This is a genomic window from Nesterenkonia muleiensis, from assembly GCF_003600155.1.
Taxonomy (GTDB): Bacteria; Actinomycetota; Actinomycetes; order Actinomycetales; family Micrococcaceae; genus Nesterenkonia; species Nesterenkonia muleiensis.
In genome coordinates this window covers 1-54,313 of record NZ_QWLD01000040.1, presented here as the reverse complement: position 1 = coordinate 54,313, position 54,313 = coordinate 1, and the positions used below count along the sequence as shown (strand labels likewise).

The 54,313-nt window shown below is 64.3% G+C and carries 63 protein-coding genes and 1 tRNA gene (1 of these 64 cut by a window edge); 27 read left to right on the top strand and 37 right to left on the bottom strand.

All coding sequences use genetic code 11. From position 1 onward, the window contains the following. From DVO78_RS11300 to DVO78_RS11290, 3 genes are all read left to right on the top strand, one after another. Positions 1-39, top strand: partial view of a response regulator transcription factor gene (locus tag DVO78_RS11300; RefSeq protein WP_157984002.1) — the 3' end only. 960 nt of this gene lie to the left of the window's left edge; the window shows 39 of its 999 coding nt (coding positions 961-999); its start codon lies beyond the left edge, outside the window; its stop codon occupies positions 37-39. Between the two features lie 103 nt (positions 40-142). Continuing rightward, a complete protein-coding gene (gene cmtR / locus DVO78_RS11295) occupies positions 143-532 on the top strand; it encodes a Cd(II)/Pb(II)-sensing metalloregulatory transcriptional regulator CmtR (RefSeq protein ID WP_120005005.1) in 390 nt (129 codons plus the stop codon). Positions 533-873: 341 nt separating this feature from the next. Then, on the top strand, positions 874-2,541 hold the full coding sequence (locus tag DVO78_RS11290) for a heavy metal translocating P-type ATPase (RefSeq protein WP_238385295.1): 1,668 nt from the start codon (positions 874-876) through the stop codon (positions 2,539-2,541). Between the two features lie 872 nt (positions 2,542-3,413). Here DVO78_RS11290 and DVO78_RS11285 read toward each other — a convergent pair. Continuing rightward, positions 3,414-4,208 carry an SDR family oxidoreductase gene (locus DVO78_RS11285; protein ID WP_120005361.1) on the bottom strand — a complete coding sequence of 265 codons (795 nt, stop codon included), beginning with the start codon at positions 4,206-4,208 and terminating at the stop codon, positions 3,414-3,416. A gap of 86 nt (positions 4,209-4,294) precedes the next feature. On the opposite strand from DVO78_RS11285, the gene DVO78_RS11280 reads away from it, so the two are divergent. Further along, the gene (locus tag DVO78_RS11280; RefSeq protein ID WP_120005004.1) at positions 4,295-5,155 is read left to right on the top strand and encodes a helix-turn-helix transcriptional regulator; all 861 of its coding nucleotides are present in this window, start codon (positions 4,295-4,297) and stop codon (positions 5,153-5,155) included. Between the two features lie 128 nt (positions 5,156-5,283). Here DVO78_RS11280 and DVO78_RS11275 read toward each other — a convergent pair whose 3' ends face one another. After that, entirely contained in the window at positions 5,284-5,550 is a 267-nt protein-coding gene (locus DVO78_RS11275; protein ID WP_120005003.1) for a GlsB/YeaQ/YmgE family stress response membrane protein, read from the bottom strand. Between the two features lie 82 nt (positions 5,551-5,632). Next, positions 5,633-5,706: transfer RNA gene (locus DVO78_RS11270), tRNA-Pro, on the bottom strand. 165 nt (positions 5,707-5,871) lie between these two features. Between DVO78_RS11270 and DVO78_RS11265 the strand changes: the two genes are divergently transcribed. Continuing rightward, positions 5,872-7,146, top strand: a complete 1,275-nt coding sequence (locus DVO78_RS11265; protein WP_120005002.1) for a serine hydrolase — start codon at positions 5,872-5,874, stop codon at positions 7,144-7,146. A gap of 121 nt (positions 7,147-7,267) precedes the next feature. Further along, complete coding sequence (locus DVO78_RS11260) at positions 7,268-8,458, top strand: carbohydrate-binding protein (protein ID WP_157984001.1); 1,191 nt, start codon at positions 7,268-7,270, stop codon at positions 8,456-8,458. Positions 8,459-8,478: 20 nt separating this feature from the next. Here the strand turns inward: DVO78_RS11260 and der are convergent, their stop codons facing one another. From der to DVO78_RS11220, 8 genes are all read right to left on the bottom strand, one after another. Continuing rightward, positions 8,479-10,011, bottom strand: coding sequence for a ribosome biogenesis GTPase Der (der, locus tag DVO78_RS11255; protein WP_120005000.1), 1,533 nt, complete (start codon positions 10,009-10,011; stop codon positions 8,479-8,481). Further along, entirely contained in the window at positions 10,011-10,673 is a 663-nt protein-coding gene (cmk, locus tag DVO78_RS11250) for a (d)CMP kinase (protein ID WP_120005360.1), read from the bottom strand. The genes der and cmk overlap by 1 nt, the downstream gene beginning before the upstream one ends. Before the next feature lie 50 nt (positions 10,674-10,723). Further along, positions 10,724-11,869, bottom strand: a complete 1,146-nt coding sequence (locus DVO78_RS11245; RefSeq protein ID WP_120004999.1) for a prephenate dehydrogenase — start codon at positions 11,867-11,869, stop codon at positions 10,724-10,726. A 3-nt stretch (positions 11,870-11,872) separates the two neighbouring features. Beyond that, the gene (locus tag DVO78_RS11240; RefSeq protein WP_120004998.1) at positions 11,873-12,811 is read right to left on the bottom strand and encodes a pseudouridine synthase; all 939 of its coding nucleotides are present in this window, start codon (positions 12,809-12,811) and stop codon (positions 11,873-11,875) included. A 193-nt stretch (positions 12,812-13,004) separates the two neighbouring features. Next, complete coding sequence (gene scpB / locus DVO78_RS11235; RefSeq protein ID WP_238385265.1) at positions 13,005-13,661, bottom strand: SMC-Scp complex subunit ScpB; 657 nt, start codon at positions 13,659-13,661, stop codon at positions 13,005-13,007. Next, a complete protein-coding gene (locus DVO78_RS11230) occupies positions 13,658-14,584 on the bottom strand; it encodes a segregation and condensation protein A (RefSeq protein WP_120004997.1) in 927 nt (308 codons plus the stop codon). The genes scpB and DVO78_RS11230 overlap by 4 nt, the downstream gene beginning before the upstream one ends. A 2-nt stretch (positions 14,585-14,586) precedes the next feature. Then, positions 14,587-15,474: a ParA family protein gene (locus DVO78_RS11225; protein ID WP_120004996.1), complete on the bottom strand. Its 888-nt coding sequence runs from the start codon at positions 15,472-15,474 to the stop codon at positions 14,587-14,589. A gap of 110 nt (positions 15,475-15,584) precedes the next feature. Next, positions 15,585-17,504: an acetate--CoA ligase gene (locus DVO78_RS11220; RefSeq protein ID WP_120004995.1), complete on the bottom strand. Its 1,920-nt coding sequence runs from the start codon at positions 17,502-17,504 to the stop codon at positions 15,585-15,587. Positions 17,505-17,664: 160 nt separating this feature from the next. Here DVO78_RS11220 and DVO78_RS11215 point away from each other — a divergent pair, with 160 nt between their 5' ends. The 4 genes from DVO78_RS11215 to DVO78_RS11200 are packed head-to-tail and all read left to right on the top strand — an operon-like array spanning position 17,665 to position 21,897. Then, positions 17,665-18,306, top strand: coding sequence for a GntR family transcriptional regulator (locus tag DVO78_RS11215; RefSeq protein ID WP_120004994.1), 642 nt, complete (start codon positions 17,665-17,667; stop codon positions 18,304-18,306). Positions 18,307-18,322: 16 nt separating this feature from the next. Continuing rightward, positions 18,323-19,840 (top strand): MmgE/PrpD family protein, encoded by a 1,518-nt coding sequence (locus DVO78_RS11210; RefSeq protein ID WP_120004993.1) that lies wholly within the window; start codon positions 18,323-18,325, stop codon positions 19,838-19,840. Further along, a complete protein-coding gene (prpB, locus tag DVO78_RS11205; RefSeq protein ID WP_120004992.1) occupies positions 19,840-20,751 on the top strand; it encodes a methylisocitrate lyase in 912 nt (303 codons plus the stop codon). The genes DVO78_RS11210 and prpB overlap by 1 nt, the downstream gene beginning before the upstream one ends. Before the next feature lie 12 nt (positions 20,752-20,763). After that, positions 20,764-21,897, top strand: a complete 1,134-nt coding sequence (locus tag DVO78_RS11200; protein ID WP_120004991.1) for a bifunctional 2-methylcitrate synthase/citrate synthase — start codon at positions 20,764-20,766, stop codon at positions 21,895-21,897. On the opposite strand, the gene DVO78_RS17775 is transcribed toward DVO78_RS11200, so the two are convergent. Continuing rightward, positions 21,867-23,885, bottom strand: a complete 2,019-nt coding sequence (locus DVO78_RS17775; protein WP_202912173.1) for an MFS transporter — start codon at positions 23,883-23,885, stop codon at positions 21,867-21,869. The two genes, DVO78_RS11200 and DVO78_RS17775, sit on opposite strands and share 31 nt — an antisense overlap. Positions 23,886-24,017: 132 nt before the next feature. Between DVO78_RS17775 and DVO78_RS11185 the strand changes: the two genes are divergently transcribed. Continuing rightward, on the top strand, positions 24,018-24,632 hold the full coding sequence (locus DVO78_RS11185) for a TetR/AcrR family transcriptional regulator (RefSeq protein ID WP_120004990.1): 615 nt from the start codon (positions 24,018-24,020) through the stop codon (positions 24,630-24,632). A 99-nt stretch (positions 24,633-24,731) separates the two neighbouring features. Here DVO78_RS11185 and DVO78_RS11180 read toward each other — a convergent pair whose 3' ends face one another. The 4 genes from DVO78_RS11180 to DVO78_RS11165 form a co-directional block, all read right to left on the bottom strand. Further along, positions 24,732-25,403, bottom strand: coding sequence for a SagB/ThcOx family dehydrogenase (locus DVO78_RS11180; RefSeq protein WP_120004989.1), 672 nt, complete (start codon positions 25,401-25,403; stop codon positions 24,732-24,734). A gap of 247 nt (positions 25,404-25,650) precedes the next feature. Further along, on the bottom strand, positions 25,651-26,520 hold the full coding sequence (locus DVO78_RS11175; protein WP_120004988.1) for an alpha/beta hydrolase: 870 nt from the start codon (positions 26,518-26,520) through the stop codon (positions 25,651-25,653). Next, the gene (locus DVO78_RS11170) at positions 26,517-27,113 is read right to left on the bottom strand and encodes a TetR/AcrR family transcriptional regulator (protein WP_120004987.1); all 597 of its coding nucleotides are present in this window, start codon (positions 27,111-27,113) and stop codon (positions 26,517-26,519) included. Before DVO78_RS11170 ends, DVO78_RS11175 begins: the two co-directional genes overlap by 4 nt. Position 27,114: 1 nt before the next feature. After that, positions 27,115-27,714: a hypothetical protein gene (locus DVO78_RS11165; protein WP_120004986.1), complete on the bottom strand. Its 600-nt coding sequence runs from the start codon at positions 27,712-27,714 to the stop codon at positions 27,115-27,117. A 340-nt stretch (positions 27,715-28,054) separates the two neighbouring features. On the opposite strand from DVO78_RS11165, the gene DVO78_RS11160 reads away from it, so the two are divergent. From DVO78_RS11160 to DVO78_RS11135, 7 genes are all read left to right on the top strand, one after another. After that, a complete protein-coding gene (locus tag DVO78_RS11160; protein WP_120004985.1) occupies positions 28,055-28,390 on the top strand; it encodes an ArsR/SmtB family transcription factor in 336 nt (111 codons plus the stop codon). After that, positions 28,383-28,817: an SRPBCC family protein gene (locus DVO78_RS11155; RefSeq protein WP_120004984.1), complete on the top strand. Its 435-nt coding sequence runs from the start codon at positions 28,383-28,385 to the stop codon at positions 28,815-28,817. The genes DVO78_RS11160 and DVO78_RS11155 overlap by 8 nt, the downstream gene beginning before the upstream one ends. A gap of 44 nt (positions 28,818-28,861) precedes the next feature. Then, the gene (locus DVO78_RS11150) at positions 28,862-29,221 is read left to right on the top strand and encodes a nuclear transport factor 2 family protein (protein ID WP_120004983.1); all 360 of its coding nucleotides are present in this window, start codon (positions 28,862-28,864) and stop codon (positions 29,219-29,221) included. A gap of 14 nt (positions 29,222-29,235) precedes the next feature. After that, complete coding sequence (locus DVO78_RS11145; protein ID WP_120004982.1) at positions 29,236-29,583, top strand: TfoX/Sxy family protein; 348 nt, start codon at positions 29,236-29,238, stop codon at positions 29,581-29,583. Then, on the top strand, positions 29,580-29,723 hold the full coding sequence (locus DVO78_RS17770; protein WP_202912171.1) for a hypothetical protein: 144 nt from the start codon (positions 29,580-29,582) through the stop codon (positions 29,721-29,723). Before DVO78_RS11145 ends, DVO78_RS17770 begins: the two co-directional genes overlap by 4 nt. Then, positions 29,695-29,901: a hypothetical protein gene (locus DVO78_RS17765; protein ID WP_202912170.1), complete on the top strand. Its 207-nt coding sequence runs from the start codon at positions 29,695-29,697 to the stop codon at positions 29,899-29,901. Before DVO78_RS17770 ends, DVO78_RS17765 begins: the two co-directional genes overlap by 29 nt. A 113-nt stretch (positions 29,902-30,014) precedes the next feature. Continuing rightward, positions 30,015-31,220, top strand: a complete 1,206-nt coding sequence (locus tag DVO78_RS11135) for an MFS transporter (protein ID WP_120004981.1) — start codon at positions 30,015-30,017, stop codon at positions 31,218-31,220. A gap of 28 nt (positions 31,221-31,248) precedes the next feature. Here DVO78_RS11135 and DVO78_RS11130 read toward each other — a convergent pair whose 3' ends face one another. From DVO78_RS11130 to DVO78_RS11120, 3 genes are read right to left on the bottom strand one after another with little or no spacing between them, the layout of a single operon-like run. Next, positions 31,249-31,614, bottom strand: a complete 366-nt coding sequence (locus DVO78_RS11130; protein WP_120004980.1) for a hypothetical protein — start codon at positions 31,612-31,614, stop codon at positions 31,249-31,251. Beyond that, positions 31,607-32,104, bottom strand: a complete 498-nt coding sequence (locus DVO78_RS11125) for a hypothetical protein (protein WP_120004979.1) — start codon at positions 32,102-32,104, stop codon at positions 31,607-31,609. Before DVO78_RS11125 ends, DVO78_RS11130 begins: the two co-directional genes overlap by 8 nt. After that, positions 32,101-32,700: an RNA polymerase sigma factor gene (locus DVO78_RS11120; protein WP_120004978.1), complete on the bottom strand. Its 600-nt coding sequence runs from the start codon at positions 32,698-32,700 to the stop codon at positions 32,101-32,103. Before DVO78_RS11120 ends, DVO78_RS11125 begins: the two co-directional genes overlap by 4 nt. Positions 32,701-32,824: 124 nt before the next feature. Here DVO78_RS11120 and DVO78_RS11115 point away from each other — a divergent pair, with 124 nt between their 5' ends. The 6 genes from DVO78_RS11115 (at position 32,825) to DVO78_RS11090 (ending at position 35,410) form a co-directional block, all read left to right on the top strand. Further along, the gene (locus tag DVO78_RS11115) at positions 32,825-33,292 is read left to right on the top strand and encodes an Asp23/Gls24 family envelope stress response protein (RefSeq protein WP_120004977.1); all 468 of its coding nucleotides are present in this window, start codon (positions 32,825-32,827) and stop codon (positions 33,290-33,292) included. A 31-nt stretch (positions 33,293-33,323) separates the two neighbouring features. Further along, positions 33,324-33,506, top strand: coding sequence for a hypothetical protein (locus DVO78_RS11110; RefSeq protein ID WP_120004976.1), 183 nt, complete (start codon positions 33,324-33,326; stop codon positions 33,504-33,506). After that, positions 33,503-33,910, top strand: a complete 408-nt coding sequence (locus tag DVO78_RS11105; RefSeq protein WP_157984000.1) for an Asp23/Gls24 family envelope stress response protein — start codon at positions 33,503-33,505, stop codon at positions 33,908-33,910. Before DVO78_RS11110 ends, DVO78_RS11105 begins: the two co-directional genes overlap by 4 nt. 53 nt (positions 33,911-33,963) lie before the next feature. After that, positions 33,964-34,482, top strand: coding sequence for a DUF6286 domain-containing protein (locus DVO78_RS11100; RefSeq protein ID WP_157983999.1), 519 nt, complete (start codon positions 33,964-33,966; stop codon positions 34,480-34,482). After that, the gene (locus DVO78_RS11095; RefSeq protein ID WP_120004973.1) at positions 34,479-35,117 is read left to right on the top strand and encodes a hypothetical protein; all 639 of its coding nucleotides are present in this window, start codon (positions 34,479-34,481) and stop codon (positions 35,115-35,117) included. Before DVO78_RS11100 ends, DVO78_RS11095 begins: the two co-directional genes overlap by 4 nt. 89 nt (positions 35,118-35,206) lie before the next feature. Next, positions 35,207-35,410, top strand: coding sequence for a CsbD family protein (locus tag DVO78_RS11090; RefSeq protein WP_120004972.1), 204 nt, complete (start codon positions 35,207-35,209; stop codon positions 35,408-35,410). Between the two features lie 106 nt (positions 35,411-35,516). Here DVO78_RS11090 and DVO78_RS11085 read toward each other — a convergent pair whose 3' ends face one another. The 8 genes from DVO78_RS11085 to DVO78_RS17760 all read right to left on the bottom strand — a co-directional run bounded on the left by DVO78_RS11085 (position 35,517) and on the right by DVO78_RS17760 (position 42,359). Beyond that, positions 35,517-36,149, bottom strand: a complete 633-nt coding sequence (locus DVO78_RS11085; RefSeq protein ID WP_120004971.1) for a trimeric intracellular cation channel family protein — start codon at positions 36,147-36,149, stop codon at positions 35,517-35,519. A gap of 6 nt (positions 36,150-36,155) precedes the next feature. Next, a complete protein-coding gene (gene xerD / locus DVO78_RS11080) occupies positions 36,156-37,163 on the bottom strand; it encodes a site-specific tyrosine recombinase XerD (RefSeq protein WP_274380759.1) in 1,008 nt (335 codons plus the stop codon). A 6-nt stretch (positions 37,164-37,169) separates the two neighbouring features. After that, positions 37,170-38,885, bottom strand: a complete 1,716-nt coding sequence (locus tag DVO78_RS11075) for a CTP synthase (protein ID WP_120004970.1) — start codon at positions 38,883-38,885, stop codon at positions 37,170-37,172. Between the two features lie 86 nt (positions 38,886-38,971). Beyond that, positions 38,972-39,109: a hypothetical protein gene (locus DVO78_RS17565; RefSeq protein ID WP_157983998.1), complete on the bottom strand. Its 138-nt coding sequence runs from the start codon at positions 39,107-39,109 to the stop codon at positions 38,972-38,974. Further along, positions 39,106-40,677, bottom strand: coding sequence for an MFS transporter (locus tag DVO78_RS11070; protein WP_120004969.1), 1,572 nt, complete (start codon positions 40,675-40,677; stop codon positions 39,106-39,108). The genes DVO78_RS17565 and DVO78_RS11070 overlap by 4 nt, the downstream gene beginning before the upstream one ends. A gap of 105 nt (positions 40,678-40,782) precedes the next feature. Then, positions 40,783-41,397 carry a class I SAM-dependent methyltransferase gene (locus tag DVO78_RS11065; RefSeq protein WP_120004968.1) on the bottom strand — a complete coding sequence of 205 codons (615 nt, stop codon included), beginning with the start codon at positions 41,395-41,397 and terminating at the stop codon, positions 40,783-40,785. Further along, positions 41,397-42,104, bottom strand: coding sequence for an NAD(P)/FAD-dependent oxidoreductase (locus DVO78_RS11060; protein WP_202912169.1), 708 nt, complete (start codon positions 42,102-42,104; stop codon positions 41,397-41,399). Before DVO78_RS11060 ends, DVO78_RS11065 begins: the two co-directional genes overlap by 1 nt. 27 nt (positions 42,105-42,131) lie before the next feature. Further along, positions 42,132-42,359, bottom strand: coding sequence for an FAD-dependent oxidoreductase (locus DVO78_RS17760; RefSeq protein WP_202912168.1), 228 nt, complete (start codon positions 42,357-42,359; stop codon positions 42,132-42,134). 96 nt (positions 42,360-42,455) lie between these two features. On the opposite strand from DVO78_RS17760, the gene DVO78_RS11055 reads away from it, so the two are divergent. Continuing rightward, positions 42,456-43,043 (top strand): helix-turn-helix domain-containing protein, encoded by a 588-nt coding sequence (locus DVO78_RS11055; RefSeq protein ID WP_120004967.1) that lies wholly within the window; start codon positions 42,456-42,458, stop codon positions 43,041-43,043. A 158-nt stretch (positions 43,044-43,201) separates the two neighbouring features. On the opposite strand, the gene DVO78_RS11050 is transcribed toward DVO78_RS11055, so the two are convergent. Continuing rightward, entirely contained in the window at positions 43,202-43,447 is a 246-nt protein-coding gene (locus tag DVO78_RS11050; protein ID WP_120004966.1) for a PspC domain-containing protein, read from the bottom strand. A 112-nt stretch (positions 43,448-43,559) separates the two neighbouring features. Further along, entirely contained in the window at positions 43,560-44,000 is a 441-nt protein-coding gene (locus DVO78_RS11045) for an aldo/keto reductase (protein ID WP_238385263.1), read from the bottom strand. 272 nt (positions 44,001-44,272) lie between these two features. On the opposite strand from DVO78_RS11045, the gene DVO78_RS11040 reads away from it, so the two are divergent. After that, positions 44,273-44,698 (top strand): winged helix-turn-helix transcriptional regulator, encoded by a 426-nt coding sequence (locus DVO78_RS11040; protein WP_120004965.1) that lies wholly within the window; start codon positions 44,273-44,275, stop codon positions 44,696-44,698. Positions 44,699-44,798: 100 nt separating this feature from the next. Here DVO78_RS11040 and DVO78_RS11035 read toward each other — a convergent pair whose 3' ends face one another. Then, positions 44,799-46,016 (bottom strand): citrate synthase, encoded by a 1,218-nt coding sequence (locus DVO78_RS11035; RefSeq protein WP_120004964.1) that lies wholly within the window; start codon positions 46,014-46,016, stop codon positions 44,799-44,801. Between the two features lie 86 nt (positions 46,017-46,102). On the opposite strand from DVO78_RS11035, the gene DVO78_RS11030 reads away from it, so the two are divergent. Next, positions 46,103-47,254 (top strand): citrate/2-methylcitrate synthase, encoded by a 1,152-nt coding sequence (locus tag DVO78_RS11030; protein ID WP_120004963.1) that lies wholly within the window; start codon positions 46,103-46,105, stop codon positions 47,252-47,254. On the opposite strand, the gene DVO78_RS11025 is transcribed toward DVO78_RS11030, so the two are convergent. The 7 genes from DVO78_RS11025 to DVO78_RS11000 all read right to left on the bottom strand — a co-directional run bounded on the left by DVO78_RS11025 (position 47,251) and on the right by DVO78_RS11000 (position 53,900). Continuing rightward, positions 47,251-48,474, bottom strand: a complete 1,224-nt coding sequence (locus DVO78_RS11025; protein ID WP_238385262.1) for an AI-2E family transporter — start codon at positions 48,472-48,474, stop codon at positions 47,251-47,253. The two genes, DVO78_RS11030 and DVO78_RS11025, sit on opposite strands and share 4 nt — an antisense overlap. Before the next feature lie 184 nt (positions 48,475-48,658). Further along, positions 48,659-50,410 (bottom strand): DNA repair protein RecN, encoded by a 1,752-nt coding sequence (gene recN / locus DVO78_RS11020; protein ID WP_120004962.1) that lies wholly within the window; start codon positions 50,408-50,410, stop codon positions 48,659-48,661. 7 nt (positions 50,411-50,417) lie between these two features. Continuing rightward, entirely contained in the window at positions 50,418-51,368 is a 951-nt protein-coding gene (locus tag DVO78_RS11015) for an NAD kinase (RefSeq protein ID WP_120004961.1), read from the bottom strand. Positions 51,369-51,395: 27 nt separating this feature from the next. Continuing rightward, positions 51,396-52,241 (bottom strand): TlyA family RNA methyltransferase, encoded by an 846-nt coding sequence (locus DVO78_RS11010; RefSeq protein WP_120004960.1) that lies wholly within the window; start codon positions 52,239-52,241, stop codon positions 51,396-51,398. A gap of 5 nt (positions 52,242-52,246) precedes the next feature. Then, on the bottom strand, positions 52,247-52,411 hold the full coding sequence (locus tag DVO78_RS17560; RefSeq protein ID WP_157983997.1) for a hypothetical protein: 165 nt from the start codon (positions 52,409-52,411) through the stop codon (positions 52,247-52,249). Then, on the bottom strand, positions 52,408-53,223 hold the full coding sequence (locus tag DVO78_RS11005; protein ID WP_120004959.1) for an HAD-IIA family hydrolase: 816 nt from the start codon (positions 53,221-53,223) through the stop codon (positions 52,408-52,410). The genes DVO78_RS17560 and DVO78_RS11005 overlap by 4 nt, the downstream gene beginning before the upstream one ends. After that, positions 53,223-53,900 (bottom strand): tetratricopeptide repeat protein, encoded by a 678-nt coding sequence (locus tag DVO78_RS11000; RefSeq protein WP_120004958.1) that lies wholly within the window; start codon positions 53,898-53,900, stop codon positions 53,223-53,225. The genes DVO78_RS11005 and DVO78_RS11000 overlap by 1 nt, the downstream gene beginning before the upstream one ends. Positions 53,901-54,313 lie beyond the last annotated feature (413 nt).

Genomic DNA, 54,313 nt, shown 5'->3' with positions numbered 1-54,313 from the left:
GTCGCCCAGGAAATGGTCCGCCGTCTCGCTCGCCAATGAGTCATTGGGACAATCCTGGGCAAAGGGCTTCACCTCTCAGCCTGGTCGATCAAGCCGAGCAGACCCGCAACGGATAGGTCAGCATTCAGTGTATAGTCACTGTATGCTGACTATATCTTCTCGGGTGGAGGCAATGAACCGGCTGGGTAGAGCGATGGCCGATCCGACGCGGTCGCGGATTCTGCTGGCCCTACTTGCCGAGCCGGGATATCCGGCACAGCTGGCACGTGATCTGGACTTATCGCGAACGAATGTGTCGAATCATCTCGCCTGCCTGCGTGGCTGTGGAATTGTGGTCGCCGCTCCGGAGGGCCGCAAGACTCGGTATGAGATCGCGGATCCGCATCTGAGGCATGCGCTTGGAACGCTGGTTGATGTGGTCCTCGCGGTCGATGACGGGGTACCGTGCATGCAGGCAGACTGTGATGTGCCCATGTGCTGCGATCCCGGTGCGCAGGGGGCCACGGTCACCGAGACTCAGGGAGCGCGGTGAGCCGTGAACGCTCCGCGCCCGGCCCTCCGCTGGAGGTGATCGCCCCGGCCCCGGCAACCGATGACTGCTGCGGCACCTCCTCCTCCGGCAATCGAGCCCACCGAGGTGCTGGAGGCCATGATCAGCCAGTGCCGTGGTGGTGCGACCGGGTCCTGACCCTGCCGGTGGCCTCTGGTGTGTGGTGGATAACGGGCCTGAGTCTGGAATGGGCCGGGCAAGAAACCCTCGCGGTGACCGCGCATGTGCTGGGGCTCTCGGCTGGCGCCTGGACCTTCGCCCCCAGCGCGCTGCGCCGGCTCCTCAGCGGACGCGGACGAGCCCGGCTGGGTGTCGGTCTGTTGATGACGATCGCCGCCACCGGAGCGGTGCTGCTGGGGCATGTGGGTGAAGCCGCGGCGTTGGCGTTTTTGTTCTCCCTTGCCGAGACTCTCGAGGACCGGGCGATGAACCGCGCCGAACAGGGTCTGCGGGCGCTGCTCTCGCTGATTCCTGAGACCGCCCGGGTCTCACGCGCTTCCGGTGAGCACGTGATCCAGGCCGCACAGGTCCACAAACTCGACCTCCTGATCGCCGGTGCCGGTGAGCGCATCGCGACCGACGGGGTGGTCGTGACGGGCCGCTCCTGGGTGGATTCCTCGGTGATCACCGGAGAATCGATCCCCATCGAGGTCGGTCCCGGGGACCAGGTGCTGGCCGGATCAGTGAACGGCTCAGGAACCCTGACGTTCGAGGCCACCGCCGATGGGCGGGACAACTCATTGACCACGATCGTGCACCTGGTCGAGCAAGCTCATGCCGCCAAGGGTGAACGGGCTCGGCTGGCTGACCGGATCGCCCGCCCCCTGGTGCCGGCAGTACTGATCGCCGCAGCGCTGATCGCGGTCTTCGGGTTCGTCATCGGCGATCCAGACACGTGGGTCGAACGCGCCCTGGTGGTGCTGGTGGCGGTCTCGCCATGTGCACTGGCGATCGCAGTGCCCGTCACAGTGGTCTCCGCGATCGGCTCGGCCAGTAAGTTCGGGGTGATCATCAAATCCGGTGCGGCGTTCGAACAGCTCGGCACTATCGACACCGTGGCATTTGACAAGACAGGAACGCTGACGCGCAACCGGCCCCGGGTCGTCGCCACCCACGCTGCTCTCGGCCGCACCGAAGGCGAGGTGCTCAAGCTCGCGGCAGCGCTGGAGGCAACGAGCAGCCACCCCCTCGCCACAGCCATCCTGGCCGCCGCCTCCGAGTGTCCCGATGCAGACGACGTGCAAGAGCATCCCGGCCATGGTCTGACCGGAACCGTTGAAGGACAGCACATCCGGGTGGGCAGTCCTCGCTGGATCGACCCTCAGTCCCTCAGCGATCAGGTCGAGGCAATGGCCGCCGAAGGCATGAGCAGCATCGTCGTGGAGATCGAGGCTCAGGTGGCGGGGGTGATCGGCATCCGGGACGAGCTACGTCCCGAAGCAGCCGAAGCCATCGCCTCATTGCATGCTCAGGGTATAACTACGGTGATGCTGACTGGCGATAACACCTTGACCGCCCGAGCGATCGCTGCCAAGGCCGGGATCAAGACGGTCTACGCCGAACAGTTGCCCTCCGACAAAGCCAACTACGTGCGCCAAGCCGTGGAACAGGGGCCGACCGCCATGATCGGCGATGGCATCAACGACGCTCCTGCCCTGGCCTCATCCACCGTCGGCATCGCTATGGGGGCTACCGGGTCTGCCGCCGCGGTGGAATCCGCCGATGTTGCTTTCACCGGTCACGACCTGCGCCTGATCCCCGATGCCCTGGCCCACGCCCGCCGCGGGCGGGCGATCATGACAGCTAACATCGCCCTGGCCCTGGCGATCATCGCAGTTCTCTTCCCTTTGGCCCTGTTCGGCGTACTGGGCTTGGCCGCGGTGGTGCTGGTCCATGAAGTCACGGAGGTCGTCGTCATCGGCAATGGCCTGCGTGCCTCCCGTGTCGGACGCCGCCCCATCCCGGTCCATGCCAGGCACGTCGGAAGGTAAAGGTCAAGACTCTCGGGCGCAAGCAGCCCCTGCGGTCCGCGAAAAGGAAAGGAGCACCGCCGAGTCTCTCTGGCGGGGCTCCTTTTCACTGCAACTTGCGAAAACAGGGCAAGTTGCTGGGCCTGAGGCACGCCGCACCATTGCGGATACACACCGTTGTGCTGACGTCGCTTCGGCCCTATTCAGTTATGTCGGCTCCAGGCGCTCCAGTGGGCATTGGCTCCAATCAAGCGCGGTCACCGACGTACACATAGTGTGACTGCCATCACATTAGTCACAGATGGCCGCCAAGTCAAAGTTCGCTATGCTCGCACCCTCCCCCGGCGATTGCCAGGGCGGGATCTCAGTATGAAGTTGACCAAGGCTGCAAGGGCATAGTCTCCTTTTCGGACATATAAATGCGCCCTGTGCGTAAGTGGGTGCTGGTCCGCGCCCATCCACCTCGGTGAGGCATAGTGTCAGGTCATGGAGACTTTTTTAGACCTCTGGGCTGTGTTGTTCCAGGTGTCGCTGTGGGTGGGTGCTGCATTTGTCCTGATCGCTGCCTCGTTGTCGTGGGTTCATCTGGCGCGATCACATTAGGGTCTCGTGTAGCTGATGAAGGAACCAGCGACAATCTGACCTGCTGTACTCTCTGGCTTCCACTGTGACAGTGGCACTCAGGTCTTTATTGAACGTTGCCGGATTGTCCTCTTCTGCGCTTGGATATTCGGATGGGAATGAACCGGACCATCAGCACGAGCATAATGACGATGTTGGAGAGCAGACCACTCCACTGTTCGAGCACGCGCCAGATAACGGTCCCGAAACCGAGGCCGATCCATATCCCGTTCCACCTCCCTGAACCCAGTGCCAGATCTGGCTGCTAGGTGTTATTGGGCCATGCCGCCGTTGGCGCGGAGTATTTGGCCGTTGATCCAGCGGCCCTCGGGTCCGGTGAGGAAGGCGATGACGTTGGCAATGTCCTCAGGGGTGCCGAGTCGTTCCAGGGGCGGATTCTTGGCCAGGGCGTCGACTTGTTCTGGGGTTTTGCCCTTGAGGAACAGGTCGGTGGCGGTGGGCCCGGGCGCGACCGCGTTGACGGTGATGTCACGACCACGCAGTTCCCGGGCCAGGATCAGGATCATCGCCTCCACCGCCCCTTTGCTGGCGGCGTAGGCCCCGTAGGTGGGGAACTGGGTGGTGACGATGGTGGTGGAGAATCCGATGAAGGCCCCGCCGCGGCGTAAGCGGCGTGCGGCGTGCTGGGCGATGACGAAGGTGCCACGGATGTTGGTGCGGTGCAGATCATCGAGCTGTTGCAGGTCCAACTCAGCGATCGGGGACAGGGCCATGCGTCCAGCAGCGTTGACCACCGCGTCGATACCGCCGAATTGTTCTTCGGTGCGGTCGAAGAGCGCGGCGACTTGGTGTTCATCGGCGATATCGGCTTGAACGGCGATGGCCGTGCCGCCACCGACAGCGATCGCGGCGACCGTGTCCTCGGCTGCCGCGGCGTTGCCTGCGTAGTTGACCACGACGGTGAATCCTTCAGCGGCGAGTCTTTTCGAGACTGCGCTGCCGATACCGCGTGAGCCTCCGGTGACGATCGCGACCTTGGGGGCCGCTGTGTCTCCCACAGCAGCAGAAGTAGTAGTGGTGGTAGTGGTGGTGTTGGTGTTTGTCATATCCACCACTATGAGCCTCACCTTCGAGGGTAACCAGGGGATATCATCCCCTGTCTCCAGAACCCCACCAACCACATACTAGAGACATGAACACCCACAAATACCACGAACTCGGGGCGTTTTTGCGGTCCCGACGCGAACGCATCCGCCCCGAGGATGTCGGGTTCCTCTCCGGCCCCAGGCGCAGGGTCCCCGGTTTGCGTCGCGACGAGGTCGCACAACTGGCCGGAGCCTCGGTCGACTACTACAACGAGCTGGAGCGCGGCGCAGGCTCCCAGCCCTCGGAGCAGATGCTCGCCGCACTCGCCCGCGCCCTCAGACTCACCCAGGATGAGCGCGACTACCTGTTCCACCTCGCTGATCGACCGCTCCCGGCCCAATCCGGCACCGCGGCTCACGTTCATCCCGGCATGCTGGACCTGCTCAACCGCATGCCGTCCACACCCGCACAGGTCATCACCGACCTCCACATCACACTGATCCAGAATCCGCTTGCCATCGCGCTGGTCGGTGATCAGTCCGCGTTCCAGGGCAAACGAGCTAGCTTCCTCTACCGATGGTTCACCGACGACGACGCCCGGCGCCTCTACCCCGAGGAGGACCACCAAGCGCAGTCCCGCGCCTTCACCGCTGATCTGCGGGCCGCGGCTGCTGCCCGCGACGCTCGTGACACTGAAGCCGCAGCGATGATCGAAGAGCTGCTCGCAACCTCGGAGGAATTCGCAGCGCTCTGGGCTGAGCACGACGTCGCCTTCCGCCGCAACGATCAAAAACGCATCAACCACCCCACTCTTGGGCTCATAGAAGTGGACTGTCTCAATCTCTTCAGCGAAGACGGCCGACAGCGCCTGCTGTGGTTCACCCCCGCGTTGGGCACCGAGAACGCAGAGGCACTTGCGATGCTCTCTGTCATCGGAACCCAGGACCTCTCCCCCGGTCTGGCCTAACACGGCTAGCGCACAGTCTGGTCCGCCGCCTACGTGCCTGTGGGAGTTGCCGGTCCTGGGGACATGCGTGAGGGTCCCACACCGAAGCGGTGTGGGACCCTCAACATCGCTTTATCAGCTCAACAGCCTCATGCTGTTCTCCCCCGGGTGATGGCTCGCCAGATGAACGAGACGATCAAACCGCCAAGGATGGCGAAAAGCCATGTCCCGATGTCAAAGAAGGCCTCATTGACGTTGACGCCGAAGATGGCCGAAGCGATCCATCCTCCGACCAGTGCACCGAAAACACCGGTGATCAGAGTGACGATCCATCCTCCGGACTGCTTGCCGGGAAGAATTGCACGGGCAATGGATCCTGCGATCAAACCGAGGACAATCCAGCCGATGATGCTCATGACGCTCCTTTGGTAGAAATAGTTCCAAGGAGACTAAGATACCTTGTCAGACAGGCTTCACCACAGTCCTAACACCATACGGTCGGGCTAGCGGGATTTGAACCCACGACCTCTCGTCCCCCAGACGAGCGCGCTACCAAGCTGCGCTATAGCCCGTGATCATGCTCCGAGGACCGGCAGAACCGTCCGAAGCACCGGAACAGTCTACATCATCGCCGAAGCCCCCACGCACCCCACTGGAGAGCCCCCGTGATGAAAACGTAACCCTTCGGCACCACGGAAATACCGTCGCACGCAGCATGCCCTAGATACGGTGGCCCTATGCACTCGCGCCTTCCCCTGATTGCGGGTGTGCCCGGACGGCTCTCCGTGGCCGCGCTGACTGCGGCGCTGCTGGCCTCCGGATGCGCACCCAACTTCCACTCTCCCGAGCCTGCCGACATCGAACCGGTCAGCGCCGCCCATGCTCTGCCTACGGCTGTGCAGAACACTGCCGAGAGCACTATGCGAGACGCCGCCGAGGTGGTGGTCCACCGCGTCCTCGAGAACCACCCCGCTCCGGAGGAACTCGGCACAGCAGGGCAGCTCGAGCAACCGGATGCAGACGACGCCCCGGACCAAGCAGACGCCGGACCTGAGGACCACGCTGAGCAGCGCTCATCACACCAGCAGCGCCTGGAAGACTGGGCGGATTCCCTGACCCGCGCCCATGAAACGGCCCAGGAGAGGCAACGGCGCGAGGCCGAAGTCGAGGCAGAAGATCGGCGGCAGGCCGAGGTGGAAGAGGATGAGGCGCCCCGGGGGGAGGATGAGGCGGAGCAGCAGGCCGAGGAGCAGGCTGAGCCGGATATCCCAGAAGACGAACCGACCCAGGAGACCGTCCCGCCCGATCCCCCCGCAGAGCCCAACAACCCCACCTACACCGGCGACCTCGACGCCTACCTGGCCGACCTGGCCAACTCTCATCCGGGCAGAATCTCCATCAGCCTGCAGGAGGTCGGCGGCCAGAGCCGCAGCGGTTCCACAGGTGGGGCTGATTCCTTCGTCACCGCCAGCACCTACAAGGTCCTGGTGGCCTACAGCATCATTCGCCAGGTCGAAGCCGGTTCCCGCAGCTGGGATGACATGGTGCTCGGCGGACGGGATCTGGCCCAGTGCTTCCACGACATGATCGTGCTCAGCGACAACCCCTGCCCGGAGAAGCTCGGCCCGGAGATCGGTTGGGGAACGATCTATTCGGATGCGGCTGCCATGGGTGCAAGCAGCACCGGCGGCGGCGAAGGGGGGATCCGCACCAACGCCCTGGACCTGACCAGGTTCATGACCAACCTGGCCGCAGGCACCATGGCGATGAGCGGTTCGGGCCATGAGAGCCTGCGCAGCGCCCTGGCCTCGAATATCCACCGCCAAGGCATTCCCGCCGGCTCTGCGGGTCAGGTGCTGAACAAACCAGGGTTCATCAGCGGCAACCTGCACGACACCGCCATCGTCTACCACCCCTCAGGCACCTATGTGCTGACGATCCTCAGCCAGGGCTCCAGCTGGGACTCCCTGGCCTCAATCACCCGCAGCATCGAGTCCGCCCTCTTTGACTGACAGTAAATGTGACGCATGTTACATTTGATATCCTCTGAAACAGTTGCGAAACACAACTATCGTGTAGCGTTGTGCGCACATGCTACGGCCCTGTTCACTCCACTGTGAGGACACCAATCAGATGTCATCGACCAACCGCAGCCTGACTGCGCTACTGCTCGCCGCCGCTCTGCTCGCCGCCGGATTCACCCCAGCGGCCTATGCCGATGAACAACCTGACCGAGAACTCAGCGACGCTGTCACCGAGGAGGTGACACAGGAGGCACCTTCCGAAGACCCTGCGAATGTGGATCCTCCGCATTCGGTGCTGCGCCTGCAGACCGGCGGTGGACCCACTCGAGTGTTGGAGGGCGAGACTTTCTACGTCAACGCACGGCTGTACGTGGCTGACTCCGAGGGGATCCACGATCTGCCGATGCCTGATGGCCGTGTAGAGGTCTATGCAAGCACCGATGCCGACCGGGAGAACCTTCTGGGCTCAAGCGACGATTGGTTCATCGAAGAGAGCGCCGGAACTCCCCATTTCAGGATCGCCAATTTCGACCTTGACGTGGCCCTTCCCATCGGCCAATACCATCTTGACCTGGTCTTTACCGGCACAGAGCTCTACGAGGAGGCCGAAGGCAGGACTGGCCAGTGGACCGTGCTCGGGCCAGAAGACATGAACTACGAGATCCAGGAGGTCTCGGTCGATGCTCCTTCCACCATCGAAGAGGGAGAGCCCCTTGAGCTCTCCGCGGAGGTCACCGGCAACCACCCGGTGAACAACCTCGGCACCCTCGACGCCTATGTCTACTACGCCGACGACCAGACCCTGACCACCCCACTCACCGAGGCCGTCCGGCTCAACCGAGGAAATCCCTACACCGGAGCGCTCACCGTGGAGTACTTGGAGCCTGGCGAGCACACCCTCATGGTGCATGTGAGACCACCCTTCCAAGCCGTCGTGTGGCCAGCCAACTCCCAGTCTTTCACCGTGACGGTACTCCCCGCAGAGCCTGAGCACGAGATCTGGGACGCCGGTACGGCCTACACCGGCGGGGAGACTGTGGAGCATGAGGGCCGCCTCTTCGAAGCCCTGTGGTGGACCCAGAACCAGGAGCCCGGCGCCTCCCCGTGGAGCGCCTGGTCAGAGATCGGCGCGCCCACCGAATGCGAAGCCGGCACCTACCCCGCCTGGGCGGCCAGCACCGAATTCACCGGGGGCGAGACTGTGGTCCACGGCGGCACCGTCTACACCGCCCAGTGGTACAGCCGGAACCAGGAGCCCGGAGACCCATGGGGTCCCTGGGCAGAGTCCGGGGACTGCTGAGCGGCTGAGGAGGGGCCTGCTCAGCGCCGCTTGCGCTTCTCGCGGACTCTCATCTGCACCTCTAATGGGGTGCCGGTGAAGTCGAAGGTCTCGCGTAACCGGCGCACGATGAACCGCCGGTAGCCGGGATCCAGGAAGCCGGTGGTGAACAGCACGAACTTCGGCGGACGGGTCGAGGGCTGGGTGCCGAAGAGGATCCGCGGCTGCTTGCCGCTGCGCACCGGGTGCGGATGAGCGGCCACCAGCTCCCCCAGGAAAGCGTTGAGCCTGCCGGTGGGGATCCGCTGCTCCCAGTTGGTCAGCGAGCGCTGCAGCGCCGGAGCCAGCTTGTCCTTGTGCCAGCCGGTCTGGGCGGAGACATTGACCCGAGGCGCCCAGGCCACATGCGCCAGATCACGCTCGATCTCCCGCTCCAGGTAGTAGCGGCGCTCCTCATCGAGCAAGTCCCACTTGTTGTAGGCCAGCACCAGTGCCCGGCCGGCATCCAGTGCCATCTGCACGATCCGAATGTCCTGCTCACTGATCGGCTCATCCACCGCCAACAGCACCACCGCCACCTCGGCCTTGTCCAGAGCCCGCTGGGTGCGCAGCATCGCGTAGTACTCCGAACCCGAGGCCATATGCTGACGACGCCGGATCCCCGCGGTGTCCACAAAACGCCACTGGTCACCGCCGAGACTCACCAGCTCATCGACCGGATCCCGGGTGGTGCCTGCGACATTGTCGACGACCACCCGGTCAGCGCCTGCGATCTTGTTCAGCAGCGAGGACTTACCCACATTCGGCCGCCCGACCAGGGCCACCCGGCGGGGTCCGCCCACAGGCACCAGTCCCCCGTGCTGGGCCGTCTCCGGCAGGTGCTTCAGCGCGGCGTCGAGCAGGTCACCGGTGCCGGTCCCGTGCAGTGCGGAGACCGGGTAGGGCTCTCCCAGGCCCAGGTTCCACAGCGGGTAGACCTCGGACATCTGGACGGCGGAGTCGATCTTGTTGGCCACCAGCAGCACCGGCTTCTTCTTCCGGCGCAGCATCTTCACCACGGCCTCATCCACCGCGGTGGCACCGACCAGACCATCAACCACGAAGACCACCGCATCGGCCTCTTCCACCGCCAGCTCAGCCTGTTCGGCCACCCGCTTGTGGAGGCCCTTGGCATCGGCCTCCCAACCACCGGTGTCGACCAGGGTGAAGTCCCGGCCGTTCCACTCCGCCGGATAGGTCACCCGGTCACGGGTCACCCCGGGCACGTCCTCCACCACCGCTTCACGCGATCGGATGATCCGGTTGACCAGGGTGGATTTGCCCACATTGGGCCGCCCCACAATGGCCAGCACCGGCGGTGCCGGCACAGAGGGAAACGCATCTGCGCCGTCGTCATCGACCGCCAGCAGGGCGGTGTCCTCCTCGTCGAGGTCGTAGCCCTCAAGGCCGGCACGCAGCGCTGCCGCCCGGGCTTCGGCCTCCTCCTCACTGATCTCGGCCAGCCGCTGGGTGAACTTCGCATCCTCTCCGGCGGGCAGGTACTCCTCCCCGGCGCCTTGGCTGTCCTGCGCCATCAGACCCGGGCTTCCCGGGTGAGCTGGACCCGTCCGATGAGCGAATCGACGGTCTCATCGAAGCTGAGGTCGGAGGAGTCCAGCACTGCCACGCCGTCGGCGGCCTCGGTGAAGTTCGACGCCGCCGAATCCTTCTTATCGCGTTCAAGCACCTGCCGCTTCAGCGCCTCAGGGTTCTGGGTGCCGCCCAGCTGAGTGCCGCGGCGGCGCAGGCGGGCCTCCGCGGTGGCGGTCAGCAGCACTCTGACCTGTGCATCGGGGGCCACCACGGTGGTGATGTCCCGGCCCTCGGCCACGATGAAGCCTTCTTTGTCGATGATCCGGCGCTGGGCAGCGATGAGCAGTGCCCGGGCTTTGCGGTTGGTGGCCACCTCGGAGACTTTCTCGGAGATATGTGGTTCCCGGATCCCGGCGGTGACGTCGGTCTGCCCCACGGTGACCACCTGATGCTGAGGATCGGTGGAGATGTTCAGCGGAAGCTCCTCCACTGCTACGGCCACGGCATCCTCGTCATCAAGGTCCACCTGCTGGTCCAGGCAGTACCAGGTGGCAGCACGGTACATGGCACCCGTGTCCAAATATGCGGCACCCAGCTGGGTGGCGGCGGCCCGGCAGACGCTTGACTTTCCGGAGCCTGAGGGCCCGTCGACAGCGATCACCATCCGGCTCAGGCTCTGCTCAGCGTCTGGCTGAGCCTCATCAGTGTGTGTGCTCACGAAAGAACTACCTTCCATCCCATATCAGTCAGCGCCTCGGCCAGCTCATCGCGGCGGCCGGGAAGCACTGACAGCTCCACCATACCCACCTGGTGGCCGGCCGAGTGCTCCATGCGCAGGTCTTCGACGTTGACTCCGACCTCGGCGACGTCATTCAGCACCGCGGCGATCTGGCCCGGCCGGTCGTCCACGATAACAGTCAGTGGCGCGAAGGACTGTGGTGGTGCGCCGTGCTTGCCGGGCACCCGCGCCACCCCGGAGTTGCCCTCAGCGATCAGCTGGGCGATATCTGCCTGCCCACCGCGTGCTTCCGGGTCCTCCAGGGTGCCGATCAGCCGTTCGACGTCCTCACGCAGCCCGTAGAGGATCTCCACCACCGGTGAAGCGTTGGCCGAAAGGATCTGGACCCATAGATTCGGATCAGAGGCGGCGATCCGGGTGACATCCCGCAGCCCGTTGCCGCTCAGGACCAGCGCATTGGCCGGAGCGTCCTGCAGACGTGAGGCCACCAGGGAGGCGGCGATCTGCGGCAGATGCGAGATCAGCGCGACCGATTCGTCATGTTTGACCGCGTCCATCCGGTGCACACTGGCGCCCAGGGTGCGGGCAAGCCAGGTGGCCAGCTCCACGAAACCCTCGTCGGTGATCTGCTCACCGGTGCCGGGGTCCACCGCCGGGCAGATCACCCACGGCATGGAGGTGAACAACTCTCCGCGCGCGGCCACCGGCCCGGACTGCTCACGTCCGGCCATCGGGTGGGTGCCCACATAGCGTCTCAGGTGCTCACGGGTCAGAGGGTCGGCGTCGTCCTCGGCGCGCCGAAGCAGCTGGCGGATGATCTCGGCCTTGACCGAGGCGATGTCGACCACAAGACCCTGGTGATTCAGCAGCGCCTCAGCGACCTCGTGGGCGGTGACCTCAGGCGGTGAGGCGACGACGACGATCAGCCCGTCCTCTTCACCTTGTCCACCCTGCCGGCCCCAGATTTCTCCGGCGCCGATGTCCTCGGCGATCCGCTCTGCGGTGGGTGAGGGGTCGGAGAGCCATACCTGGTGCCCGGCCGCGCTCAGTCCCAGTCCGATGCTGGCGCCGAGCAGTCCGGTGCCGCGGATCAGGATGGGCACTTTTCTCGAGGCGAACATGGGTCACTGACCTCCTGCCGCTGCGCTGGCGAGGTCTTTGAGGTGGCCGATCTCCTGCAGCTCCAGGTCACGAAGGGTGCCCTGGGGCTGGTCGCCGATGACGATCTTGCCGATGGCGGTACGCACCAGGCGGGTCACCGGGTAACCGACATGGTCGAACATGCGCCGCACAATCCGATTGCGCCCAGAGTGCAGGGTCACCTCGACCATAGTGCGGGAACCGGTGGAGCCCATCACCCAGCAGCGGTCGGCGGCGATCGGCCCGTCCTCGAGCTCGATGCCGGACTGCAGCCGTTTAGCAGTTTTGACCGGCAGCTCCCCCTGGACTTCCACCAGATAGGTCTTCGGCGCCTCATAACGGGGGTGGGTGAGCTTATTGGTCAGATCGCCGTCGTTGGTCAGCAGCAGCAGCCCTTCGGTCTCATAGTCCAGGCGGCCCACGTGGACTAAGCGGGCGGCGCGCATGGACTCATCCAGGAAATCGTCGATGCTGCGCCGGCCCTCAGGGTCGGACATGGTGGTCATCACCTTGGCGGGCTTGTTGAACATCACATACCGGTGCTCGACCTTCAGTGTGACACGGACACCGTCGACATGGATGACCACCGCATCCGGATCCACCCGGAGACCGGGCTCAACAATGACCTTGCCCTCGACCGTGACCCGGCCCTCGGCGATGAGATCCTCACAGACCCGGCGGGAGGCCACTCCTGCCTGCGCCAGGACCTTCTGCAGCCGGACTCCGTCCTCCTGATGCACCGCCTTGAAGTTCGCCTCGGCCTCATCGGCGCGGATCTTGACCGGTCTGGGTTCAGCAGAGATGAGCCGTTCGGGCTTGGCCTCGGCGAACGGTCCGCCGTCGGAGCCTGGTCTGGGGGTGCGAGCGGCCCGGGTGGCCCGCGGTGGCGGCTGCTTCCTGCCGCCCTTCCCCGAAAAAGTCATGCATACAATCCTATCGCCTGCCGGGTGAGTCTCCCGCACAGCGAGCTCTTCCCCCGGCCGGAGCTCTGCTCGGCTCCAGCCACTTTTCGTGGCGCTTTCGGTTGTGCGTGGACCTATAGCCCTACGAAGAGTCGAAAGCCCTACGACGCATGCCCCCTGACAGAGCGGGAGGAGATGCTGTTGAGGCAGTGTCTCAGGGCTGAGCGTCGTCGTCCAAGTCCTCGACGCCGGGTAGGTGGGGTGAGAGCTTGGGCAGGTCCTCGATGCTGTCCAGGCCCAGCCGCTCCAGCACCTGGGCAGTGGTGACATACAGCGTGGCCCCGGTGACCGGGTCAGTGCCGGCGGTGTCCAGCAGGCCCCGCTGGACCAGGGTGCGCACCACCCCGTCCACGTTGACCCCGCGGATGGCGGAGACCGCGGACCGGGCCACCGGCTGCCGGTAGGCGATCACGGCCAGGGTCTCCAAAGCTGCCGGGGACAGCCTGGAGGTCTGGCCGCCCAGGACGAACGCTGAGACCTGCTCGGCATACCGGGCCCTGGAGTAGTAACGCCAGCCCCCGCCGACCTCCCGCAGCTCGTAGCCGCGCTGCCGGATTGGCTGGGCACTGCGGAACTGCTCCTCCCCCGGCCAGTTCTCCGGAACGCCGTCGGCTTCGGCTCGCAGTTCGTCCAGCAGCGCGAGGACCTGGTGCTGGGGCAGGTTGACCGCCGTGGCGAGCTCAGCGGGGGTTACCGGCTCCTCGGTGACCATCAGCACCGCCTCCACGGCGGCCAGATAGTCCTCGTGGGAGACCATGTGACTGGAGTCAGCCTCCTCCAAAGCGGGGTTGGCGGTGTGCTGTTCGGTCACTGGTTGTCCCCTCCTGAGCTGGCATCAGCATCGCCGCCCTCGGTGTCCCATTCCTCGGCAGCGCGGTCCAGCGCGCCCTCGGCACCATCGTGCCCCGACCAGGTGATGGTCAGCTCTCCCAGCGGGACTTTCTGGTCGAACTCCACCGCGCGGTCGCGGAACAGTTCCAGCAGGCCCAGGAAACGCACGACGACGACCAGCCGGTTCTCCGCATCCGCCACCAACTCCTGGAAGCCGCAGGTGCCGGCAGCCCGCAGCTGCTCGGTCATGGCCATCATCTCTTCGCGCACATTGACCGCATGGGCATGCAGGTGCTCCAGACCGACATGGTCGGGCTCCTTCTGCTGCCGCAGCAGCGCCCGTTCGGCCATGGCCTTGAGGTCCTCGGCAGTGGTGTTCCACACCAATTCCGGCAGCAGCTCCGCCATATCCGGATGTTCACCGGGACGGCGCGGGAAGCGGCCGGCGTTCTCCGCGGCAGCGGCACCCATCTGCTCGGCGATCTGTTTGAACGCCTTGTACTGCAGCAGCCGGGCGAAGAGCAGATCGCGGGCCTCCAGAGCGGAGATGTCCTCCTGGGACTCCAGCTCAGAGCCGGGCAGCAGCTGGACCAGCTTCATGTCCAGCAGGGTGGCGGCCACGAACACGAAGTTGGAGGATTCCTCCAGAGCGCGCTGGGCGTCGAGGGTGCGCACGTAGGTGATGAACTCATCGGTGACCTCGGCCAAAGCGACTTTGGTGACATCCATCTTGCGCTTGGTGATCAACCCCAGCAACAGGTCGAACGGTCCGTCGAATCCCTCAAGCGAGACGGTGAACCCAGAGCGGACCTCCTCGCCGCCGCCGAGTACGACGACGCCGGAACCCGCGTCGGCTTCCGGGACCGACGAAGTCTCTTCCAGGGCGGGCTCGGAGCGGCCCATGGTCAGGGGGAGCCTCCGCGGTCGATCAGCTCCCGGGCCAGCTGCCGGTAGGCCTTGGCGCCGTCGTGCTTGTCGGCGTAGTTGGTGATCGGCTCGGCGGCCACTGTCGCGTCGGGGAACTTCACCGAACGTTTGATGACCGTTTCGAACACCTTGTCTCCGAAGGCCTCTACGATTCGCTGGATCACCTCTTTGGCGTGGGTGGTGCGCAGATCGACCATGGTGACCAGCACCCCGTCGATCTCCAGATCCGGGTTGATCCGGTCCTGGACCTTCTCGATGGTGTCCTTGAGCAGAGCTACTGCGCGCAGGGCGAAGAACTCGGCCACCAGCGGGATGATGACCCCGTGGGCTGCGGTCAGCGCGTTGACGGTCAGCAGACCCAGGGAGGGCTGGCAGTCGATGATGATCACGTCGTAGTCGTTGCGGACCGGGCGCAGCGCGCGCTCAAGCACCTGTTCACGGCCTACCTCGGTGACCAGTTGGACCTCGGCGGCGGAGAGGTCGATATTGGCCGGCAGCAGATCCACTCCGGGCACATGGGTGGAGACCAGGGCGTCTGCGACGGTCACGCTCTTCTCCATGAGGACGTTGTAGACGCTGGTCTCCAGGTCATGCGGGTTCGCGCCGAAACCGGCCGAAAGCGCACCCTGCGGGTCGAAGTCCACCATCAGGACTTTGCGACCGTACTCGGCGAGCGCGGCGCCAAGGTTGATCGCGGAGGTGGTCTTGCCGACCCCGCCCTTCTGGTTGACCACCGCGATCACCCTGGCCGGCCCGTGGCTCTGCAGGGGCGCCGGGTCCGGGAAGTCATGCTTAGGCCGGCCGGTGGGGCCGATGATCGCCTCACCGTGGATGGTGAAAAGCGTTCGCGGCTGCTCGGCGTTCACGTACGGCCCTCCGGTCTGGTCCTCGGCGGCTGCACCCGGTCACGGGCCACAGCGGTCTTCACTCTCCAGAACAGATTACCCCCTGAGCGACAGCGAGCAACCGGCTGCCCCTATGAGTTCCTGCGCAGCACCGGGATCAGGTCGTCGATGACCGAGGCGTCCTCGATGGTGGAGGGCACGGTGTACTCCTTGCCATCGGCGATCTGGCGCATGGTCTTGCGCAGGATCTTCCCGGAGCGGGTTTTCGGCAAGGCTTCGACCACAGCGACCTCTTTGAAGTCGGCCACTGGACCGATAGTGGAGCGCACATGGGCCACCAGCTCCTGACGCAGCTGGTCTTCGCTGATCTGCGCTCCGGACTTCAGCACCAGGAATCCGGCCGGCCGCTGTCCCTTCAGCTCGTCGGCAAGGCCGATGACCGCGCATTCGGCCACCGCAGGGTGCTCAGCCACCGCGGCTTCGATCTCTCCGGTGGAGAGCCGGTGACCGGAGACGTTGATGACATCGTCGGTGCGGCCCATGACAAAGATGTAGCCGTCCTCATCCAGGTAACCGGAGTCCCCGGTGGTGTAGAAGCCCTCGAAGGCGGTCAGGTAGGAGTCGATGTAGCGGTCGTCGTCGCCCCAGAGCGAGTAGAGGGTCCCCGGGGGCAGTGGGAGCTTGATACAGATATTGCCCTCCTGCCCGGCTGGCAGCGGCTCACCCAGCGGGTCGAGGACGGTGACGTCATAGCCGACCATCGGCAGCGTGGCCGAGCCTACTTTGACCGGAAGCTGCTCGATGCCCACCGGGTTGGCCGCGATCGGCCAGCCGGTCTCGGTCTGCCACCAGTTGTCGATCACCGGCACCTCAAGGGCTTTGCCGGCCCATCGCTGGGTCTCCGGGTCCAACCGCTCCCCCGCGGAGAAGAGATACCTCAGGCTGGAGATGTCGTACTCCCCCATTTTTGAGCCCTCGGGGTCAGCCTTACGGATGGCCCGCAGCGCGGTCGGTGCGGTGAACAGCGAGCTGATCCGGTGCTGCTGCACCATCCGCCAGAACGCTCCGGCATCCGGTGTCCCCACCGGTTTGCCCTCGTAGAGCACACTGGTTGCTCCGGCCAGCAACGGCGCGTAGACGATGTAGGAATGCCCGACCACCCAGCCGACGTCGGAGGCGGTCAACATGGTTTTCCCCGGGCCGACGTCGAAGATCGCCGGCATCGACCAGTTCAGTGCCACCGCTGTGCCGCCCTGGTCCCGCACCACGCCCTTGGGCTTACCGGTGGTCCCGGAGGTGTAGAGGACATACAGCGGGTGGGTCGCTGCCACACTGACCGGACCGGCTGGCTCAGCCTGGGACAGCGCTGACTCCCAGTCGCGCCAACGGGCCGGACTCTGAGCCGATGCCTGCTCCGCACTGGCTTCGAAGCCGTCCCGGTGAACGACCAGGACCTCGCGCACCTGGTGCTGGGCACGCTCCAGCGCCTCGGCGACCTTGGGCAAGTATTCCACGCGCCGGGAGGGCTCAATGCCCCCAGTGGCGGTGATGACCGCATCCGGGGTGGCGTCGTCGATCCTGGCAGCGATCTCCTTGGCGGCGAACCCGCCGAAGACCACCGAGTGCACCGCGCCCAGACGCGCACAGGCCAGCATGGAGATCACGGCCTGCGGAATCATCGGCAGGTAGAGCAGCACGCGGTCGCCGGCGGTGATGCCGAGCTCTGCCAGAACACCAGCAGCTTTGGCCACTTCGTCACGGAGCTCGGCGTAGGTGTAGCTGCGTGAGTTCTGGGTCACTGCGGAGTCGTAGATCAGCGCGGTGCGGTCCCCGTGGCCGGCGTCCACATGCCGGTCCAGGGCGTTGTGGGTGATGTTGAGCTTCCCGTCGGGGAACCAGCGGTAGAGCGGTGCCGCGGACTCGTCCACCGCAGTGCTGGGAGCTTCGTCCCAGTCGAGGCCAGCCGCTGCTTCAAGCCAGAACCTCTCCCGCTGGCTGACGGACAGGTGATGGATTTCCCGGTAGGCCCCGGAGGCAGGTCTCACGGACATTGGCTCGCTCCTTCGCGCAGCAGCAGTACTGTGGTGCTCCTCACGGCAAGTGTACCCAAGATTCTCAGCAATGTATACACAGAATGGCGACATGTTACTGATATGGCGAGATTTGGCCGAATTGTGTACCTTTTCTGGCATCTGTGTATACACTGAGGGTATGCGAGCAAGTGACACTGCCTACACTGCGCTCCAGGAGGAGATTCTCGAGGGCCGGCTGGCCCCGGGCACCGTTCTGGGCGAGGTGGAGCAGTCAGAAAGGCTGGGAGTCTCCCGCACTCCAGTCCGGGAAGCCTTCTCCCGGCTCATCGCCGCAGGGCTCGCCATCCAGCAGCCTGGCCGCGGCACCGTGGTCAGCCCCATCTCCTTGGAGGATGTGGACCGGCTCTTCGAGGTCCGGATCCCGCTGGAGACCCAGGCCGCCGGACTCGCCGCCCAGCGCGGGGCGCCGGAGGCCTTCAGCGCACTGGCCCAGGAATTCGACGACGCCCAGTACGCGCCCGTGGCCGAGAACCACTATCTTCTGGCGGCCCGGATGGATGAAGCCATCGCCGCAGCACTGGACAACCCCTACCTGAGCACGATGCTCGGGAACCTGCGCGTCCATCTGGCACGCGTCCGGCGCCTGGCCAAGGACCAGCCGGATCGGCTGGCTGAATCCGCCGCCGAGCACCGCGACATCTGCTTGAGCATCGCCTCCGGGGACCCCGAAATGGCCGAAGCCGCCACCGCGCTTCATCTGCGCAGAAGCCTTGCCTACATCTCTGAACAACGACAGGCCCAGCCTGTACCTGCAACCTGAGAGGACACCACCACCCATGATCGAGCACACCGTCAGGGTCCACCCCAGTAAGGACAATCTGTCCCGCGAGGACCAGCTGGCCTATAAGATCGCCCAGGTCGCAGTGGACCGGGTAACCGTGGATGACGAGGTCACCGAGATGGTGATCAACCGCATCATCGACAATGCCTCAGTCGCCGTGGCCTCACTGACCCGCGCGCCGATCGTCTCCGCCCGCGCCCAGGCCCTGGACCACCCGGTCTCGGCCAACGGATCGGGGGCCTCCATCTTCGGCATTGATCAGAAGTCCTCCCCTGAATGGGCGGCCTGGGCCAATGGAGTGGCCGTGCGCGAACTGGACTACCACGACACCTTCCTGGCCGCCGACTACTCCCACCCCGGGGACAACATCCCCGCAATCCTGGCGGTGGCCCAGCACACCGGACGCTCCGGAGCTGATCTGGTCCGCGGGATCGCCACCGGCTACGAGATCCAAGTGAACCTGGTCAAGGCGATCTGCCTGCATAAGCACAAGATCGACCATGTGGCGCATCTGGGCCCCTCCGCGGCAGCCGGCATCGGCACCCTGCTGGGCCTGGACGCCGAGACCATCTTCCAGGCAGTGGGCCAGGGACTGCACACCACCACAGCCACCCGCCAGTCCCGCAAGGGTGAGATCTCCACCTGGAAAGCCCACGCCCCGGCCTTCGCCGCCAAGATGGCGGTGGAGGCAGTGGACCGAGCCCTGCGCGGCCAGACCTCCCCGGTGCCGATCTACGAGGGCGAAGACGGGGTGATCGCCTGGATGCTCGACGGCCCGGACGCCGAATACACCGTCCCGCTGCCCGCCCCCGGCGAGGCCAAGCGGGCCATCTTAGACACCTACACCAAGGAGCATTCAGCCGAGTACCAGGCCCAGGCCTGGATCGACCTGGCCCGCAAGCTGCACCACGAGCGCCCTGAGGTCACCGACCCGGCGAATGTGGAGTCGGTGCTGATACGCACCAGCCATCACACCCACTATGTCATCGGCTCCGGGGCCAACGATCCGCAGAAATACGATCCCACCGCCTCCCGCGAGACCCTGGACCACTCCATCCCCTATATCTTCACCGTGGCCCTGCAGGACGGTGCCTGGCACCATGTGGACTCCTACGCCCCCGAACGTGCCGGACGTCCCGACACTGTGGAGCTGTGGCACAAGGTCACCACGGAGGAGGATCCGGAGTGGACCCGCCGCTACCACTCTTTGGACATCTCGGAGAAGGCCTTCGGCGGCTCGGTGGAGATCCGGCTGACCGACGGCACCACCATTACCGACGAGATCGCCGTGGCAGACGCCCACCCGCTGGGCGCCCGGCCATTTGCCCGCGAGCAGTACATCACCAAGTTCCGCACCCTGGCTGCCGGAATCGTCGACGATGCTGAGACCGATCGGTTCCTGGCCACCGTCCAGCGACTTCCCGAGCTGAGCGCAGATGAGCTGACGGGGCTCAATGTGAAGGCTACTGAGGGCGTCGTCGATCTCTCCGCCTCACCCAAGGGGCTGTTCTGATGTTGTACGCAAAGACCACACCGGAGCAGAAGCGCGCGCATCTGCGTCAGATCCTCACCCCGGGTGCAGCCCGGCAGTTCCCGGGCACCTTCACACCGCTGAGCGCCCCGCTGATCCAGGAAAAAGGTTTCGACGGGCTCTACGTCTCAGGCGCTGTGCTGGCCAATGAGCTCGGACTGCCCGATATCGGGCTGACCACACTCACCGAGGTGGCCCAGCGCGCCGGGCAGATCGCCCGGCTGACCGACCTGCCCACTCTGGTGGACGCCGACACCGGCTTCGGCGAACCGATGAATGTGGCCCGGACCATCCACGAGCTGGAGAACGCCGGACTGGCAGGCTGCCACATCGAGGACCAGATCAACCCCAAGCGCTGCGGACACCTCGACGGCAAGGCCACGGTGGACACCGAGACTGCCGCCAAGCGGATCCTGGCCGCCGCCGAGGCTCGCCGGGATGAGAACTTCCTGATCATGGCACGCACCGACCTGCGAGCGGCCGAAGGGCTGGAGGCCACCATCGACCGGGCCAAGGCCCTGGTGGACGCCGGGGCCGATGCGATCTTCCCCGAGGCGATGAAGGATCTCAGCGAATTCGAGGCCGTCTGCCATGCGGTGGATGTTCCGGTGCTGGCGAATATGACCGAGTTCGGCAAGTCCGAGCTGTTCACCCGCGAACAGCTGGCGGCCACCGGGGTGGCGCTGATCATCTACCCGGTGACCTCGCTACGTTCGGCTATGGGGGCGATCGAACGTACGCTGGACACGATCGCCGCCCACGGCACCCAGGAGCCGGTCGTGGATCAGATGATGACCCGCACCAGGCTCTACGAGCTGGTGGACTACGAGTCCTACAGCAGCTTCGACGCCGGAATCTTCGACTTCGATGTACCGGAACGCTTCACGCGATAAAGGAGACCAATCATGACTGAGCAGATCTATAAGGGCCTCGCCGGCGTCGTCGCCGACTACACCGCCATCTCCAAGGTCAATCCGGAGACCAACTCCCTGCTCTACCGCGGGTACCCGGTCCAGCAGCTTGCCGCCGAGCTCAGCTTCGAGGAAGTGGCTCTACTGCTGTGGAACGCAGAGCTGCCTTCCAAAGATGAGCTGGCCCAGTTCGTCGAGTTCGAGCGCGCCAATCGGGCACTGTCACCCAATGTTCGTGCCGCCATTGACCTGCTGCCCACGGACTGCCACCCGATGGACGTGGGCCGTACCGCGGTTTCGGTGCTGGGCGCCAATGACCCGACCTCCGAGGAGTCGGATCCAGAAACTGAGCTGACCAAGGCCAAGAAACTCTTCGCCGCCTTCCCCGCAGTGGTCGCCTATGACCAACGGCGCCGCCGCGGCCAGGAGCTGGTGGAACCCCGCGATGATCTCGACTATTCGCAGAACTTCTTGTGGATGACCTTCGGGGAGGAGGCTGCACCGGAGGTCGTCGATGCCTTCCGCGTCTCCATGGTGCTCTATGCCGAGCACTCGTTCAACGCCTCCACCTTCACCGCCCGGGTGGTGACCTCCACGCTGGCTGATCTGCATTCGGCGGTGACCGCGGCCATCGGTGCGTTGAAGGGCCCACTGCACGGTGGCGCCAACGAGGCCGTGATGCACACCTTCGAGGAGATCGGCATCCGCGACGAGGAGACCCGAGAGGAGGCTGCCGCCCGCGCCAAAGCCTGGATGGAGGATGCACTGGCGGCTAAGAAGAAGGTCATGGGCTTCGGACACCGGGTGTACAAGAAGGGCGATTCCCGGGTACCCACCATGAAGCAGGCACTGGACAAGATGATCGAGCACTACGGCAGGCACGAGGTCCTCGGCCTCTACGACGGGCTGGAGCAGGCCATGGACGAGGCCAAGGCCATCAAGCCCAACCTCGACTATCCGGCAGGGCCTACCTACCACCTGATGGGCTTCGACACTGACCTGTTCACCCCGCTGTTCATCGCCTCCCGCATCACCGGCTGGACAGCGCACATCATGGAGCAGCGGGCGGCGAACTCACTGATCCGTCCGCTGAGCGCTTACAACGGCCCCGAAGAACGCCACCTCTGAGACGGGATCACCGGCACCTCAACATCGTCTCTCCCGCTACGGTTGAGCACGATCAGCGGTGTCACATAGTGCTCGACCACTCGCCCGCCGAGGTCATCAACCGCCTGAGCTGCTTCATCAACTTCGTCCGCGTTCCAGTCGCTGAACGTGGTGAAGAGGTCACGGATCTGATCCGTCCGGAGGTCGATCGTCCATCGGAACTGTTCAGTGTGGGCAACGGAGAAGTGCCCGCTCTCAGTGAGCCGGTGGACCCGAGCTTTGGTGATGTCATGGTCCGACCCACGCCTCGGTGGCCCGCTTCCACGGCGGGCAATGATCGCCCCCACCTGTTTTCGGAACGGCGTAGGTGCTGCCGAAGGATCGCCGAAGACTGTCCACCAGACAGCAAAGTGGCCTCCGGGCGCCAATGTCTGATGAAGTCGCGGCAGCAATGTACCGAGATCTAACCAGTGCACCGCCGTGGCGGCGACAGCAAGGTCGTAGGAGGCCGGCAGCAACGGGGCTGACTCTGCTTTTTCACAGCGCACCGTCACCTCGGGGTAGCGGTCTCGGAGAAGGCTCGCAAAGGCAGGACCAGGCTCAACGGCCGTGACCGAGGCCCCGGCTCGCAGCATGGGGCCGGTCGCCTGGCCAGAACCTGCGCCGAACTCAATGACGCGAACATCCTCACCCAGCAACCCCATATCGCTCAGCCGAGCCCACAGTGCACCCGGATACGGTGGTCTGGCACGGTGATAGGTCTCGGCATGTGCTTCGAAATGCTGCGGATCAGGCATGTGATCGAGCGTATACCGGCCCCCTGTCCTGATCAGGTGCCCGGCCTGGCAATGCTCACGGTGCAGGCGGCCTCCGAGATCGTTGACCTGCACTCGCCTGTGCAGCTGGTGCCAGGCGGTGAGGCTGAAGACCGCGGTGATGGCGAAGACCGCCGGGAGGCCGATGTGGTCTGCCAGGGCGCCGGCAGCCGGTGAGCCCAGGGTCTGGCCTGCTCCCAGGCCGAGGAAGGACAGGGTGACCCCTCGTGCCGGTGACTCGGTGAAAAGCAGCGCGGCCCACAGGATGCAGATTCCGGTCAGGGCCATGAAGGCCGCACCGAAGAGTGCTGCGGAGATCAGCGAGACAACCGGGCCAGCAGACGGTAGCGCCAGGAGCGCCAGACTGATCGCCCAGGCAGTCCAGATCGCGAGGTTGACCCGGGTCAGTCCGCATCGGTGGCAGAGTCCGCCTGCCACTCCCCCGAGCGGGCCTGCGATGCCGATGGTCAGCCAGAACCAGGCTGAGAAGTGACCGCTGAGGCCGGCTTGCGCCATTCGTTCGACGGAGAAATTCCAGTACGGCGCGCTGGTCAACCCCAACAGGACGGAGTTCACCAGCAGCGGCGTGAGTCCTGCCCGCCGCAAGGGCCTGGCAGGCTGATTGCTCATCCTTCTGCGGGCTGGGCGGGGCAGAGCCAGATGGGCGACAACGGTGATCGCCAAAGCGATGAGCCCGAACCCCAGCCATGTCTCCCGCCACCCGAACACCAACACCGGGGTGAAGGCAGATGCGGCCAATCCGAAACTGGTACCGGTGTTGGCCCATGTCTGCGCCTGAGCGCGCGCACCAGGTCTCACGGAGTGACTGATCAGCTCCGCCACTGCGGGCGAGACGAGACCGGCGCTGGCGCCAGCGATCAACAAGCCGCAGGCGAAAACACCAAGAAGATCGGACACGCTCATGGTCACTAGTCCGATGGCCGCGCACCCACCTGCCCCGATTGCCGCCATTCGCGCGGATGGACCGACGAGTCTGGGCGCGGCAAGCAATCCCAGGGTGTACCCCAAGGTCGACACACCGCCGAGGACACCCACGCCGGTGGCGTTGAGGTCGAAGGCCACTGCGAACTGCGGAACGAACAGCCCGTAGGCATAGCGGCCGAAGCCGTAGCAGACCGCGATCACGCTGGCGCCCAACGCCGCAGTCATCGTCCACCGCTGCCCGCTACTCATCTGGAGTCTCGCATCGAGTGGCTCCTGCGGTCTCCTGACCGACTGGCTCTGCGTCCAGCAGGCGCTTATTCTTCACAGTGATCGTTATACTGTTCTGTAAAGTCACGACGCCAGCGTAAGGTATACAGACCTGTGAATGCAACGATTCCTGATCCGACCACTCTGACCCCCAGTGCCCGCCGCATTCTGGAGACGGCCTCGACGCTGTTCTACGAGGGAGGAATCACCGCAGTGGGGGTCGATGTGATCGCCGAACGCTCAGGGGTGACCAAGCGAACCCTCTACAACCGGTTCGGGTCCAAGGACACCCTGGTGGCCACCTATCTCCTCGAACGAGAGATGCGGTGGCGGCACCTTGTCGAGACGGCCGTCGCAGCACCAGAGCTGACCGCGATCCAGCGGGTGACTGCGCCGTTTGACGCTCTCGGAGAATGGGTCCAACAGAGCCCTCGCGGCTGCGCCTTCATCAACGCACTGGCCGAGCTGCCGGACCCGGAACATCCCGCACATCAGGTAGCAGCTGAGGAGAAACGCTGGCTGTGCAACCTGTTCGAACGACTGGCGACCGATGCACACATCGCAGACCCGGCCGACCTGGCCAAACGGCTGGTGTGCCTCCACGAAGGAGCCCTGGCCATGCGCGCCGCGCTGCCCGAGATCGACAGCGTCACCATCGCCAACCAGACTGCCTGCGACCTCGTAGACGCCGCCACATCAGGGCATCAGACCAGAGGTGAACCGCTCTAGTCGATGAGAAACGGCAACTGCCCTACCTTGGCAGCCGATGCTTTCGGTGGAGTTGCCTGTCGGGATGGCAATGTCGAACACCTATCCGGCAGAGCCTGCTCACGGCCGGGCTGGCGCCTCGGTGGGACGGCCGATGGGAAGCATGCCCAATACTGTATGAGACGGTGGGATCAATCGCTGTGTCGCCGCTTCTATCCTGAAGTGGTCGAGGCCACCGAGAAAGACGGTTCCCAGACCCTTCTCAGCCGCCCACAGATAGATATTCTGGGCGACCAGTCCCGCCTCGAACCAGCAGAAGCGTTCACCCCGACCAGTCCCCTGAGATTCGAAAGCACGGTTTGCCGCATCGAGGTCGGCCGAGAGCATCAGGATCACCGGGCACTCACTGAGCCAGGCCGCATCGAGCGTTCCATCCGCCAGCCCCGTGCGATGATCTCCTTCTTCACCATGAACCAGGGCATGCTCCACAGCAAGGTAGCGGTAAGTCCCGGTGGGGAGCCCCTCGACGGCGGCGACAACCACGGTCACCACGATGTCGTACCGAGCGTGGGCCGAACCATAGGTCCGATGGCGGCCGGATACTGAGCCCAGCACAGTGCTCAGGAGCCCGCTCAGCGTCTGCAGGTTGATGTGATCAGGCCGGTACGACTTGGTGGACCTGCGGTATCGCAGCAATTCCGCGATCGCACTATGGTCCCGCACCGGATTCAGAGAAATTCGGCACCGATCCTGCTCAGCATCAGCCTTTTCATCGCCTGACTGTTGTGACATATGTGCCTCCGACCCACGGATGTTTCATGGTGTCATGGACCGATAAGGCTGGATCGGCTCCTGGACACCTAACGCATGAAGATCGTACTTCACTCACCTGCCTATCCTTCGCGCAGGGGCTGATGCAGGGGCAGGTCAAACTGCCACCCATTCCTGCCCCCAGTCCCGACACAGGCCGCATGGTTTCCACCCAGGAGTCCTCGGGATAGCTGCGGACCGAGCGGGAAGAAACCAAAGCCAGACGGTTTCATGATGTGCCCCGCAGAGAGGCGAGCGAGTCAAGGAAAGACGTCACCGCGGCGGTGTACTGCTGGGGTGCGGACTTGAGGCCCTGGAGATGACCCGCGGGGAACTCGGCGACAGTGGCGTCGGGATACCTCAAGGCCAGGGCCTGGATCTGTTCGGGTTGGACTACTCGGTCCTCGGTACCGATGAGGAAGAGCATGGGTGTGCTGCCGGCGGCCGTGGCTTCTGCTTCTGGGGGCCAGGTGGTTCCGAGCATCGTGACCGCAGACGAAGCGAACGCTGTGACGATGGCGGGCCGCCGAAGCAGACTGCGGATCGCGGCCGGAACGTGGAGACCTCCTCCGGTGAGGAAGTGGCGAAGTGTCGCGTCCAGGTCGAGTCCTGGTCCGCTGTCGCAGATGATGGCGTCGATCGGTGTTGTCTGCTGACGCAAGCAGTGCAGCGTGGGGAAGGTTGAGAAGGAGAATCCCCAGATAATGAGTGTTTCGCTCTCGGGCCAGGTGTTTGCTGCGGCAGTGGTGCACGCGGTGATGTCGTTGCTGTAGCGCTCCGCGAGGTGGTCCTGGGCGTCATCGGTTCCGGAGCGTCCGTGATTGCGGTGATCGAAGAGCAGGACGTGATACCCGAGCCCGTGCAGCAGAGCCGCGTGACGCAGGCTCGCGGACTTGGTCAATCCGATGCCGTGCCCCACGATGACCGTGCCTGTCCCGAGGCCCGGGACGAGCCACAGGTGGAGATCGATGCCATCGCTGGTCCGGACTGTCAGCTCCGAGGCCGGGAGGTTGAGGTCGGCTGGATGGCGGTGGTGCTTCTTGCGAGGCGGGTGGAAGAGCGTGCGGGCCAGTCGCCTGCCGATCCCGGCGGCGATCATCTGACCGGCTCCTGGCGGGCCAGCACCGCCAGCGAGGCGGTGGCCACCGTGTGCTCCAGCCAGGATGGTGGCTGTGCACTGCCGATGATGTGCCCAACGGCGGCATAGGGAATCTCTATCAGCGCGAACCGTGTTCTGCCGAGGGTCTCAGCAGTGGCCTGGCCGAAATGCGCCGCCGTGAACGCGATGACCGAGCGTTTGACCTCGTCGTTGAGGGTGGCGAGCTCGCCGCCGAGTTCATCGGGCCAGAGGGCGATGAGGTCCTCGCGGCGGTACATGGTCAGCATCTTCGCCTCGCTGCGGTGGGCTGCGCTCCACTGCAGGGTGTGGGTGACGGCCAGCCTGGCGGCAGTATCTGATTCCTCGTGCAAGAGCGCTTCGAGAAAGCCCTGCTGGAAGCGCTTCACAGTCCTGATCCACAGCGTGGCCAGAATCAGATCGCGTGAGACGAATCGGTGATAGATGGACCCCGACGGTGCGCCAAGCCGCTTGGCGATAGCGACCACCGTGGCGGCATGAGCACCGTCCTCTGCGACCAGCCCCAGTGCTGCATCCAAGATGTCCTGGTCGGTGTACTTCGCCGTTCTCCCCATTTCAGCCGTTCCTCTCACTCTGGTGCTGGCGCTGATCGACACCGCGTGCTTCCTGCTCAGCGAGTTCGCTGAGGACTCGTAACTGTTTACGCATCATCACCACATCACCCCAGGCCAGCAGATACCTGCGGAAGCGGCCCATCCGTCTCCCGATCGGCGGCATCCACAGCGCCACGCTCAACTGGGACCAGGACTCGGCCGCTTGGGAGATCTGGTACTTCACGGTGATGGTACCGAAGGCTCTGGTGGGCCATCCCGGACTCATCCGCAGCGTCAACGATTTGCCCGGCTCGTAGCCGGTGAGGATGAAGATGGTCATGAACCTCTGCCCCACCCTCAAGTCCTGCATTCCAGGGTCCGCCTGGCGGGGACTGCGCCGTCCGAAGTTGTCGATCCAGTCGTAGCTATAGGGGGCATGCCGCAACTGACACAGCCACAAGAACAGCGCCTCGGGCTCCGCACTCGTGTAGACCGAGCGTGTCGCCAGACGCATCTGAGGCAAACCGGCGCACTCAAGCTCATCGGGGGCTTCGATCACCACCGGTGCGCCCCACGCCCACGGGAGGCGGCTGGCCTGCGTCCACACCACCCTGAACGACATGGACCCCTCCGACCTAGGACTAATAATAGAGACATCTCTCTACTATACGGGAACGGACGCATCAAAGCGCCAGAGAGGATCTTGAAAGCTCTCGGAGACGATTAACGACCTCGGCCGGTGCCAGCAGTTGGGGGCGGGCGAACAAATCGACGACTTAGCCACGCCTCTTCGCCGTCTCCAGGAACGCGTGCACGCGCGACCTGTGTCCGTGCATTCAGGAGGACGGGATGGCGAGATGGCCCAGGGGTGGCATGAGCGAGACATGAGATTGCACGTGTACACGTAAGTACAAGTGTATATTTGTGTTATGGTAAAAGTGGATCGATCAAGGAGAGTGACGATGGACGCTGAGGCTGTGGAGGACGTTGATCTGGCGTTGCGTGCGCTCGCGGATGGGAACCGGCGAGCGATCCTGCGGGCGATCCGCTCAGCCCCGCGATCAGTGGGCGTCATCGCCGAGGAAGTCAGGCTCTCGCAGCAGACGACGTCTCACCATCTGGGGGTGCTCCGAAAGGCGGGGCTGGCTCTCGGCACTCGTGAGGGCACGCGCCACCTGTTCGCGGTGAACACCGACGGCCTTGCGGCGGTGCGCTCGTACTTGGACGATTTTTGGCCGAGCAAACTGTCTGCACTCAAGACTGCCCTTGAGGTCAGGGAGGGCGATCCGCGTGGCTGAGTTCCGGGACTCCATCGACATCGCGGCCTCACCCGAGACGGTGTTCGAGTATCTCACCACGAACTCAGGCATGACGGCGTGGATGGGTCAGTACGCCGACCTGGAACCGACTCCCGGCGGCAGGTTCGCGGTCGATATCGCCGGGCACCCGGTGCGGGGGAAGTATCTCCACGTCGAGCATCCGAGTCGCGTGGTGGTCTCCTGGGGCTTCGCGGGGAGTGAGGATCTACCTGTCGGGGCATCGACGGTCGAGTTCCGACTCACCCCGATCACAGGCGGCACGCGGGTTGATCTCTGCCATTCCGATCTGCCCGGCACCGAGGTGCGTGGTCACGCTGATGGGTGGGCGAACTTCCTGCCCCGCCTGGCTGTTGTCGGGGCAGGTGGTGATGCGGGGCCGGACCACTGGCAGCCCCTCGCCGACTGAACGAACCAACCGTCGCATCTGTGACACGAACAGAGGAGAGTCTTATGGCACAAGACGCTGCCTACGACATTGTGAAGCGCTACCACCAGGCGTGGACGGCCGGCGACGTCGAGCACGCGATGAACTACGTCGCCGACGACATCTCTTGCTGTGCCCCAGGTGTCGATCTGAACGGCAAGGACGCCTACCAGGACTTCATCGCAGGATTCGCGCCTGCACTGACCGGCATCGGCGATATCGCTGAGTTCGTCGATGGGGATCGTATCGCGCTTTTCTACTATCCGCAGACTGCTGCGACATCTACGACTCCGGCTGCCGAGTTCTTCACCATCATGGACGGGAAGATCGCAGAGAGCGTGCTGATCTTCGACCGGCCCTCCTACGGCCCGCCCGAGCAGGAATAAGGCGGGATGCCGTGATGGCTCCCGCACAGACCGCACTCATCGAACGTCTCCGTATGCTCCTGGCTGACGAGCCGGTGATGCGTGAAGTATCGATGTTCGGCGGCAGGTCGTTCATGGTCAACGAGAAGATGATCGTCAGCGCCCTGAAAGACGGAGGCCTCTTGGTGCGTGTTGACGCAGACCGACACGACGAACTCCTGGGTCGTCCAGGCGCTGTGCAGGCGGAGATGGGGCCGGGACGCGACATGGGGGCTGGTTGGATTGAGGTCAATGCCGACACCATCAGCGACGATAAGCAGCTCTCTTCCTGGGTTGAGATCGCGATCGATTACAACCGGGCCGTGACCGGAGACAGAGCATGAGCACCTTCCAAGGCTTCCCACCGGGTTTGTTCGACTTCTTCACAGACCTGCAGCAGGACAATTCCAAAAGGTTCTGGCAAGCCAACAACCAGCACTGGGAGCGCGACGTGCGTGCCCTCGATGCGATCACTGCTGGTTGAGCTCTCCGAGGAGTTCGGGCCGCTGCGCATGTGTCGCGCCACCATCGTTCAGGAATGGGCAACCGGAACTGCCGGCTGGATGCACACGCCCAAAGCCCTAGACGTGATCCGGGACGTCTGGCGCAGTGCGGCACCGCTCAAAGTCTGGCTTGATACCCACGTATCCGTGCTTCCTTAGAACCAACAGGCCGGCGGTGTTATTGTAGATAAACGGCATGCGCCGGTCGGTGCAATCGCTTCTTCAAGGGAGTCCGGCTCCCGGGTGGGTGGGCATACTCATGGAGGTATGCCTTGCTCGGAGCCTATTCGCCCGTTCTTCGCACCCATCAGGTCAAGCCACGGTTCGCCGCCGTGTTTCTCAGTGCCGTGCCGCTGGGGATGCTCTCTCTTACTATCGTGCTCTGTGTCCACGAGTGGACCGGAGAACTGATGGCAGCAGGTCTGATCAGCGGCCTGTTCGGCCTGACAAACGCTGTGGGGCTGATCATTCAGGGCCCGTTGATCGACCGTTGTGGATCACGTCCGGTGGTGATGACTGCCGGTGGGATCTGCGCAGCAGCTCTCCTAGGCTTCGGGACCGTTGGGTCATTCGGCGGCCCGCTGTGGATCATCGCGGCTATGGCTGCGGCGGCTGGAATGTCGGTGCCGGCCATCACAACCTCGGTGCGATCATGGCTTCCAGGGGTGTTGTCAGAGGACTCAGACCGGGCAGCTTCCTACGCTTTGCTCTCGGCATTGTTCCGAAGTGCTGTCACAGTGGGACCGCTCCTGGTCTCGGTGGCGCTGCTCATGCACGGACCAGAACTGGCTGTGATGATCGCCGCGCTGCTGATCGTGGCCGCAACCGTGGTCTTCTCATTCACCGGTGAACGCCCACTGAGGACCAGAGCCGTTGCACTCAGCACTGGCTCAAGGGGCCGCGCAGCCTATTCGCCCGGATTGCGAACCCTCCTCATTGCTGCGACCCTGGCGGGCCTCGCGGTCGGAGTGACCAGTGTCGCTGTCCCCGGGATCATGAACTCCTCAGGAGTGGCCGCAATCGCCGGAGCCGCCTTCGGTGCACTCGCCCTGGGCGAAATGCTGGGTGCGCTCGTGTTCGGCTCACGTACCTGGCCAGGACAACGGCGGGTCCAGCTGCCCATCATCCAAACACTGGTAGCCCTGGTCGCCCTGCTCGTCTTCCTGTCCTCCCAACAGCCCTGGCTGTTGGTCACCGCCATGTTCGGCGCTGGAATCATCAGAGCGCCTGTGTCGATCGTGAAGTCGGCACTGCTGGACCAGGTGGTCCCCGCTGCCGGTCTCGCCCGCGGTTACTCCATGCTGGTGGCCACCGGGCTCGTATCAAGCGCCACCGGCAACGCCATTGCCGGGCTGCTCGCAGATCACGTAGGCGTTGACAACCTTCTGCTGGTTCCAGTCCTCACCCTCGCCCTGGCCAGCGCATGGACAGCCTCCCGGTACCGCACGCTCAACACAGCAACACCACTCGGCAGATAAAGACCAACCAAGTTAAAGGCGCGTCCTATCAGCTGATCCCGAGAATACGCACTTTGATGGTGATATCGCCCCAGCCGCTGAGGCCCCCGGGAGAATCTGCACCGCAATCGGCCTGAGCGATCTTATGAACGGTTTCGTGCACCGCATCGGTAATCGTCCCGGTGGAGAACCCTCGGTCTGCATAGAAATCTGCGTAGATGGTGGTGCCGGCGCGGCGGACGACGATGTCTATTCCGGAGGCCTCTGGCACATCATTGCCGAAGACTGCGCGGGCAGAACGGCTCAGCATCTCCCGGTAACTCGGCACCAGCCGTGCCACACCAGGGGTGGAAGAAACGGCGCGGACAAGATCATCGTGAAACAGACGCAGACGGTCGCTCTGAGTGTCAGTCATCGTAGATGTCCTCCACACGCAGGTCGATAGAGGCTGTTTCGATCCCGAACGTCCCGTTCAGCATCTCCGAAATCGCTGCCCGCAGCTGAGGGACAACTCGTTGCAGAGACTGGGTCGGCGCCATGGTCAAAGATGCTTCCACATCGAATCGGGAGGCCGATTCATCCACACAGCGAAGTCCTACTCTTCGGGCACGCAAACCACCGATTCCGTCGATGACGCCACGGACTTCAGCTCGTATGGCCGAGGTGGTGACGTCAAAACGATTCCCGCGCGGGGAGACGAGCTCCGTGCTGGGTCCGCGCAATGATTCCTGTTGGACGATGTCCATAATTCGTTGCTTCAGCGTCGAACCGGCAATCTCGTCTGGCTCCGAGGAGCCACGGTAGTCCGCCAGCACGTCTTCAAGGCGCCCGTAACTGGCCCTCAGGTGCTCATCCTCAGGAAACTCGTCAGGGACGTCGAGGGTGTCATCGCCATTGTTGCTCATAACCACCCCTCCATTCCTTGGACGATCGACATACGCGCCCTGTGAATCCGGCCACGAACACTGTTTTCGGTGACTTTCAGGATATCGGCAATCTGGGCGTAGGACTCCCCCTGCATTTCGAACAGGACCCACGCCAGCTTCTGTTCCGGCGGCAGCTGGGCCAGCACCTGCTCGAGGGCTCTCACCGCCTCAGACACCTCGGCGTTGCGCTCCGGAGAGACACCCAGATCAGCGAAATCCTGGAGATCGGATGAATCCGTGGGGACACTGCGGCGTGTTTCTCTCTTACGGATGAGGTCAACGCAGGCGTTACTGGCCAAGCGATAGATCCATGCCTTGAACCGAGCAGGATCATGAAGAGTGTCGAATCGGCGCCATACGGTCAAAAACGTGTCCTGGACGATGTCTTCGGCTTCCTGCGCGTCGCGGACCATTCGGTGGCAGAAGCTTCTCAAGGGCCGCTGATACTGGTCGACCAGAGCTTCGAAGGCTCGGAGGTCTCCGTCCATGGCGCGCAGGACAAGAGTCCGTTGGCTAGATTCGAAACCCTCGGCATTGCCTGCGGATGATCTCTCCGTAGGCTCCCCATCTCTCATGGCGCCATACTAACCGCGGTCGGGCAGAAAGTTTTTAAAAAAGTTTCCACTCAGACCGTGAGGATTTCCCAGAACGTCCGTCTTACTTGATGTCCGCAATATTTCTAGTCAAGGAGGAACCATCATGGCTCAGACCAAGAACCCAGCGAGCGACCAGAACGAGAACCGCTCAGCGTCCCTGTCCGAGATCAAAAACAGCCCGCTTGTCACCGACCAAGGCGTCACAACGGTCGAGGAGACAGTGATCCAGAAACTCGCAGGCTTGGCTGCCCGTGAAGTCCCCGGGGTTCACGCGCTGGGCAATGCTGCCCGACGTACCTTCGACGCCATTACCGAGCGCATTCCAGGCTCCCAGACCCACGTCGGCGGCGGTGTCTCGGTCCAGAGGGGCGAAACTGAGACCGCCATCGACCTCACCGTCATCGTTGAATACGGAGCAGCTGTCGTCGAGGTCTCCGACGCTATTCGACACAACGTCACCCGGGCGGTACAGCACGGAACTGGACTGGACGTGGTCGAGGTCAATATCACCGTGACCGATGTTCATCTGCCGGAGGACGATGACGACGAGTCCGAGAACAACCTGGCCTGAGACACCTCACTGACAAGCGAAGGGAAAGCCCATGAGCAGAACCACCATCGGCCTGATCGTAGGGTTGGTCCTCGGCGTTGTTGCCGTCACCCACGGTTTTCTGGCCTTCCTCTCGGTAGCGTTCATCGGGGCCGTCGGCTTGGTCGCTGGGATGGTGCTGGAGGGTAAGCTCGACGTCTCCACTGTTCTGGCACGCGAACGGTCCCGCCGATGAGCACCCAAACGCCCATTCGATCCGCTCGGCAGCGGACAGACAGGACCCCTGCGCAGTCGCCGAGCGGACCCGGTACCTTGCGAGTGCGCGACGTCGTCATCGAGAAAACCGCATCTCAGATACTGCGCGAGAACGCGCTGGCCTCCGCTGCCCCCGGAGCATTCCGTACGCTCCTGGGCACCAGGGGCGAGCCCGGAGAGCACATACGTCCCAAAGCCCGTGCCGAGGTCTCGGGAGGGCGGGCTGAGATCACCGTCCATCTCAGCCTGCCTTACCCCTTGCCCCTGCGCAAGACCACCGAGGCACTGCGCGATGAGCTTCGCCAGCGGGTACACCAGATCACGGGAATTCCGGTGGGCCCGGTGGACCTTCGGATCGAACATCTCGTGGCATGGGAGGAATGATGAAACCGTCTGAATCCAAGCCATCTCGACTCACCGTCCGCCCAGATCGCCTGATGCCTGCCATGATCGCCAGCCTGGCCCTGATGATCTGCGGAGGACTGGGCCTGTGGTGGGCAGTGTGGGTCCTCAGCGGGCAAGGCTCACTGGAGGAATTCTCTCTCTTCTCCTCAGCTTCGCAGCTGTCATGGGGGTCAGCCCTGCTGGGCGCTCTCAGCGGCGTCGTGCTGATTCTGGGGATTGTCCTGATCCTTGCCGCCGTGATTCCGGGCAGACCCTTGCTGGTGCGGCAGGCACCGAACCACGGTGCACAGGACCATGACATCTCCACCGCCTTCACCACCCGCGGAATCAGCCGCATCGCCGTGGCAGAGGCCGAGAGACTCGACGGGACCGTATCCGCATCGGCAACAGCCTCACAGCGTCATGTCCGCGTCATCGTCAACAGTGTGGCCAGGGACCGGGACACCGTGCGTCAACACATCCATTCGTCGATCCAACAGAGGCTGGAGGACTTCGGCCTCCGGCGGCAACCAAGGATTATGATCACGGTCCGGAAAAGGGAGTCTCGATGATGCTTCGACGTTCCAAGACATCGAACCGCCTGTGGCTGTTCATCCTGGGGGTTCCGCTCCTCATGGCCGGCGCTGCGGGTCTTTGGGGAAGTTTCGGCAGTGATGCGCTCGGGCTTCCTCTTCCTGAAAGCGGCACTTCGCTGGCGGATCTCGGAGAGTTACCGGAATGGACCGCCTGGGTGCTGCTGGCAGCCTCCGCTGCGCTGGCACTTGTGGGGATCATGTGGTTCACCGCTGCCCTCCCGCGTCCTGAACGGGTGCGCCACTACCTTCTGCAGCATGACGGCAGCACTGGTCTGACCGAACTGCGGACAAAGGTTCTAGGCGACGCTGTCGAAAGCCACTGCCGCACTGTGCCTGGGATCGTGGACGCGACCGCGCACCTCGGGGGATCAGCCCAGTATCCGGAACTCAGCCTGCATATCGAAGTCGACGAGCGCAGCGATATTCCCGCCGCCCTGGGCTCTGTGAAAACAGTGGTGCTGCCGGGTCTGGCGCAGACCATCGAAGGAGAACTGCCGACGGCGAGGATCATCGTCGACCCTGTACGGAAAACCCGGAGCAGCAAGTACGCCACTGTAGCAACAGAACAGGAGAATGCCGTCCACAGCACTATAGCGCCACAACCGTCCTGAACGCTTTCGCCCCTACCTGAAGAACCAATTCGCTATCACCTAAAAATGCGATGCCACAAGCACATCACACCCGAAGAAAGGACATATCCATGGGACTCGAGGACAAGATCAGCAACGCCTCCGACAAGGTCGCCGGCACACTGAAGCAGACCTACGGAAAGGTGACCGGAGACAAGGAAACACAAGCTGAGGGGGCGGCTCAAAAAACCAAAGGTGAAGTCAAAGAGACCGGCGAGAAAGCCAAAGACACGCTGAAAGACGCCGCCGATTCAGCCGAGGGGCTGGGTAGGTAAGCACAGAATCTGAAGACTGGGCCGGCTCCTCCGTGGAGCCGGCCCAGTCTTCATCTGGAATCGCTATCGCACAGCGTCATTGACACACCAGGCAGATGATCAGGTCTCATCCGCCGGTGACGCGCCTGCCAGCAAGAGGGATGCGCCAACCATAGTGCAGTGAGAGCATCCGCAGTGTGAAGACCAGAGCGGAGATGGTGATGCCGATCCAGATGCTGAATACTCCCAGCTCCAGGATGAGCACCATCAGCCCCGCACCGAGCATCGCGGGAACGGCATAGACACCGTTGGGGTTGAAGATCTGCGGGGTCTCGTTGGCGACCACATCGCGCAGCGCGCCACCGCCCACAGCCGTGGTCAGGCCCAGCAGTGCGCAGGCCACGGGATTCAGCCCAGCATCGGCGGCGATGATCGTGCCCGTCAGGCAGAACAGAGAGAGTCCCGCAGCGTCGAAGACCAGCAGCGTCCTGCGGAATCGCCCCTCACGCAGAGCGTTGCCCCAGACCAGCAGCACAGCCAGTGCCGCCGGGAGCAAGTACATAGGGTTGATCAGGGCCAGTGGCGGGCCCTGCCCGATGAGCACGTCTCTGGCAACACCTCCTCCGAGTCCGGCCAAGCTGGCCAACAGCAGCGAACCGACCAGATCGAACTCCTTGCGGGCAGCCAGCAGCGCACCGGAGACGGCGAAGGCGAAGACTCCCAGCAGCTCGAGAGTCAGCAGCAGCACTTCCACGGTGATCTCCTCTCAGCGTGCCCGTGGGTGGGCGGTCACATACTGCTCCTGCAGGGACTCTGCGGTGACCTTGGTGTAGATCTGGGTGGTGGTCACCGAGGCATGACCCAGCAGCTCCTGGACTGTGCGGATGTCCGCTCCCCCGTCGAGCATATGCGTCGCGCAGGAATGCCGCAGGGTATGCGGTGAGACCTCAGCGGTGATCCCTGCCGCCCCAGCCGTCTTCTTCAAGACTTCCCAGGCCGACTGTCGGGAAAGCCGGCTGCCGAGCTTATTCAGAAACAGCGCCGGCGAGGCCCGGCGTCCCGACTTCTCCGCCAGCCCGGGCCGGCCGGCGCTCAGATAGTCACCCAGGGCCTTCTGCGCCATACGCCCCAACGGCACCATCCGTTGCTTATTGCCCTTACCGGTCACTCTGACCAGCACCAGACCCTCCTCCCCCGACGGCTGGAACGCGTGCACATCGTCAACGTCCAGGGCCACCGTCTCACTGATCCGAGCTCCGGTGGCGTAGAGAAACTCCAACAGCGCCCTGTCACGCAGACCAAGCGGCTCCGCCGGATTGGGAGTATCGATCAACTGGGTGACCTCATGGACGCTGAGCGCTTTGGGCAGTGATTGGGTGATTTTAGGGGCGACGACGTCGGCCGCGGCGTCGTGCCCGGTTCTGCCCTCCTGTGCCCAGTACTTGTGCAGCCCTCGCACCGAGGCGAGCATCCTGGCCGCTGAACGCTCGGAGAGCACCGTGCCACCGTCGGCGCCGGTAGTGACCGCCTGCAGGTACTCGGCGATGTCTCCGGAGTCGACCACAGCCGGGGTGTGGGCTCCCCTGGTGGTCAGGTACGCGGCGTACCGGGTGAGGTCACGCTGGTAGGAGGCCAGGGTATTGGCCGATGAGCCCCGTTCGATCCGCAGATGCGCCAGATAGTCAGCCACCTCCGGCCAGAGCGCGGAGGACTCCGCCATGGCGCGCAGCTCTGCCCGATGACCCGCCGCCCGGCGGTCAGCTGAGGTGCTCACGGCATACTAGCCGCGCCCGGCCTGTCCGGACCGAGCCTGCTCAGCTCGGCTCAGCCCTGCCCCGACCAGTCCGGCGAAAAGCGGGTGCGGATTGGTGGGCCGTGACTTCAGCTCCGGGTGCGCCTGGGTGGAGACGTAGTAGGGGTGGACATCCCGGGGCAGCTCCACGAATTCGACCAACAACCCGTCGGGACTGGTGCCGGAGAAAACCAGCCCCGCCGCAGAGAGCTGCTCACGGTAGTCGTTGTTGACTTCATAGCGGTGCCGGTGGCGCTCGGAGACCTCAGTGGTGCCGTAGGCTTCGGCCACCACGCTGCCTTCGGTCAGCGATGCCTGATAGGCGCCAAGGCGCATGGTGCCACCCAGGTCGCCTGCACCTTCAACGATGTTCTTCTGCTCGGCCATGGTGGCGATGACCGGGAACTCGGTGTCCGGGTCGAACTCGGTGGAGTTGGCCTGGGCCAAACCCAAGACGTTGCGGGCGTACTCCATGACCATGGTCTGCAGTCCCAAGCAGAGACCGAGGGCGGGAACGCCGTTCTCCCGGGCATAGCGCAGGGCGCCGATCTTTCCGTCGAGTCCGCGGACACCGAACCCGCCTGGCACGCAGATGGCATCGACTCCGGCCAGGGCCTTGGCTGCCCCTTCGGCGTCGGCGCAGAGGTCAGAGGGCACCCAGCGGATCTTGGTGCGGGTGTTATGCGCGAACCCGCCCGCCCGCAGCGCTTCGGTCACCGAGAGGTAGGCATCTGGGAGGTCGATGTACTTGCCGACCAAGGCGACTTCGACCACATCGTCGGGGTTATGGACCACATTGAGCAGCCGGTTCCACTTGGACCAGTCGACGTCCTTGAACTTGAGGTCCAGCGACTGGACCACATAGGCATCGATGGCCTGCTTGTGCAGGATCTTGGGAATGTCGTAGATGCTGGGAGCATCGGCGCAGTTGATGACCGCATCGGCGTCCACGTCGCACATCCTGGAGATCTTGCCTCGGATATCAGCGGGCAGTTCGCGGTCGCTGCGCAGCACGATCCCATCGGGTTGGATGCCCAGCGAGCGCAGGGCGGCCACTGAGTGCTGAGTCGGCTTGGTCTTCAGCTCCTGGCTGGGCCCGATGTAGGGCACCAGGGAGACGTGCAGGAAGAACACGTTTTCCCGGCCGATGTCCTGACGCAGCTGGCGGGCGGCCTCGAGAAACGGCTGGGACTCGATGTCTCCGACGGTTCCGCCAATTTCGGTGATGATCACATCAGGGGCACCCTCCCCTTCAGCGGGCAGCCGCATCCGGCGCTTGATCTCATCGGTGATATGCGGGATGACCTGGACGGTGTCGCCCAGGTAGTCACCCCGGCGTTCCTTCTCGATGACCGAGGAGTAGATCTGGCCGGTGGTGACGTTGTTGAGCCCGTCAAGGTTCTCGTCCAGGAACCGTTCGTAGTGGCCGATGTCCAGGTCAGTCTCGGCACCGTCCTCGGTGACGAAGACCTCTCCGTGCTGGAAGGGGTTCATGGTCCCGGGGTCGACGTTGAGGTACGGATCGAGCTTCTGCATGACCACGGAGAGTCCGCGAGCGCGCAGAAGATGCCCCAACGATGATGCTGTGAGCCCTTTGCCGAGCGAGGAGACCACACCGCCGGTCACAAAGATCTGACGGGTGGTGTCGGGACCGATCTGATTCCTGGAGTTAGTACGCTGCGCCACGGAGTTCCAGCCTAGCACCCGGCTCGATGTTTGGTGTCATTGCGCCCCCGTTTCTGATCTACCCTCGCGTACAGTCCAGTCGGGCCGGTAGCTGGGCTGGCTCCTTAGACTTCTGCGCGTTCGGCGAGCTGAGCGACGTTGGTGGTGTCGACATGTTCGCGCTCCGTTCCAGCGTGCTGTGTGGTCTCTTGGCTCTTTGCCGGTCTCAGCAGACGCAGAGGAGCTGTTTCTGAGGTTGTCATGGCAGGGGATTCTTGTCGCTGGAGATGGAGGCTGATGATGCCTTGGGACCGCGAAGAATGATGAAGAGCACGAGCACAGCCATAACCGCCACACCGGCCCACATGGCGTGCTGCCAACCGGCGATGAACGCATCCTGCGCAGCGGTGAGGATCTGCTCGGCGTGCTCGCCGGCCTCGAGGCTGACGGCGGTGGCATTGGCGATGCCCTCGCTGGCAGTGTCCGCCAAATCCGCTGGCACCCCGGTGAGACGACTGGAGATGGCACTCTGGTATCCGGCCACGAGCAGTCCGCCCAGCAGCGCGATGCCCAGTGCTGCGCCGAGTTCGCGGGTGAGGTCGTTCAGCGCGGAGGCCACGCCCTGCTGTTCTCGCGGCAGGGAGGAAGTGATGGCCTCGGTCGAGGGGGTCATCGCCAACCCGGCACCGAGGCCCATGGCGATCAGCCCGGGCAGGACGCTGAGGTATCCGCCGGAGGCTGAGACGAGAGAAGCCATCAGCGCCAGCCCTCCGGTGGCGATGCTGAGCCCGGTGACCATGGAGGCGCGGGCATCGATTCGTGCGGCCAGGCGGGGTGCGAGTCCGGAGGCGAGCATCATCAGCAGTGCCATCGGCATCAATCCAAGGGTGGCCAGTAGTCCGCTCCAGCCGAGGACGACTTGGAAGAAGGGGTAGAGGACCAGGGAGACTCCGCCCTGAACACCGAACAGGACCAGCAGCAGCGTGGTGCCGGAAGACAGGCCACGGGTGCGGAAGTGCCTGATGTCCAGCAGCGGGAACGGGGTGCGCAGTTCCCACAGCACGAACACGATCGTGGCGTTCACTGCCGCGATGAGCGGGACTAGAACCACCGGGTCAGTCCAGCCGAGTGATGGTGCTTCGTGCAGGGCGTAGGTGAATCCCACGGCGGCGATGATCGAGGTCAACGCACCGAGTAGATCGAACCGCCCCGGCGATGGCTCGCGGGAGTTCGGGACCGATGAGACGCTGATCAGGACCGAGGCCAGCGTCAGCGCGATCGGCAACGCGAACAGCCACCGCCAGGTCACGAGATCGACCAGCAGAGCCGAGAGGTACATCCCGAGGATGCCGCCGCCACCGGCGACCGCGGTCCACATGCCGATCGCCTTGGAACGTTCTTTGTCGGGGAACGATGAAGTGATCACCGACAGGGTGACCGGCATGATCATCGCCGCCCCGATGCCGCTGAGCAGGCGTGCTGTGAGCATGATCTCGGCGGTGGGTGCGATGGCGGCGGCGATGTTCGCGAGGCCGAAGACCGCAAGCCCTGCGGTCAGCACGGGCTTACGCCCGAGCCGGTCGCCCGCCGCACCCAGGGGCAGCAGCAGGGCTGCGAGGGTGAGGGTGTAGGTGTTGATGATCCACAGCACCTGCCCTTGGGAGGCGTCGAACGTCGTGGCCAGCTGTGGCTGGGCGACGTTGAGCCCTGAAACTGAGGCGACCACGGCCATCAGCGCGATACAGACCGCCCAGAGGATCGCGCGTCTGCGCCGGGGGTCGTCGATGACGGGCGCGGTGTCTGCTGTCGCCGCCGGCGAGGTGGAGGCCATAAGGGCGAGGTTCCTTTCAGGGTCGGCTCTGCCTGGCCGCTGCGGGGCAGGCTGAGACAGCGTCGAGGAGCGTCTCGGCACATTGAGGGACAGTGGAGGGAAGGGTCAGGTCAGCCGGTGGACCCGGACGATGACGTCACGCAGCTGAACCGCCCGGCCGCCGGGGTGGACGGTGCGGGTGTTCTCGCAGCTGGTTTCGATGCGCCAGTTCGGGGCGGGGAACAAGTCCGTGATCTCTGCGAGGGTCGCTGTGGCGCCCTCGGGGTGAGCGTGGCCACGATGCTCGTCTCCGTGGAGGTGCCCGACGATCAGGAGGGAGCCGCCGGGGACCACCCAGGACGCGATCCGCTGGTAGAGCGCGAGCTGGCCGGTCTCGGGGTGGGCGTAGTTGGTGATCACTAGGTCCCACTGCCGCTTCGGCTGCCAGCGGGCCAGATCCGCTTCAACCCACTCGATCCGGCCAGCTATTCCGGCATCTGCGGTGCGGGCCTGCGCGGTCGTCAGTGCTGTCGCAGAGATATCGGCACCGGTCACCTGCCAGCCCCGCTCTGCCAGCCACAGCGCCTCGGTCCCAGCCCCGCAGCCTGCATCCAGCGCGGTTCCTATCGGAAGGTCAATGGTCTCGGCTGGGAGGTAGGGGTTGACGGGCAGTTTCTGTCCTTGGCCTGCCGTCGCAGGTGCCCAGTGGTCTTCCCAGTAGGTCTTGTCGAACTGGTGCACTACCTCTCCTCCCCCGCGTCTGTTTTCGCGACGGCCTGCTCGGCCCGGGCGAAGACCAACTCAGTATTGATCGTCATCGCCACCCGCGCCCCGTTCGCCGCGGACTCGCTGACCTGCATCCCGGGGTTGACCACATTGCCTGCCGCCCACACCCCAGGCACCGAGGTGTGCCCAGCCGCATCGGCGACCACTGTGGTCCCCATCGCGTTCTCAGCCATTTCCGCACCCAGACCCTCGAGCCCGTCCAGACGCGCATGGGTGAGAGCGGGAACAGCAAGGGCTTCCAGTTCGATCCGTATCCCGTCATGTGTGAACACTGCTGCCAGCCGATCCTCGACAACGTCGATGCCACTGACCTCGCCCGAAACGGAAGTAATACCTACAGCGCGCAGCTTCTCCAGCTGCTCGGCAGGAAACTCCATGCCGTTGTCGAAGAACCACATGTGCTCGCTCCACTGGTGGAACAGCAGCGCCTGCATCGCCGACATCGGGCCGGTCGCCAGCAGCCCGATCCGCTGATCACGGATCTCCCACCCGTGGCAGTACGGGCAATGCACCACGTCCTGACCCCAACGTTGCGCTAGCCCGGGGACCGCAGGAAGCTCATCGTGCACCCCGGTGGCGATGAGCAACTGTCCAGCCCGGATCGTGGAGCCGTCATCCAGAAGCAGGGCGAAGCCATCCTCCGCCGAGCCCGATGCCTCCACGATGGTCGCCTCAACGATTACTGCACCCTAAGAAGCGGCCTCCTCACGGCCCTTTTCCAGAAGCTGGAGCGGGTTGACGCCTTCCTGGCCCAGAAGCCCGTGCGCCGCGGAGGCGGGGGCGTTCCTCGGCTGCCCCGCGTCGATCACGATCACACTGCGGCGTGCTCGGGCGAGCGTCAGTGCCGCACTCAGCCCGGCGGAACCACCGCCGATGATCGTCACCTCCCAGACATGTTCGCCCTGCGCTGTTCTCATGACGCTGCCCTCCTGTCATTCACTGATATCTGAACCAGGATCACCTCCACCACGAGTAACTGGCAAATATTCTTGCCAAATGGCAAAGTAGTAGCCATGGACGATCCCACAGACCAGACTCTCGACTCTCTCGGACCCCGGCTCAAGAACCTGCGGCTGCGCCGCGATGTCACCCTGACCACCCTCGCCGAAGCAACGGGGATCTCCACCAGCACTTTGTCCCGGCTGGAGGCGGGACTGCGCCGGCCCACCCTGGAACAGCTTCTGCCCCTGGCGCGCTACTACGGAGTCACCATCGACTCTCTGGTGGATGCGCCCCGCACCGCCAACCCCCGCATCGATCTGCGCCCCATGTCATGCACGGACGGATCAGTCATCATCCCGCTCACCCGCCGCCCCGGAGGCATCCAGGCCTACAAATTCGTCCTCCCAGCAGGCAAAGACGACGACGTTCCCGACCTTCGCTCCCACGAAGGATACGACTGGGCCTACGTCCTCAACGGCACCCTGCGCCTGGTCCTCGGCGACCAAGACCTGCTCTTACAGACAGGTGAAGCAGCCGAGTTCGACACCCGCACCCCACACTGGTTCGGAGCCACCAGCTCCGGGCCGGTCGAATACCTCAGCCTCGTCGGACGGCAGGGCCAACGCGCCCATATCCGCACCTCCACTGACCATCATTAGAGCCCACGGAGATGCGTCGAGGTCCTGAACCAGACCGATCACTGCTCAGTACACGAAACCTTCCGCACGCGCCGGTACGCCCAGAGGCAGAAACGTCAGGACCCCGGCACCAACGGCATAAGACTCAAAGAGGGGCACCGGCAGGCCTCTACCGGCACCTAACGTGGGCTGCTCAGAGCCCGTTCCAGTGGGATGCTTTCGTCCTGCCACGGTGTGAGAGCCCAGACCAGAAAGTAGAGTCCCACGCCGACCACCGGGAGCAGGAAGGACAGGAGGACCAGGAGCCGAGTCAGCCACACGTTGATGCCCAACCCCTCGGCGATGCCTCCCGCGATACCCCCGAGAAGACGCCGCGGGCCACGGCGAAAGCCAAGGCTTCGAATGGAATCAAAGAAACGTTTCACCTCACTGACACTACGCCGATCCCCCGTCCACGACAAGAAGAGGCTGATCTCAGCACATGACGCCCTTTAGCCGTTCAGAGCCTCCCAGAGTGTCCACGCTCTTGCACTGGCTTCACGAGACAGTGGCGGTGATGTTCTGTTCAAGGGCGTCCAGCTCGGCCACGTCCTGAGCTGACATCGAGATGCCCGCACCTCTGATGTTGTCCCGCAGATGCGCCACTTTCGAGGTGCCGGAGATCAGCGGATGTTCGGGGAACGCTGCAGCAGCCATGCCAGGGCCGGCGGCGACGCCCATGCGCATGTTCACCAGATCGACAGTCTCCACCCCCAGGGATTCGAGGTTCTGGTGAACCTGCTGGCGCAGATCCTCTGGCCGACGGGCCGTGGGCCAGCCACCTTCGGCGTCACGGGTCGCGCCGACCTTGGTGGCGATGAACACAGACTCCGGGTAGGGGTGCAGTGCTTCTCGGAACAGTTGCTTCGTGATGAGGGGCCCGTAGGCATCACTGGTGTCTATGTGGGTGATGCCTTGCTCGGCTGCTTCTCGCAGCACCGCGATCGCTGCGCTGTGGTCAGCCGGCGCCCCATGCCCAGGGACCCGCGAGCTGCATGGCCCCGTATCCGAAACGGGTCACCGTCTGATCACCCAGGGTCCAGGTGCCGCCGGGAAGCGGGGAAGAAACAGTACTCATCGTGTTGCCTTTCATGATGCCGATTAAAGGGTGGCGTTCTGAGCGCCCATGAATCAGCATTGGAGAGCAACTCTCCTAGGGGAAGTAGGCACTTTGAGGTGCGTTACCCCCGTCCAGTCGAAAGGTGATGGTCATGGCCACGATGAGCGCGGCCCGGAAACGGGCCCAGGCGAAGACCGAGTACAACGCGTTTCTGGCGGTATGCCCGAGCCGCCGGCTGCTTGACAGGCTCTCGGACAGATGGGTCGTGCTGGTCCTGTGCGCGCTCGGAGGTGACGGCACAGGCCACCCCGATGTGGCCACCTCGATGCGCTACTCAGAACTGGCTCGTCAGCTCGCCGGGGTCAGCCAGAAGATGCTCACCCAGACGCTGCGCTCCTTGGAGCGTGACGGCCTGATCACCCGCACGGTGACCCCCACAGTGCCGGTCACCGTGGACTATGAGCTCACCGACCTCGGCCTCTCTCTGTACCAGACCACCCGCCAGCTCAGAACCTGGGCACAAGATCACATGGATGACATTCAAGAACACCGAGACGAATACGACGCAGCACAGTAGGGATTTCTATCCAGCGAAGCCTCGCTTCGGCCCACCCTCCGGCCTGCCATGAGGCACCGTGTGCACGAGATCACCGATCTCAAGGCATCCCACCCCCGACTCATGGCCCGGTATAGCGCCCTTGGGGCCGCAGCCTCAGGGGTTTCTCGGCGTATTCGGAGATGGCGTGCGCGATCCACCCCACTGAGCGGCCCAGTCCGAAAAGAAGAGACCCGTCGCTGTCGTTCATGTCTCCAGCGACGGTCACCGCAGCCAGCGCCAAGTCGACATTGGGCCTCAGCTGGCTACGTTGGGCCACCTCCTCGGTCAGTGCATCGACGGCGGCAGAAACCTCAGACCCACGAGGCAGGCCGGGGACGAACTGCAGCAGTGTTCGCGCTCGCGAATCGCCGTCGGCGTAGAGGAAGTGGCCGAAACCTGGAAGGCGTGCGCCCGTTGTGCTGATCGCCTCGCCGAGAGCGCGCTCGGCGGAGTGCCCATCAAGCACCGAACGGACCAGCAGGGCGGCGGATACGCTGGCATTTCCGTGCAGAGGAGAGGCGAACGCGCCTAGCGCGCTGGTGATCACCGAGTAGCCGCTGGCGCGCCCGGAGGCTGCGATGCGCCCCGACAGGGTGGAGATGGCCAGGTCATGATCGATGGTCAACACGAGGGCGGCATTGAGGGCGCGGATGTGCTGTGGCTGAGGCGGGTGAGGTGAAAGTGCCCGCCACAGCACCTCTGCGACCGTATGCTCCTCCGGCGGGAGATGACCACCGAGCAGAAGGCGCGGCACACCCAGCAGAAACCGCGCACCAGCACGTTGCAGGGCCTCTGGCGAGATCTCCTCCCGCCACGGGTCGCTCATGCCGAGGCCAGCAGCCGACAGGTTCAGCTGGTCGATACGACTGGCCCCGGCCGGCAGGCTCTGCAGAAACGCCATAGTCTGAGCAAGGTCCTTCGCCGTAGGCGGTGACAAGGCCGTCTCCCAGTCACCGGACCAGATCCACGCCGCGACACGCTCGACTGGACGACTCTTCACCAGATCGCTTGCCCGCTGGCCGCGCAGATACAGCTCATCGTCTTCGACCATCGCCAGATCTGTATCGAGCATCACCAGCGGTCTGGCGGCCACCGACCCTCGGCGGAACACTGACCTGGGCTTGCGCCTGGCGGCGAACTCCTCGACGTCGAGCGGACGGAACCGAGACCCTTCCGGGCTGCGCACGCGAGCGAGCTGCCCACGCGATACATAGGCATAGAGCGTCTCGACCTTGATGCCGAGGCGTCCGGCGACCTCGTCTGAGGTCAGCAGGCGGGGTTCATCAGCAGGGTTCACATTGATCCAATCAACATTGATTCATTTCTGCTCATGATTAGACCATGGATCGACCACGTATCAGCCCGATGAAAAAGGAGCGAACCATGAGCGCCGAGCGCATGGATGACACCCTGATCGATGTCCCAAGGGGTTTGACCAACGTCGCTGTCACCGAGACCGCCATCAGCCAGGTTCGCGGTCACCAGGGCTACTACCAGTACCGGGACCGGTCGGCCATCGACGTTGCCCAGACCGCCACGTTCGAGCAGGCCTGGCAGCTGCTTGTCCACGGGAGACCGCCCGAGGGCGAGGCGCTGCGCCAGTTCGCCGCAACTACCCAGCACAACCACCACGGGCTGGTCCGCGAGGTGACACAAGCAGTCACCACAGCCTCCACAGCAGGCTCGCTCGATGCCATGAGCGGGCTGAAGGCCGCACTGCCGCTGATTGCCCAGGAACTCGGTATGCAGCCGCTGTACGATCTTGACGATCAACGGCGACGGGAGAATGCCGATGTGCTCATTGCGCTGACCTCGGATCTGCTCGCTTCGTTCCACCGGATCAGCAAGGACGACGACGCCGGCGCGCCTGCCTCAGGGGACGGTCTGGTGGATCGATATCTGCATCGGATCACGGGGGCGGCACCTGATGCTGCCTGTGAACGGGCACTGACGTCCTACCTGGTGGCGGCCATGGAGCACGGCTTCAATGCCTCCACCTTCACCGCCCGGGTCATCGCCTCGACCGGTGCCGACCTCGCCTCCTGCCTGGCGGGCGCACTGGGGTCGCTGACCGGCCCGCTTCACGGTGGTGCCCCGTCCAGGGCGCTTGACGCTCTTGATCAGGCAGAAAGTGCCGAGGGCGGCGTCGAAGGCTGGTTGCGAGCAGAAATCTCTGCAGGTCACCGGATCATGGGTTTCGGCCATCCGGTGTACCGGACCGTGGACCCGCGGTCGCAGATGCTCAAGCAGATCGTCACCGACTTGGGTGGTCCCCGGGTCCAGGCGGCTCTGGAGTTCGAACAGGCCGCCCAACAGGTGCTGACCGAGCTCAAGCCCGGCCGGGCCCTGCACACCAATCTTGAGTTCTATGCATCGGTCCTCATGGAGCGGTGCGGGATTCCACCGGAGATGTTCACCGCGACTTTTGCCGTCGGCCGAGTGGTGGGGTGGACCGCGCACATCCTGGAACAGGCACGTGACTCCAAAATCATCCGGCCCTCGGCACGGTTCACCGGTCCGGAGATCGAGCTCTAGCGCTTCTCCGCTTCCGGGGTTTCGGCTTCGCTTTCCTCGTCGCTGGAGCCTTCCTCCTCTGCCCGCCGGGTGCCCTTCAACAGGCGCGGGTAACGCATGCGTTGGTACTTCCATCGCTCAGCCATGCTCGCTTTGGACCCCGCACGGTCCTTGTCAGCCAGCGGATCCGGCCCGAGCACGGGGTCGTCGCCGGATTGGTAGGTCTCCGTCCACACTTGGATGACCGACCACGCCACGGCGGTGAGCGGCACGGCAAGAATGGCCCCGAAGATGCCGCCGACGAAAGTGCCGACTGTCAGCGCGAGAAGGACGACGAGCGCGTGCAGGCTCAGGGTTCGGCCCATGACCACAGGCTGGAGGAGATTTCCCTCGATCTGGTTGACTGCGACCACGATTGCGACCACGATCAGTGCCACGACAAGGCCATTGGTCACCAGTGCCACCAGGGCAGCGAGGGTTCCAGCTATTGTTGCTCCGATGATCGGCAGGAAAGAACCGACGAACACGATGACGGCCAGTGGCAGTGCCAAAGGCACTCCGAGAATCGCCAGGCCAATGCCGATGAACACCGCATCGACGGCAGCGATCAGCGCCGTGCCTCGCACGTAGCCGCCAAGCACCTGGACTGCCCGGTCCCCGGACTCGGCGAGCTTGGCGCGGATTCGGCCCTGGAACCACCGTAAGGTGAAGTTCCATATCTTAGGTCCGTCCTTGAGGAAGAAGAACAGCACGACGACGATCAGCACCACCCCGGTCACCACTTGAGTGGCCGCGGAGATCCCGCTGATGGCTCCGCCGATGAACGCGTCACTGGTGACGAACTCGGCGGCTTCCTGCAATGCGGCGTCAACAGTGGCCATGTCGATGGGCAGCGGCCCGTCCATGATGAACTGTTGCAGCTCTTCCCAGCCCTCCACCGCGGAGGCGGTCAGCTCATCCCATTGGCTGGTGACCGCGAAAACGACGCCGGTGACCACACCACCTGCCAGAATCACGATGCCTAAAAGCGCAGTCAGTGTGGCCAGGAGGCTGGACCACCCTTTGGTCTTGAGCCACTTCACCGCCGGATAAACGGCCGAAGCAAGGATGAGCGCGACGAGTAAGGCGATCACGACCACCGAGACGCGCAGCAGAAGCCATATCAGGCCCGCGAGCAGCGCAGTGATGAGCAGCAGCTGGGCAGCACGCGAGCCAGCCCTTCCCAACGCGTCAGACCACACTGTGGTAGTCGAGGATCTGGCGCGATCTGTCTCAGAGGGTGATGATCTCTGTTCAGGATTCGACGGGTGTGACATCGTGACCTCTCCTGCCTGGTATGAGCAGTTGGTGTGCACCTGATTATGCGGCATCTTCCTGAATCCGCCCATCGAGGTCTTCAACCGTCCAGACGGGTGTGAGCATTGCCTAGGATGAGCCCGCCGTTTCCGCTGCGGCGGCAGTCAGCAGTTCATCGGCGTGGGCACGGGCAGATGCGGAGTCCTCCTGGCCGGCCAGCATCCGGGCCAGCTCACCGATGCGGTCCTGATGGTCCAATGACCGGACATCGGAGGCGGTGACTCCAGCTGTGGCGTCGGAGGTTTTGTGCACCCGGATGTGGTTGTCCGCATAAGCGGCCACCTGCGGAAGGTGAGTGACCACAATGACTTGGGCGTGGTCAGCCAGTGCGGCCAGCCGCCTGCCGATCTGCACGGCGGCCTTCCCGCCGACCCCGGCGTCGACCTCGTCGAAGATGAAAGTCCCGGTCTGCTGCTGCTCAGCCAGCACCACCTCCAGGGCGAGCATCACCCGGGAGAGCTCACCGCCGGAGGCTCCTTTGCCCAGCGGCAGCGGCGCAGCGCCGGAATGCGGGCTCAGCAGAAGCTCCACGGTGTCCGCGCCGTACTGGATGAGCTGGTCTGTGGTCTCCACCTGCACCACGAGGCGCGCCTGGGGCATGGCCAGGGCGGCCAGCTCCCCGGCCACTGCCTCACCGAGCCGCTCCCCCGCCTGCTGGCGGCGGTGCCTCAGCTCGGCAGCGGAGGTCCACAGGTCGGATTCCAGCTGCTGCAACGCTGCGCCGAGCTCCTCGATCCGGTCGCTGTCCGACTGCAGGGTGGACAGCCTCTCCCGGGAGGCCGAGGCCCAGGCCAGCACATCGTCAACCTCGGGACCGTAGAGCCGCAGCAGCTTATCGATCTCTGCGCGCCGGGAGTGGATCTCAGCCAGCCGCTCCGGGCCGGTCTCGTCCAGGCCAGCTGCGTAGACCCCCAGCTGCGATGCCGCATCGGAGAGCAGCGCGGACACCTCACCGAGCTGCCTGGAGATCTCCGCGAGTTCCTGATCCTGGTCCAGGACTGCCGAGAGGGAGGACGCCGCCGCCTCCAGCAGTTCTGCGGCATTGGGCCCTGCGTCGATCACCTCAGCGGCATCTCCTCCGGAGAGCGCGGTCTGGGCGGTTCGGGCAGCGTCGCGGAGGGACTCGATGTTCTCCAGCCGCATCGATTCGGCTTTGAGCTGCGCGTCCTCGCCCGGCACCGGGTCAACAGCGTCGATGGCCTCCAGCGCCTGCTGGAGATGCTCGGCCTCCCGGCGGCGCTCCAGCTCGTGGACGGTGATCTCCTCCAGCTCGGCCTTCTTCCGCTGGTACGTCTCGAACTTTTCCTGGAAGTCAGCAAGCAATTGGGCGAACTCAGCACCGGCGTAGGAGTCCAGGGCCGCCCGCTGGGCGGCCGCGGTTTTCAGGCGAAGCTGGTCGCTCTGTCCGTGAACGGTGACCAGCTCTGCACCGACTTGTCCGAGCACTGAGACCGGTACCGCCCGTCCGGAGAGGCTGGCACGGCTGCGTCCCTTGGCGCTGACCGCCCGGCCCAGCAGAAGCGGTTCCTGGCGTGGCGAGTCACCGGTGTCATCCTCGCCCAGAAGTGCCCCGGCCTCAGCCGCACGGGCACGGGCCGGGTGGTCGTCCGGCACATGGACCTCCGCGTCGACGGCAGCCTTTGCCGCACCCGAACGTACCGTGGAGGCTTCCGAACGGGCACCCAGCAGCAGCCCGAAGGCGGTGACCACCATGGTTTTGCCCGCACCGGTCTCCCCGGTCACCACGTTGAGCCCAGGGGCCAGGTCAAGCTCGGCGCGCTCGATCACACCCAGATCGCTGATGCTCAGATGCTCGATCACCTCGGGCTCACACCTCCCCACCGGCGTCCAGGGAGGGAAGAGTGTCGGAGGCTTCCACAGGGCCGCGCCAACCGGTGGTGGGAAGGTTGAACTTGTCCACCAGCCGCTGGGAGAACGGAGTCTGCCGCACGCGAGCCAGCAGAACCGGCTGGTCAGAGCGGGTCACCTCGACGCGTGCTCCCACCGGCAGCTCCATTGACCGGCTACCGTCGCACCAGAGGATTCCCGGTTCCTCACCCCGGGCCAGCAGCTCAACACCCATCACCGAATCGGGGTCCACCACCAAGGGCCGGGCGAAGAGTGCGTGGGCTGAGATCGGCACCATGACCAGCGCCTGCACCTCTGGCCAGACCACCGGTCCACCGGCGGAGAAAGCGTAAGCGGTGGAGCCGGTGGGAGTCGACATGACCACCCCGTCGCAGCCGAACGCTGAGACCGGGGCGCCGTCGATCTCTATCACCAGTTCGATCATCCGCTGGCGGGAGTCTTTTTCGATGCTGGCCTCGTTCAGCGCCCAGCTGGAGCCCAGATGCTTATCAGCCTGCCAGACTTGGACATCGAGAGTCATCCGCTCCTCAACCGTGTAGTTCTGATCGATGACCCACTGCACCGACTCATCCAGCTGAGTGTGCTCGGACTCTGCCAGGAACCCCACATGTCCCAGATTGATCCCCATCAGTGGCACCCCGGCGCTGCGCACCCGGTCTGCGGCACGCAGGATGGATCCGTCTCCGCCGAGCACCATGCCGATCTCACACGCCGGCAGGGGGACCTCACGCTCAGCCACGGCGACGTTGGCTGCTGCCAGCTGATCGCCGGCCACTGCGGTGATAGCCTCAAGGTCGCTGTCAAGCAGAACCGGGCGGAGACCTGCGGCGTGGAGGTTCTGGGCCACGGTGACTGCGGCGTCCACAGCGTCGCGCCGCCCGGTGTGGGCCAGTACGAGTACTGCTCGCATGCTCCGTCCTCCTTCAGCTGTTCTCACTCAACCGGCCGGGTCGCCGAACTCGACAGCCTCTAGTCCAATCCTGTCAAGGTCAACGGTCTCCAGCCTATCGTCCGAATAGGCGTCTTCCCCGGCAGAGGGCGATCGCGCCCACAGAAAGAACTCCGCGTTGCCGTCCTGACCGGGCAGCGGGGAGCGGGCGACTCCTCTGACGTTCAGCCCCGCCTGGCCTGCAGCGACGACCGCCCCTTCGAGTGCTTCGCGGCGCAGCTCCGGACTGGTAACCACTCCGGACCTTCCCAGCCGCTGGCGCCCGATCTCGAATTGCGGCTTGATCATCAGCACCAGATCCGCCCCAGGTGCCGCCTGCTGGGCCAGTGAGTCCACCACCAGACGCAGAGAGATGAAAGACAGGTCCGCCACGATCAGTCCGAACCGCTCGCCCAGATCACCGGGAGCCACGTAGCGCAGGTTGGCTCCTTCAACGTTGCTCACCCTGGGATCCTGACGCAGCTGGTCAGCCAGCTGTCCGTGCCCGACGTCGGCGGCGACCACATGGTTAGCACCGCGGCTGAGCAGCACCTGGGTGAACCCGCCGGTGGAAGCGCCGGCGTCCAGGCACCTCATCCCTGAGGGGTCGATCTCTCTGAAGGCGTCCAGAGCGCCCATGAGCTTATACGCTGCCCGGCTCACCCAGGGGTCCTGCTGGGTGAGCGCGAGCCTCTGACCGGCCCGGATTTTGGCTGAGACCTTGGTCGCGACGACGCCGTCCACCGTGACCTTCCCGGCGTTGATGAGCTGATGTGCCCGAGTACGGCTGTGCACCAGTCCCCTGTTCACCAGTGTCTTATCCAGCCTCTGGGTACTTTGCGAGCTCTCCGCCATAGCCTCTACTCTCTGGCGGTGGCGTTGAGCTTCTCGCTCAGGCTGCGGTGCAGGGCCTCCGCCTGGCGGATCTGCTCCTCGACCTGCTCCACGGTCAGTGCCACAGCGTCTGCCGCGGCATCGTTCTCTGCGGTCTGCGGTCGATTCTGCTCGGTGCCGGGCTCGTTCATGACGATCCTAAGCTCTGATGTTTGCCGTTGAAGAGATCCTGGAGTGTGCTGAGAAGCCAGTCGGGACGCTCCCGGCCCTGAGCAGCACGGGCTTCTGCCTCAGTGGTGGCACCGGTGAGGACCAGTGCGGTGCTGTATCCAGCACGGTTGCCGCCAAGGATGTCGGTGTCGAGACGATCTCCGATCACCAGTGGACGTTTCAGCTCAAAGGCCTCGGCAGCTTGGCTGAACATCTCTGGCTCTGGTTTGCCTGCTGCCTGGGGGCGTTGGCCGGTGGCGAAGCTGACCGCCTCCACCAGGGCACCGTTGGCCGGAGCGAGACCACGTTCTCGCGGTACGCTGCGGTCCAGGTTGGTGGCGAACCATCTAGCTCCGTGGTTAATGGCGTAGGAGGCCTCGGCCAGATCCAGCCAGGAGAGTGTGGGCTCGAACCCCTGGATGACAGCCTCTGGCGCTTCGTCGGCAGAGGTGACGAGGCTATAGCCGGCCTGACGGCACAGAGCCCGCAGAGAGTCGCTTCCGGTCACCAGCACCTTTGCGGGGGCGGGCACATAGCGGCTCATCAAGCGCACACCGGCCGGTGCGGAGCCATAGACTTCCTGAGGCTCGGCGGGGATGCCTAATTCGACCAGATGGTGAGCGATCTGCTCCGCGGAGCGGGAAGCGTTATTGGTGACGAAGGCACAGGGCACTTCTCGCCGTTTGAGCTCGTCAATGGCCTCACAGGCACCCGGGACTGCCTCCGGGCCGGCGTAGAGCACGCCGTCGAGGTCAAAGAGTGCACCATCGTAGTCGTCGATGAGGGAGTTCATCAGCGCTGGGCTGGCCGTTCATGAACGGGAAGCACGTCCTTGACCCGTGGCATCAGCTGTTCGTCTTCGTCCTCCTCGTCGAAGTCGAGGATCTCTGGGTCCTCGAAAGCTCCTGTTCCCAGTGCTCTTTCGGCCACTGAGACTTGGTGACGCCATCGCTGAGCCTGTTCGTCACGTCCGAGCGCTTCCAGCAGCTCCGAGTAGGCTGCGTAGAGCCGCGGACTGAACGGGTAAGCCCGGTTGATGTCCAGCTCTGGGATTTCTAGGGCTTCAAGTGCTGCGACCAGGTCGCCCCTGTCTTGGTACGCCCCGGAGAGTACCATGGCCATTTCAGCACGGGCTGGACCAGTGAGTTTTTGCGCCTCGGGCTCCTGGGCGAGTTCAATGGCTTTATCCGGCTTCCCCGTGCCACGCAGGCAGTCGACCATCACCGGCAAGTGGGTCTGGTCGCCGCTGATCCGCCGATAGGTGCGGAGCTCCCGCAGTGCTTCCGCATAGTCGCCTGCGGCGTAGGCTGTCAGTCCGACGGCTTCGCGCACGACAGCCAGCCGCCCTCCACGCCGTGACGCCGCCAGCGCATGCTCGAAAGCCAGCTGAGAATCGATGTCCAGCAGACGGCCGGCCATCACCAGGTGCTTGGCTACCCATTTGCGATTGGTGTCAGTCAGCGTGGTCAACTGCCGAGCGGCTTCGCGGTCGAGTTCCTTCCCCGTGACGTCATCGTCTATTTCCGGAGATCTCTCACGATCTTCGCTGTTCGACCGACGTAGATCCCTTGGGTTGCGCGAAAGGATCTCGTGCTCTTGCACCGTTTGTCCGGGGCGGTAGTTCCTCTCCCGCGGCCTACCGCGGTCGGAGCCTGCCGACCGGCTGTTCTTCGGCCTTCTACGCTGACCGTCCTCGCTCTGATGCCGTTGCTTCACCGGTACAGAATACCCGGCAACGAGCGTAGCCCCGAATCGCTCAATTTAAATAAAGAATCCTCTGAGAATCAACGTCATTGGTGATTCTCAGAGGATTCTTTTTTATGTTGTGTCCGGCGGTGTCCTACTCTCCCACACTCTTTCGGGTGCAGTACCATCGGCGCTGT

What these genes read in the sequence shown, in the direction of transcription:
- cmtR (WP_120005005.1), top strand. Translation starts at nt 143, where the DNA reads ATGCTGACTATATCTTCTCGGGTGGAGGCAATGAACCGGCTGGGTAGA.
- DVO78_RS11290 (WP_238385295.1), top strand. Translation starts at nt 874, where the DNA reads ATGACGATCGCCGCCACCGGAGCGGTGCTGCTGGGGCATGTGGGTGAA.
- DVO78_RS11285 (WP_120005361.1), bottom strand. Translation starts at nt 4,208, where the DNA reads ATGACAAACACCAACACCACCACTACCACCACTACTACTTCTGCTGCT.
- DVO78_RS11280 (WP_120005004.1), top strand. Translation starts at nt 4,295, where the DNA reads ATGAACACCCACAAATACCACGAACTCGGGGCGTTTTTGCGGTCCCGA.
- DVO78_RS11275 (WP_120005003.1), bottom strand. Translation starts at nt 5,550, where the DNA reads ATGAGCATCATCGGCTGGATTGTCCTCGGTTTGATCGCAGGATCCATT.
- DVO78_RS11265 (WP_120005002.1), top strand. Translation starts at nt 5,872, where the DNA reads ATGCACTCGCGCCTTCCCCTGATTGCGGGTGTGCCCGGACGGCTCTCC.
- DVO78_RS11260 (WP_157984001.1), top strand. Translation starts at nt 7,268, where the DNA reads ATGTCATCGACCAACCGCAGCCTGACTGCGCTACTGCTCGCCGCCGCT.
- der (WP_120005000.1), bottom strand. Translation starts at nt 10,011, where the DNA reads ATGGCGCAGGACAGCCAAGGCGCCGGGGAGGAGTACCTGCCCGCCGGA.
- cmk (WP_120005360.1), bottom strand. Translation starts at nt 10,673, where the DNA reads ATGGTGATCGCTGTCGACGGGCCCTCAGGCTCCGGAAAGTCAAGCGTC.
- DVO78_RS11245 (WP_120004999.1), bottom strand. Translation starts at nt 11,869, where the DNA reads ATGTTCGCCTCGAGAAAAGTGCCCATCCTGATCCGCGGCACCGGACTG.
- DVO78_RS11240 (WP_120004998.1), bottom strand. Translation starts at nt 12,811, where the DNA reads ATGACTTTTTCGGGGAAGGGCGGCAGGAAGCAGCCGCCACCGCGGGCC.
- DVO78_RS11230 (WP_120004997.1), bottom strand. Translation starts at nt 14,584, where the DNA reads ATGGGCCGCTCCGAGCCCGCCCTGGAAGAGACTTCGTCGGTCCCGGAA.
- DVO78_RS11220 (WP_120004995.1), bottom strand. Translation starts at nt 17,504, where the DNA reads ATGTCCGTGAGACCTGCCTCCGGGGCCTACCGGGAAATCCATCACCTG.
- DVO78_RS11215 (WP_120004994.1), top strand. Translation starts at nt 17,665, where the DNA reads ATGCGAGCAAGTGACACTGCCTACACTGCGCTCCAGGAGGAGATTCTC.
- DVO78_RS11210 (WP_120004993.1), top strand. Translation starts at nt 18,323, where the DNA reads ATGATCGAGCACACCGTCAGGGTCCACCCCAGTAAGGACAATCTGTCC.
- prpB (WP_120004992.1), top strand. Translation starts at nt 19,840, where the DNA reads ATGTTGTACGCAAAGACCACACCGGAGCAGAAGCGCGCGCATCTGCGT.
- DVO78_RS11200 (WP_120004991.1), top strand. Translation starts at nt 20,764, where the DNA reads ATGACTGAGCAGATCTATAAGGGCCTCGCCGGCGTCGTCGCCGACTAC.
- DVO78_RS17775 (WP_202912173.1), bottom strand. Translation starts at nt 23,885, where the DNA reads ATGAGTAGCGGGCAGCGGTGGACGATGACTGCGGCGTTGGGCGCCAGC.
- DVO78_RS11180 (WP_120004989.1), bottom strand. Translation starts at nt 25,403, where the DNA reads ATGTCACAACAGTCAGGCGATGAAAAGGCTGATGCTGAGCAGGATCGG.
- DVO78_RS11175 (WP_120004988.1), bottom strand. Translation starts at nt 26,520, where the DNA reads ATGATCGCCGCCGGGATCGGCAGGCGACTGGCCCGCACGCTCTTCCAC.
- DVO78_RS11170 (WP_120004987.1), bottom strand. Translation starts at nt 27,113, where the DNA reads ATGGGGAGAACGGCGAAGTACACCGACCAGGACATCTTGGATGCAGCA.
- DVO78_RS11165 (WP_120004986.1), bottom strand. Translation starts at nt 27,714, where the DNA reads ATGTCGTTCAGGGTGGTGTGGACGCAGGCCAGCCGCCTCCCGTGGGCG.
- DVO78_RS11160 (WP_120004985.1), top strand. Translation starts at nt 28,055, where the DNA reads ATGGACGCTGAGGCTGTGGAGGACGTTGATCTGGCGTTGCGTGCGCTC.
- DVO78_RS11150 (WP_120004983.1), top strand. Translation starts at nt 28,862, where the DNA reads ATGGCACAAGACGCTGCCTACGACATTGTGAAGCGCTACCACCAGGCG.
- DVO78_RS11145 (WP_120004982.1), top strand. Translation starts at nt 29,236, where the DNA reads ATGGCTCCCGCACAGACCGCACTCATCGAACGTCTCCGTATGCTCCTG.
- DVO78_RS17770 (WP_202912171.1), top strand. Translation starts at nt 29,580, where the DNA reads ATGAGCACCTTCCAAGGCTTCCCACCGGGTTTGTTCGACTTCTTCACA.
- DVO78_RS11130 (WP_120004980.1), bottom strand. Translation starts at nt 31,614, where the DNA reads ATGACTGACACTCAGAGCGACCGTCTGCGTCTGTTTCACGATGATCTT.
- DVO78_RS11125 (WP_120004979.1), bottom strand. Translation starts at nt 32,104, where the DNA reads ATGAGCAACAATGGCGATGACACCCTCGACGTCCCTGACGAGTTTCCT.
- DVO78_RS11120 (WP_120004978.1), bottom strand. Translation starts at nt 32,700, where the DNA reads ATGAGAGATGGGGAGCCTACGGAGAGATCATCCGCAGGCAATGCCGAG.
- DVO78_RS11115 (WP_120004977.1), top strand. Translation starts at nt 32,825, where the DNA reads ATGGCTCAGACCAAGAACCCAGCGAGCGACCAGAACGAGAACCGCTCA.
- DVO78_RS11110 (WP_120004976.1), top strand. Translation starts at nt 33,324, where the DNA reads ATGAGCAGAACCACCATCGGCCTGATCGTAGGGTTGGTCCTCGGCGTT.
- DVO78_RS11105 (WP_157984000.1), top strand. Translation starts at nt 33,503, where the DNA reads ATGAGCACCCAAACGCCCATTCGATCCGCTCGGCAGCGGACAGACAGG.
- DVO78_RS11100 (WP_157983999.1), top strand. Translation starts at nt 33,964, where the DNA reads ATGCCTGCCATGATCGCCAGCCTGGCCCTGATGATCTGCGGAGGACTG.
- DVO78_RS11095 (WP_120004973.1), top strand. Translation starts at nt 34,479, where the DNA reads ATGATGCTTCGACGTTCCAAGACATCGAACCGCCTGTGGCTGTTCATC.
- DVO78_RS11090 (WP_120004972.1), top strand. Translation starts at nt 35,207, where the DNA reads ATGGGACTCGAGGACAAGATCAGCAACGCCTCCGACAAGGTCGCCGGC.
- DVO78_RS17565 (WP_157983998.1), bottom strand. Translation starts at nt 39,109, where the DNA reads ATGACAACCTCAGAAACAGCTCCTCTGCGTCTGCTGAGACCGGCAAAG.
- DVO78_RS11070 (WP_120004969.1), bottom strand. Translation starts at nt 40,677, where the DNA reads ATGGCCTCCACCTCGCCGGCGGCGACAGCAGACACCGCGCCCGTCATC.
- DVO78_RS17760 (WP_202912168.1), bottom strand. Translation starts at nt 42,359, where the DNA reads ATGAGAACAGCGCAGGGCGAACATGTCTGGGAGGTGACGATCATCGGC.
- DVO78_RS11055 (WP_120004967.1), top strand. Translation starts at nt 42,456, where the DNA reads ATGGACGATCCCACAGACCAGACTCTCGACTCTCTCGGACCCCGGCTC.
- DVO78_RS11040 (WP_120004965.1), top strand. Translation starts at nt 44,273, where the DNA reads ATGGCCACGATGAGCGCGGCCCGGAAACGGGCCCAGGCGAAGACCGAG.
- DVO78_RS11030 (WP_120004963.1), top strand. Translation starts at nt 46,103, where the DNA reads ATGAGCGCCGAGCGCATGGATGACACCCTGATCGATGTCCCAAGGGGT.
- DVO78_RS11015 (WP_120004961.1), bottom strand. Translation starts at nt 51,368, where the DNA reads ATGCGAGCAGTACTCGTACTGGCCCACACCGGGCGGCGCGACGCTGTG.
- DVO78_RS11010 (WP_120004960.1), bottom strand. Translation starts at nt 52,241, where the DNA reads ATGGCGGAGAGCTCGCAAAGTACCCAGAGGCTGGATAAGACACTGGTG.
- DVO78_RS17560 (WP_157983997.1), bottom strand. Translation starts at nt 52,411, where the DNA reads ATGAACGAGCCCGGCACCGAGCAGAATCGACCGCAGACCGCAGAGAAC.
- DVO78_RS11005 (WP_120004959.1), bottom strand. Translation starts at nt 53,223, where the DNA reads ATGAACTCCCTCATCGACGACTACGATGGTGCACTCTTTGACCTCGAC.